The sequence below is a fragment of the Pseudomonas sp. S1(2024) genome, assembly GCF_046557535.1.
Map to the genome: position 1 here is coordinate 1 of NZ_JBKGFP010000041.1, position 54,166 is coordinate 54,166.

Sequence of the window (54,166 nt, forward strand, 5' to 3'; positions counted from 1 at the left end):
TCCTGGGCCAGCACCCGGGCATCGCCGCGGCCGCGGGTGAGGTACGACACGATCGCCCCCAACAACAGCAACACGACTTCCACATGGCCTTGGGCAATCTGATGCGTGGCCCGGGATATCGCATAGGGGTCGTCCCGGCAGAACGGGCCCGTGCCTTCATTGCCGCAGGTGCCTTCCCAGGCGAAGCGAATGCCGTCGACGTAGTACTCGCCGATACGCGGCAAGCCCTCGATGAAGAACTCGGCGATGGAGGCCAGCCCCAGCGCGCCGAGGATCCAGCCACTGACCTTGAGGCCCATGGCCGCGCCCGCGCCGGCGAACGGAATGGTTCCGGCGCCGCCGGCGAATGCGCCAACCCCCGCACCAATCAGGCCACCGGTAATGGTGCTGCCGGCGACGATCATCGCCATCTGCCGTACGACCATCAGCAGTTCGTCGACGATGCTGTTGATGTCAAGGTCGGCGAAGCGCTGGCGCAGCATGTGCGCCGCCTGCCATTCGGCGTGGTAGAAGGCTGTGCGGACAGCTTCTATACGGCGCAGGTTGAGGCCCAGCGAGGCGACTTCTTCATTGAGGCTGGTGCGGAACTGGCCACCGCTTTGGTAGCCCACCATGGCGATGACACGTGACTCGATCTCGTGCCAGGAGGGCACGAGGTAATCCAGGTACATGAGGTGTCTCCCTGACAGCGTGTACAGGGGGAAATCCCATCATGGATTCGGATCGGAGGTTTCTGAGTCAGTTGTAGGAAAATGCGACTTCTTTTACAGCAGGTTCAGCGAAGTTGAGCTATTCAGCCGGCACCATGGACAAGGTTGGGGATCTTTGTCGTGCCTGAGATCGAGCCCCATCTGGGCGGGGGCTCGACTGCATAGGCGCTACAAACCTCAGGCCATATCAAAGACTCAACTGGCTGGAAAACTGCCCCACCACATCCACCACCCGCTTCGCACCATCCTGAATCTCGACGATCACGCTCCCTGTCTCGTCCGCCAGTGCCAGGCCCTGCTCGGCCTGGCGCTTGCTGGTGTCGATGATCGCCACTGCCGCTTGGGCCAGTTGCTCGTTCTGCTGTACCACGCGGGCGATTTCCTCGGTGGCGGTGCTGGTGCGCGAGGCCAGTTGGCGCACTTCATCGGCAACCACGGCAAACCCCCGCCCCTGCTCGCCGGCGCGGGCCGCTTCGATGGCCGCGTTCAGCGCCAGCAGGTTGGTCTGCCCGGCAATGTCGCTGATGGTCTTGATGATCGAGCCGATCACCCGCGACTGGGTATCCAGTGCCTGAATACCCTCTGCCGCCTCTTGCATCGACGCTTCCAGCCCGCGCATCACGCTGACGCTCTGGGTGACCACATCGGTGGCCTTGCGGGCACTGGCATCGGTACCCAGCGAGGTGTTGTAGGCGACATCCGCCGCCTCGGCCACCGCCTGCTCCTGGTTGACCTGATCGGTGATGACGGTGGCGAACTTCACCACCTTGTACAGCACGTCATGGGCATCGAAAATCGGGTTGTATGAAGCTTCCAGCCAGACCACCCGGCCGTGGGCATCGATACGCTTGAAGCGGTCGGCAACGTACTCGCCACGGCGCAGCTTGTCCCAGAACGCCTGGTAGCCGGCCGAGTTGGCCTCCTCCGGCTCGCAGAAGATGCGGTGATGCTTGCCCCGGATCTGCTCCAGGCGGTAACCGACAGCGCCCAGGAACCGGTCGTTGGCAGTGAGGATGGTGCCATCGAGATCGAACTCGATCACCGCGGTGGAGCGCATCAGGGCCTTGATCAGGCTTTCGTGCTCGCGGGAGGTCTCGATGGTGCGGGTAAGGTCGCTGGAATGCAGCGTGAAATACTTGATGCGCCCCTCGCTGTTCTTTACCGGCTGCAGGATCGACCGTAGCCAGGCTTCCTGGCCATTGCCACGCAGCAGGCGGAATGCACCGTTCAGGTGTTCACCGCGGCTGATTGCGCCCTTCATGCGCTGGTAGAAATCCAGCGTCTTCACATGGGCGGGGACGATGTCCTCAATGTTGCGCCCAAGCAATTGTTCGGCACGGTAGAGCATCTCGCTCTCGAAGTTGCCGTTGACCATCTCGATCCGCCCCTGTGGGTCGAGTTGCAGTACCAGCATCTCGCTGTCGAGGCTACTCTTGACCTGCTCGATGGACATCAGGTCTTCGCGCAGCTGCCGTATTTCTTGCTTGAGCTTGTTGTTGAACATCACCGCTCTCCTGGAGCGCATTGTCGAATGCATCTTCATCGGCTGCCGATGCCCCCTCTTGAGCACCCATGCAAGGAAAAATTCACAAGGCGAAAAGCGTCGGCGATCAGGCGTCATCTGTACGTCACATGACAGTCACATTGGCGCAATCCAGCAGGCGGACACTTTTTGTCATGAATACACCCGCCCTACGCATTTCCCTGGTCAGCGAAACCTTCCCACCCGAGATCAACGGCGTGGCCAACACCCTTGGCCGCCTCAGCGAGGGGTTGCGCCAACGCGGCCATGAGATCGAAGTGGTGCGCCCACGCCAGGCCGGAGAAGCACCGCGGCACAGCGACCCGAACCTGATGCTGTGCCGTGGCTGGCCACTGCCTGGCTACCCGGGCTTGCAGTGGGGCGAAGTATCGATGCACAAGCTGTTGCGCCGCTGGCGTCGACAGCGTCCGGATGTGCTGTACATCGCCACCGAGGGGCCGCTTGGGCTCAGTGCACTGCGCGCGGCCCGGCGCCTCGGGGTTGCGGTGGTCAGTGGCTTCCACACCAACTTCCCGCAGTATTCCGGCCAGTACGGGCTGGGCCTGCTGACGCGCCTGCTCACCAACTACCTGCGCTGGTTCCATCGGCGCACGGCGATCACCCTGGTACCCAGCCTCAGCCAGCGCCTGGAGCTCGAACGCCGTGGCTTCGAACGCCTGGAACTACTGGCCCGGGGGGTCGATGCCTGCCTGTTCAACCCGGCCCGGCGCAACCCCGCATTACGGGAAAGCTGGGGGCTCGGCCCGGATGATATCGCCGTGCTGCATGTGGGGCGGCTGGCGGCAGAAAAGAACCTGAGCTTGCTGCGCCCAAGCCTGGAGGCCCTGCAGAAAACTTATCCACACAAACGTCTGCGCCTGATCATGGTCGGTGACGGCCCGCAGCGTGCCGCCCTCGAACAGCAGGTACCGGATGCCATGTTCTGCGGCGTCCAGCGTGGCGAGGTGCTGGCCGAACACTATGCCAGCGGTGACCTGTTCCTGTTTCCGAGCCTGACCGAAACCTTTGGCAATGTGGTACTCGAAGCCATGGCCTCGGGGTTGGCGGTGGTCGCCTATGACGAGGCGGCCGCCGCGCAGCATATTCGTCATGGCCATAGCGGTGCGCTGGCCATGCCGGGGGATCAGGCGGCGTTCATCGATGCAGCCTGCTGGCTGCTGGAGGAAGAAGAGACGTTACGGCGGGTGCGCCTGAATGCGCGAAAGCATGCCAGCCACCAGGGATGGCCAGGGATTGTCGAGCAGTTCGAGGGGTATCTGCATGCAGCTCGGAACCAGGCTGCGACCTCACCAGCTTCGAGGCTGGGTGCTACGCGATCTGTGTAGGAGCGGCCTTGTGTCGCGATCGGGGTGCAAAGCAGCCCCTCGATAGTTGCGACAATGCTGATATCCGGGGGCCGCTATGCGGCCCGATCGCGACACAAGGCCGCTCCTACAGAGGGACCGCGTCAGGCACTTCAGGCCAAGGCTATCTCGATAGCCTGCACCACCGCAGGATCATCCGGCGCCGTGCGCGGCGAAAAACGCGCCAGCACCCGCCCGTCCTTGCCCACCAGGAACTTCTCGAAGTTCCAGGTAATGTCGCCCGGGAACTCTGCCCCCTCACCCGCCAGCAGGCGGTACAGCGAATGGCGCTGCGGCCCGTTGACCTCCAGCTTGGCACCCAGCGGGAAGCTCACCCCGTAGTTGAGGCTGCAGAACTCCTGGATTTCCTTTTCGCTGCCAGGCTCCTGCCCGGCAAACTGGTTGCACGGCAGGCCAAGCACGTTGAAGCCCTTGTCCTTGTAATTCTGGTAGAGGTTCTCCAGGGCCTTGTATTGCGGCGTGAGACCACACTTGGAGGCAACGTTGACCACCAGCACCACTTGGCCCTTGAACGGTGCGAGGGGCAGCTCCCCGCCGTTCAACGCGTCCAGTTTCAGGTCGTGAAATGCACTCATGATGAATCCCCTCTCAGGTTCCCGGTTGCCGCGCAGGCGAATTACGCCCACTAAAAAGGCGCTCGTCCAAACCGTCCACCTCCCGTAGGAAGGCAAATCGGCTTGCCCGAGCGCCTGGCGACTTTCTGAGCTTAGCGCAGAAAATCAGTGGTGATGGCCACCTTCACCGTGGATGTGGCGGTGAGCGATTTCTTCGTCGCTGGCATCACGAACGTTGACCACCTTGACCTGGAAGGTCAGACGCTGGCCGGCCAGCGGGTGGTTGCCGTCGACAGTCACGTCGTCGCCGTCGATGTCGCGGATGGTGACGATCTGCATCTGGCCATCCGGCGCCGAAGCGTGGAACTGCATGCCCACTTCCAGTTCGTCGACACCTTCGAACAGGCTGCGGTTCAGGGTGCTGACCAGCTCGGCCAGGTATTCGCCGTAGGCATCTTCCGGCTCGATGGAAACGTTCAGCTCGTCACCGGCCTGCTTGCCTTCCAGGGCTTTTTCCAGGCCCGGGATGATGTTGCCGGCACCGTGCAGGTAAACCAGCGGTGCACCGCCGGCGGAGCTGTCGATGGTCTCCCCGGCGTCGTTGGTCAGGGTATAGTCGATGGAGACAGCCTTGTTGGCGGCGATCAGCATGGGGCAAGACCTTTTGCAAAAGTATGTAGAGCGGACAAGTGTAACCAAGCCATCGCCCGATTGCGAACGCACCGCGGACGAGCAACGGCCCATCAGTCGGATCACCGGCTTCCACCAGGACGAAGAGGGCCACTGGGTGGCCGAACTGTCCTGCGGCCACACCCAGCACCTGCGCCACCAGCCGCCGTGGCAGGCGCGCCCCTGGGTGCTCGACCCGGCCCAGCGCGAGCAGCGCATCGGCCAGCCTTTCGCTTGCGGCTGGTGCGCACAAGGTGCCGATAGCGCTACCCTTGGCCGTTAATTTCTTGCACCGCTTATTTCGAGAAGCACGCATGCACACATTTTTCATTGCGCCGACCGATTTCGGTGTCGGCCTGACCTCCATCAGCCTGGGCCTGGTGCGCACCCTGGAGCGCGCCGGGCTGAAGGTCGGCTTCTTCAAGCCGATCGCCCAGCCCCACCCGGGTGACACCGGCCCCGAACGCTCCACCGAGCTGGTCGCCCGCACCCACGGCATCAAGCCCCCGGTGCCGCTGAGCCTGGCCCACGTCGAGCGCATGCTCGGCGATGGCCAGCTGGACGAATTGCTCGAAGAAATCATCCGCCTGTACCAGCAAGCCTGCATCGGCAACGACGTGGTGGTGGTCGAGGGCATGGTGCCCACGCGCCACGCCAGCTATGCGGCGCGGGTCAACCTGCACCTGGCCAAGAGCCTGGATGCCGAGGTGATTCTGGTATCGGCGCCGGAAAACGAAGTGCTCAGCGAGTTGTCCGGCCGGGTCGAACTGCAGGCCCAGCTGTTCGGCGGCCCGCGCGATCCGAAGGTGCTCGGGGTAATCCTCAACAAGGTGCGCACCGACGAAAGCATGGCCGACTTTTCCACCCGCCTGCGCGAGCACTCGCCGCTACTGCGCGGCAACGACTTCCGCCTGCTGGGCTGCATCCCCTACCAGCCTGAACTGAACGCCCCGCGCACCCGCGATGTGGCCGACCTACTAGGTGCCCAGGTGCTCAACGCCGGCGACTATGAACAGCGGCGCATGAGCAAGATCATCATCTGCGCGCGTACAGTTGCCAACACGGTGCCACTGCTCACCTCGGGTACCCTGGTGGTGACACCGGGCGACCGCGACGACATCATCCTCGCCGTCAGCCTCGCGGCGATCAACGGCGTCCCGCTGGCCGGCCTGCTGCTGACCAGCGACAGCAAACCTGACGCGCGTATCCTTGGTCTGTGCCGTGGCGCCCTGCAGGCCGGCCTGCCGATCCTGTCGGTCAGTACCGGCTCGTACGACACCGCCAACCAGCTCAACTCGCTGAACCGCGAGATACCGGTGGACGACCGCGAGCGCGCCGAATTCATCACCGACTTCGTCGCCAGCCACCTCGACGCCGCCTGGCTGCACCAGCGTTGCGGCACGCCGCGTGAATTGCGCCTGTCGCCAGCCGTGTTCCGCTACCAGTTGATCCAGCGGGCGCAGCAGGCCAACAAGCGCATCGTCCTGCCGGAAGGCGCCGAGCCGCTGCTGGTGCAGGCAGCGGCCATCTGCCAGGCCCGCGGCATTGCCCGCTGCGTGCTACTGGCCAAGCCCGAGGATGTCGACGCCGTGGCCCGCGCCCAGGGCATCACCTTGCCGCCGGGCCTGGAAATCCTGGACCCCGAGGTAATTCGCGGGCGCTATGTAGAGCCGATGGTCGAGCTGCGCAAGAGCAAGAACCTCAATGCACCAATGGCCGAGCAGCAACTGGAAGACCCGGTGGTGATCGGTACCATGATGCTGGCCCTGGACGAAGTGGACGGCCTGGTCTCGGGCCTGGTGCACTCCACCGCCAACACCATCCGCCCGGCTCTGCAACTGATAAAGACCGCACCGGGCTCGAGCCTGGTGTCGTCGGTGTTCTTCATGCTGTTCCCCGAGCAGGTGCTGGTGTACGGGGACTGCGTGATGAACCCGCACCCGAGTGCTGTCGAACTGGCCGAGATCGCCCGGCAGAGTGCCGAATCGGCACAGGCCTTCGGCATCGCGCCACGGGTGGCGATGATCAGTTATTCAAGCGATTCGGCCAGCGACGAGGAAGTCGAGAAAGTGCGCGAAGCGACCCGCCTGGCACAAGGCGCGGCGCAAGAGCTGCTGATCGACGGGCCGTTGCAGTATGACGCGGCGGCCAACCCGGCGATTGCACGGGACCTGGCGCCGGGCAGCCCGGTAGCCGGGCGGGCGACGGTATTCGTGTTCCCTGACCTGAATACCGGCAACACGACCCACAAGGCGGTGCAACGCAGCACCGACGGGGTCAGCCTGGGGCCGATGCTGCAAGGGTTGCGCAAGCCGGTGAACGACTTGCCGCGCGGGGCTCAGGTTGACGATATCGTGCATACCATTGCCCTGACGGCGATCCAGGCCAGCGTGGGGGGCTAAAAGCTGGGGCTGCTTTGCAGCCCATCGCCGGCAAGCCAGCTCCCACAGGGTTTGCATAGCCCTTGAGCCTTGTGCAGTACCTGTGGGAGCTGGCTTGCCGGCGATGGGCCGCAAAGCGGCCCCAGGATTGATGCCTTACTGCTGAACCTGCCCCTGGTCATACTGCTGACCCGGAATCGGCTTCAGGTTCACTTCCACACGGCGGTTCTGCGCACGGCCATTGGCGTCGGCGTTGCTGGCGATCGGCTGGTCCGGGCCCATGCCACGTACAGTGATACGCGAGGCATCCACACCCTGCGAGGTCAGGTAGGTGCTGACCGCCTGCGCACGGCGCTGGGACAGGTCCATGTTGTGCTGGCGGCTGCCAGTGCTGTCGGTGAAGCCGACCACTTCGATGGTGTTCTGGTTGAACTGCTTGAACGAGCCGGCCAGGTTGTTCAGCGGCGAGTAGAAGCTTGGCGCGATGTTGGCCGAGTCGGTGGCGAAGGTGATGTTGCCCGGCATGATCAGCTTGATCTGGTCACCCTGGCGCTGCACTTCCACACCGGTATTGGCCATTTGCGCGCGCAATTCGGCTTCCTGCTTGTCGGCGTAGTAGCCATAACCGGCTGCAGCGGCACCCACGGCGGCAGCACCGATCAGTGCGCCCTTGCCACGGTTGTTGTGGTCGATGGCGGCACCGGCGATAGCACCGGCCAGCGCGCCCAGGCCGCCGTATTTGGCAGTTTTGCTCATCCCGGTGGAGCCCTGCGCCTGCCCTTGGCTGTCATAAGGGTTCTGGCCGGCACAGCCGGTCATCAGGGCAGCGGCGGTTGCGACGATAATCAGACGACGCATGGTGAACATGGACAAGCTCCTACTGAATTCATGAATGCGACAGATCATAAAGGGATCTATGCCAGCCTTGGATTGCATCGGTGCCGAAAAATTCCGTGAAAGTGCCTTCATGTGCCATCAGGCACGCACAAAGGGGTTCTCGCGCATTTCGTCGCCCAGGCGGGTATCAGGCCCGTGGCCGGTCACCACGATGGCCTCCTCGTCCAGCCGGTACAGCCGCTCCCTGATGGAACGGACGATGGCCCGCTGGTCGCCACCCCACAAATCGGTACGGCCAATGCCCCGGCGGAACAGGGTATCGCCGGCGATCAGCAGCTTGGCGTCGGCAAACCAGAAGCTCATCGAGCCTGGCGTGTGGCCTGGCGTATGCAAGGCCACGCCACATCCACAGGCCAGCTCCTCGTCATCCCCCAGCCAGCGGTCTGGCGCGGGTACCGGAGTGTAGGGCACGCCGAACATCTGGCACTGCATTTCCAGGTTGTCCCACAGCGACTGGTCGTCCTTGTGCAGGTGCAGCGTGGCGCCGGTCAGCTCCTTGAGCTTGCCCGAGGCGAGGAAGTGATCGAAGTGCGCGTGGGTGTGGATGATGCTCACCAGCGTCAGCCCGTGGGCCTGCAGGCGGGCCAGGATCTTGTCCGGGTCACCACCCGGGTCGACGACGATGGCCTTTTTGGTCAGCGGGTCGCCGATCAGGGTGCAGTTGCACTGCAGGGGGCCTACGGGGAAGGTTTCGCGGATGAGCGCAGGCGATGGATTCTGCATAGGGAATACGGGAACCGGTTAATCGAAGAGGGTCTGTACGCGAGCCAGTGCATCAAGGATGACGACCTCGGGTACCGACTCTATGCGTTTGGCAAATCTGGCTTCAAGGTCGACTGTGCGCACCTGATTGCAGAGCATCACGCCCTGAGTCTGCGTACCCGCACCGCTGAGCGTGACGGCGAAACCCGCATGCCTGGCAAAATCGCCACCTTGAGTGATCGGCACTACCACAGCCAGGCCTGACGCATTGAACGCAGCGGGAGTGAGCACCAGCGCAGGTCGCCCAGCACCCTGCTGCTCCCGTCCAACAGTCGGATCGAGATTGATGCGGACGATATCGCCCCTGGCGAACTTCACCCGTTTCACACTTCACGCCCTACTGGTGGCATCGCGTTCCAGTCGGCCATGTCCTCTGGCTCCGGTGCATCCAGGTCGCACTGAGCCATCAGCTCTTCAAGGGTGTATTTGGGTTTCGACCTGACGGGTTTGAGCACCATGGTCTCACCCGCGGTGTCCAGGCTCAAGGTAGAGCCGACTCCGAGACGCATCTGCTTGAGCACTGCAGCCGGCAAGCGAATCGCAGCGCTGTTACCCCACTGTTGAATCTTGATCTGCATGAGTATCTCCCAAGGTAGATACATAGTAGAAACCCTCCAAATGATTGCAAGCGAAATGTAGAGACGTCGTATCTACACTGTCATTTGCCCGGTATGGACAAAAGCCCTGCAACCTCAAGAAGGAAATGCCCTACATCACCTTGGGAACCTACTTTCCAGCTGCAAAAATTTGAAACGCAATCCTTGTCAGTTTCAAGGCAAAAACAACCTGAACAACCCACCCCCAAGCGCGCCGCCATTGGAGATCTCGATCCGCCCGCGCACCCCGCCGCTTTCATGCAGTGCCGCGATCCGCGCCGCAAAATACAGGCCAAGGCCGGTACTGCCGCTGGTCGAGTCGATACCCTGGATGAATTCTTCCTGGCGTTCGAGCATCCGCTGTGGATAACCCGGGCCGTCATCGTTGACGCAGATGGCCAGCTGGTTGTCTGCCTCTTCGATGGTGATCAGCAAGGCATGCGCGGCAAAGCGGGTGGCGTTGGTGATCACGTTGGCGATCACCGAGGCCACCAGCTCGCGGTCGAAGAAGCCCAGCGGGTTGTCGGTGTCGATGCGCCAGGTGGCTAGGATGTCCTTGTGCTTGAGCACCTCCTCGTGTGCCGCCAGCTGGGCTTCGATAAAGTCGTCCAGTTCGTGGTAGTCCGGGCACACCGGCAACTGGTTCACGCCCAGTTTGTACAACCCCAGCAACTGCACAAGCATGCCGTTGAGGTGGCGAAACTCATGTTCCATAACCCCTTGCTCGGCACCACTTCGCAGCTCCTCGGGCAAGCGCTGCATCCACTGGTTGTGGGACTGGATCAACGCCGACAGGGAATTCTTCAGGTCGTGCACGGTGGAGGCGATCACCGTGGAAAAATCCAGCCCCTGGTTGTCTTGATTCATGCGCCGAACACTCGGATGTGCAGTTTGCGGTAGCGATCGTAGCGGTTGTCGCTGGCGGGGATGCCGGCCACGCTGGTCAGGGCGTCGCGGCACTCCTGCATGATCGCGGGCTGAGGGTTGTCTCCGCCGATGCGCAGCAGCGCCTGGGCAGTGTTGAGGGCGATGCTGATGTTCTTCGGCTGCAAACCCAGCGCCTTGCGGAACAGCTGCAAAGCCTCGCCGAGCTGCCCTCCCTGGTAACTGCGCACACCCTGGCGATTGAGGGTGACCGCTTCGGTAATGGCGTTGAGCACGCTGGGGTCGTCCGTCAGCTTGCCGACCCTCTCCATGACCTTTGGGTCATCGCCATAACTTTCCACACAGTTCTTCAGCACGCCGATGGCGGCAGCTTCCTGCCCCATGGCCTGCAACTGCGCGGCAACGGTCAGGGCCGAATCGACCGAGAAGAACTGGTTCATTTTGTCCAGGCGCTGGATCGCCTGTTCGGTCAGCTTTGCAGCCGTTTCAGGGTCGCCGGCCTGCTGCAGGCTGGCGGCCTTCATCATGCGGGCACGCACCTGCAGGCCTTGGTCCTCGGGGTTTTCCTTGGCCACTTCGCTGAGTGTGCTGTTGATCTCGACCCGTGTGCGCGCATCCAGCCCAAAGCCGGCATTCCTGCTCATCAGCGCCTGCACCAGGCCCAGGTTGTTCTCGGGGTCCTTGTAGCGTGAGCTCTGGCCCTGATTCACCGCGTGGCGAAATGCCTTCGAAGCACTCTCGAAGTCTTCGTTTTCCAACGCCAGCTTGCCCAGCGTCGACTGCCGGCGCACCGATAACGGCGACAGGCGCACGGCTTCTTCAAGCATGTTCTGCGCACGCCTGGTCTCGCCTTGGGCCACCAGCACCTCGGCCATGCCATCGTACAGGCCTGGCATGATTGGGAAAGCCTTGAGCGCCTGCTCGTACACGCCCTGGGCCTGGGCATTCTGGCCACGCTTGTGCATCAGGCCGCCCAACGCCGAGTAGACCCACGGCTGCGGGCGGCTGGCCAGGATGGCCTTGAGGAACTTCTCCAGTTCCTCGAAGCGGTTGAGGTTGCGCAAGGCATCGGCCCGATAGCGCAGGCACAGCGGGGCCAGGCGTGGGTCGCGCTTGCACAGCTCGGCGCAAGCCGCCAGCACTTCTGCCGGGCGATTTCGGTCCAGGGCCTGCAGGATCGGCTTGAGCAGGGTCTTGCGCTGGTACAGTTTCTCGACACGCTGGGCCAGGCCAACTCGGTTGAACGGCTTGGTCAGATAGGCATCAGGCTCGTGCTCGATGGCGCTGAGGACAATGGCCTGGCTGCTCTCGGCAGTGACCATGATGAATATGCACTCATGGCTGATGTGCTTGTCGAGGATCAGGTCTTCGAGCACCTGCTGGCCGTTCTTCTTGCCGTCGCCCAGGTGGAAGTCCTGCAGTATGACGTCATAGCGCTTTTGCGCGCACATGCGCAGCGCCTGCTCGCCGCTGTCGGCGGTGTCCACGTCACGCACGCCCAGTTCGCGCAGCATGGAACGGGTCGACGTGCGAAAGTCGGTAAAGTCGTCGACGATCAGAAAGCTCTTTTGCCCGTACTGCAGCATCAACACGACCTGCCTTGGAATGATTGAAAAATCGCGCGAGGCGATGCCACCGATAGCTGTATCGGCAGCTGGTCGGAAAAGATTAGGGTAGAGCATTCGCGGCCACGAACCATGGCCTCGAGCCATCACTTTAACGAGCAAGACCCTGATGGGCCAATATCACAACAGCAGCCCCAGGGACTTGGCCTTCGCCACCGCCTGGGTACGCCGCTCCACCCCCAGCTTGCTGTTGATATGGCTGGCGTGGGTTTTCACCGTGTGCAGGGAAATGAACAACCGCTCGCTGATCTGCTGGTTGGAACAACCCTGGGCAATCAGCTCGAGCACGGCCAACTCGCGGCTACTCAGGGCTTCGCCGCTGCCGATGCTGGCGCTTGGTATCTGCGGCAGGCGCTTGAGCAACTCGGCCTGCACCGGGCAGGCGGCAACAGCCTGGAGCTGTTCGAGAAGCCACTGCGGGTGCTGCTCCAGCAAAGGCTGGAACGGTTGCAACACGCCGCCCTGGGCTGCCACCAGCAACCGTGGCAACAACTGGGCGGCCTGCTCTTCCCGACCTTCGCCCAGCAACAAGCCAAGCCACTGGCACAGGGCACTGACGCTGAGCATCATGCCGCCACTGGCCTGGCCGCGCTCGACCAGGCTGGCCAGGCGTTGCGCCGCGTCGTCGCTACGCGACTGGATACGCTCGAGCGATGCCTGCTGCAAGGCGATGTGCAACGGCAGCAACGGGTGGAACTCCGGGGCCGCCGCCGGTTGCTCGCCGCCATAGGTCTGACCCAGGCGCAGCAGCCAGGACTCGGCCAGGTCGATGCGCCCCTGGGCCAGCCACAACTCGCATTTGACCAGGGTGATCATGGCCAGGTAGTAGACCGGCGGCACATCCCAGATGTGCATCAGCCGCTCGGCCTCGGCCAGTTCGGCAAAAGCCTCGGCAAAGTGCCCTTCCCGGCCATCGAGCGTAGCGATCACGCAGTGGCCGATGAGCACACTGATATCACGGCAGGCCCGCGCCTCGCCCAGCCCCGCACGCAAGCGGGCACGGCCCTGGGACGGCTGCAGGCGCGATACCAGCAGGTAGCCTTCGTAAAGCGTCAAGCGGGCGCGCACGGCATACAGCCGCTGTGCCGACAGCCCTTGCAGGCGTTGCAGCCCCTCGCGCACTTCGTCCAGTGCGCGCAACACCTCGCCACGGGCATGCAGCACCCGCGCCCGGTCGTAATGGGCCAGGGCCTCGAACAATGGGTTGCCAACACGCTGGGCCAACTCCAGCGCCTCACGGTTCCAGCCGCGGGCCCGCCAGAAATCGCCATCGGCAATCGCCAGGTTGGACAGCGTCGACAGGCACACCAGGCGTTGGCCATAACGCTTGCTCGGCAAGCTCTGCAGCGCTTCACCGCAATAGGCCAGGGTGCGCTCGCGATCACCACGGCCACGGGCGATAACACCACTCAGCGCCAGCCACTGGGCCAGCATGGACTTTTGCGCGGTCGCCGAAGGCGCGGGCAGGAAGCGGCTGAGATAACCCGCCAGCTCCTCGGCCGCGTCCAGCTGGCACGCCAGGCCCAGCGCCCAGCTGTACAGCACGATCAGCCGCGGCGTGCTGATCAGCAGGCTGTCGGGCAGGTCCATCTTCCAGCGCAGCAACATGCCGACGTTCTGTTCGGCCAGCAGTTGCTCCTCGGACAGGCTCTGCACCAGGTCGGCGGCGACATCGAGGTAACCGGCGCGCAGGGCCTGCTCCACCGCTTCGTCCAGCAGGCCCTGGCTTTCGAACCAGCGGCAGGCACGCAACTGCAGGTCGGCCAGCGGCTCGCTGGCCTGGCGGCTGCGCAACAGGTCGGAGAACAAATGGTGATAGCGGAACCAGTGGCCATGCTCGTCCAGCGGCACCAGGAACACCTGGTGCGCCTGCAAGAAACGCAGGATCGCGGCACTGTCGTGGCGGCCGCGTACGGCATCGCACAGCGGGGCGCAGAAACGTTCCTGGCAGGCCGTTTCGTAAAGGAAGGCCTGCACATCGGCGGGCAGCATGTCGATGACTTCTTCCAGCAGATAGTCACGGATCAGGCCCTCGCCGCCATGCAAGGCCTGGGGCAAGGCCTGCTCGTCAGCGGACTCGCTTGCCGCCAGCTGCCAGAAACGCAACCCGGCCACCCAACCGTCGCTGCGCTGGATCAGGTTGTCCAGAGCCTGGCCACGCAGCCCGTTGGGTTGGCGGCCGATCACCGCCAGTGATTCTTCGGCGGTCAGGCGCAAGTCCTGTTCGTTGAGTTCGACCAGGTGCCGCGACAGGCGCAGGCGCGCCAGGTGCCAATCCGGGCGTTGGCGGCTGGTGACCAGCAGCACCAGGCCGGGGGGCAGGTGATTGAGGAAGAACTGCAAGCAGCGGTCGAGTACCGGCCCCTGGGCCAGGTGATAGTCGTCCAGCACCAGCAACAAGGGAGTATCGGCTTGCAGGTACAGCGCCAGCTCGTCGAGCAGGCCGTCGAGCCATTCCTCGAAGGCGAACGGCTGGTGGCGCTGGCGCATTTTCAGCAGACCCATGGCCTGGCCGCCCAGCGCCGGGCAATACTGCTGCAGGCCTTCGAGCAGGCGTTCGAGGAATCGGCCAGGGTCGGCATCCCGTTGGCTCAGGCCCAGCCACAGGCTACGCCAGTGCTCGGGCAGCGCTTCGCAAAATTCGATGGCAAGGGAGCTTTTGCCGAACCCTGCCGGGGCATTGACCAGTAACAACCGCCCGCCGAGACCGGCTTGCAGCCGCTGGCACAGGCGCAGGCGCGGCACATGGCCGTCCGGCAAGGGCGGCCGGAAGAAACGCCCGTCCAGCAGGCCCAGGGCCTGGCTGGTGAATCCATGCGTACGGGACAGATCTGTCATGGCCGGCTCGTTCTGGTTGGAAGACTACGGCGGTATGGATGCTTGCGAGACTAGCGGGTAACGCTACGTATTTGAAGATGATGGGCGCAATTCCACTGGAAAAGACTGCGACAAAAAGCAACATGACTGATGGACAGCGGCTGGGGCGGGGGTTTGGGGAGGTATTCACCAGCTTTATTGCTGTACCGGCCTCTTCGCGGGCACGCCCGCTCCCACAGGTACTGCACTGGACTTGAAACCTGTGCAATCCCTGTGGGAGCGGGTTCACCCGCGAAGGGGCCGGTACAGGAAAATGAAACGCCCCGGACAAGCCGGGGCGCTCCGAGGTTGCGCGATACTTAGCGAATACCCGACTGGCGCAGTGCCGCTGGCTGGAAGTCAGCCTTGCTGGCACTGAAGCCGAAGTCGTAGGCGCGCTTCTCTTCGTTCTTCATGCCCAAGGCCAGGTAACGGCCCGACTGCAGGTCATAGATGGCCTCCAGGGTGTACCACGGCACTTCCACGTTGTAGTACGGCTGGGCATGTGCCTCGGACACGCGCCACAGTTGGCCACGGCCGTCGTACTGGTCAATCACCGCAGCCTGCCAGGTGTCCTCGTCGATGTAGAGGTCACGCTTGGCATAGATGTGCCGCTGGCCCGGCTTGAGGGTGGCGACCACGTGCCATACACGGCGCAGCTCGTAACGGGCCAGGTCCTGGTTGATGTGCCCGGCCTTGATGATGTCGGTGTACTTGAGCTTGGGGTCGTCGAGCTTGAAGGCGTTGGACGCGATGTACATCTCCTTCTTGCCTTCCAGCTTCCAGTCATAGCGGTCTGGCGCACCGTTGAACATGTCCAGGTTGTCGGAGGTGCGCAAACCGTCGGCTGCGGTACCCGGGCCGTCGTACGACACTTGTGGTGCTTGGCGTACGCGGCGCTGACCGGCGTTGTAGATCCACGCCTTGCGCGGTTCCTTCACTTGGTCGAGGGTTTCGTGCACCAGCAGCACGGTACCGGCCAGGCGCGCAGGCGCGGTCACTTCCTGCTTGAAGTAGAACAGGATGTTGCCCGGGTTGTTCGGGTCGTAATCCTTCATTCTTTCGCGGAAGACGAACTGGTCGGAGAAGTATACCGGGTTGAAAGAGCCGTTCTGCTGAGGCGTTGCCTGGGTCACCAGACGGCTGACGCTACCGCCCCGGTAGCGGGTGATGTGGTTCCAGATCACCTCCAGGCCGCTTTTCGGGATCGGGAACGGTACAGCCGTGCGGAAGTTGTTCAGACCGTTGCCGCCTTCGACCAGGGTGGTCTTGGTAGCGTTTTCCTTGATGGCAGCGAACACATCGGACGGCACCGTGGAACCGCGATGGGTCTTGAATACCGGGATCTTGAAGGTGTCCGGATAGCGCTTGAGCATGGCCAGCTGGCCCGGCGAGAGCTTGTCCTTGTACTGGTCGGCGTTCTGCGCGGTGATGGTGAACAGTGGCTTGTCACTGCCGTACGGGTCGGACAGGAAGCCCTTGCCGTCGACGCTGCCCGCGCTCTTGGACAGCGGTTCCCACGGGCCGATCGAGCCATCGGCGTTGCCAGCCTTTTCGGCGCCCATCGGAGTCAAGGTACTGCCCAGCTTGGCCGCCTCGTCGGCGGATACTGCAGCCATGACGCTGGTCGCCAGCAGGGACAGGCCCAGCACACCGGCTTGCAGCAGACTTCTGGTCTTGTTCATGTCGTGTCGTCCTGGATCTGAATGCTTAGAAGTTCACGCCGAAGCTGAGCGCGACGAAGTCGCGGTCATCCACGGTGGTGTACTTGCCATCGAAGAAGTTGGTGTACGACAGGCTTGCCGTGTAGGTGTTCTGGTACTCGGCGTCGAGGCCCAGGCTGACGGCCTTGCGGCCTTCCTCGAAGTTGGCGCCAGGGCCCGGCGAATAGCCGGAGACGTCATGCGACCAGGCCACGCTGGGTTTCAGGTTGACCCCGGCAAAGACATCGTTGTAGTCCCAGATGACTCGGGCGCGGTAACCCCAGGAAGTGCTGGTGGTAAAGCCATCGTTCTCGCAGTTGCGGCTCAGGTTAGCGGTGGAGGCACCGGCACCAGCGCCTGCGATGGTGCTGGCATTCAGGGCCTGACAGGTGTTTGCCCCACCGGTGGATGGCAGCGGGCCTGGACCAAACACCGGATCGCGACCGTAGCGGGTATCGTGGGCGCTCTCCAGGCCGCCCACATGGGTGACACCCAGCTCGCCCACCACGGTCATGCGGCTGGCGCCCATTACCTGGTCGAAGAAATGCGTGAGGGTGGTCTGGAACTGAGTGATCTCCTTGCGGCGATACCCGTGCAAGTCCTGCCCCGGCGTACCGGTCAGCAGCGAAGCGTTGCTCAAGGCACCGCCAATGGGGCGGACCCCGGCGAACAGGATATCCGTGGTATTCAGTTGCACCGGTGCGTTGGGGCGGTAGCTGAGTTCGCCGCTCCAGGCGGTCCCGGTGGGCAACGTGGTAGAGAAGCTCAAGCCATAAAGGCGGATGTCCTCGGGGTATTCGACGAAGTACTCGGAGTTACCTGCCACGATCAGCGGTGCCAATGCGCGCAGCTGTGCAGGCAATGCGCTCAGGCCGGCGAACACTGAAGGCGCGGCCCCGGTAGCACTGAAGATTGGCGCACGGCTGTGGTAGTTCATGAAGTAGGCGCCAAACTCGGTGTCCAGCGGCTCGAACATGTAGCGCATTGCCACGCCAAACTGGCCGCTGTCACGCGCATCGCGGTCGGCGCCGCGGCGCACCATCACCCCTTCCTCATTGATGTCCACGCCACGGGTGGCAAGGAATTGCTGCGCCGCCCCCGGCACTGTGCGACTGCTGTTGAGCACGCGCAGGTTGTCGGTACAGCCGTCGGCAATGATGTCTGGCTGGGAGAAGAAGGTGCCGCAGTTGTCGACGACCGTCTGGTCCCATTCGATCTGGTAGAAAGCCTCCGCCGACAGGTTGTCGGTCAGGCTCTGCGAAATGTAGAACATGTTGACCGGAATCAGGCCTTCCTTGATCTCGGCCCCCGGGCGGCGGAACGCCGACACGTCGATCGGGTTGATCGAGTTGATGCCGCCACCGATGAAGGTACTTTCACCCCAGCTCACCACCTGCTTGCCCAAGCGCACCGAGCCTGGCTGATCGCCGATGGAGTAGTTGTGGTAGACGAATGCGTCGAGCAGTTCGGCACCGGACGATTTGGCGCCTTCCTTGCGGTTGGAGTCGCTGATGTCCTTGAACTCGCGGCCTTCGTCCTTCAGTTCGAAGTCGTACCAGTACTTGCCGCGGACGAACACGCCGGTGTCGCCGTACTTGAGCTCCAGGTCATGGATACCCTTGAAGATCTTGGAGAAGGTTTCGCCCTTCTTGAAGTTCAGGTGGCCATCGTCGGATGTCTGCGACAGGCCCTTGCCGCCGTTGTTCACCCCGATCAGGTTCTTGTTGGGGTTGGCCGTCGACCAGCTGGCGCCGATGGAGAGCGACGAGTCGAACTGGCCTTCGATTTCACCAATGTTGAAACTGACAGCGAAAGCAGGACTTGCGAGCGTGGAAGCAAGGCTGACGGCCAGGGGCAACTTGGCCCGGCGCCAGAACAGGTTTGCAGATTTCATCGACGCTACTCCATGTACTTTTTTTGTTATGGCAGTGAGTCCTTTCAAGAACGGCCCGAGCGACCGGTTTGCAGGCTTGCGCCCGCGGCGACACGGCTTGCGCATGTCGCCTCCCCCATTCCTGAAAATCCCCTGGCCCCGACTATAGCCAGCAAGGCACAGGCGCTTGATCCCTCTAAAGTGTGATTTGCGCTCCGTGCGGCCAACTCGCTGCCATGTTGCACCGGCTGCGCGCTGGCAGTGCTAAAGGATGGCGTATTTCTGCCGTTTGGCAAGGTTCCACCCCTCTAGCGTGCGGGTCGCGCGCTGCAGTGCGCGACCCGCATGGCGGTTACAGCGTGGAGAGGAACGCGCTGTTGCTGGCCTGCCACTGGACGATGTCCTGGCGGATGCGTTTCTTGTCGAGCTTGCCGACACTGGTCTTGGGAATTTCGGTAACAACGGCGATCTGGCTTGGAATCGCCCACTTGTTGATGTGCCCTTGTTCGACGAACGGCTTGAGGTGTTCCTTCAGCGCCTTGGCGTCGATGACCTGGTCTTCACGCACCACCAGCAGGGCAAACGGGCGTTCACCCCACTGCGGGTCGGCCACCCCTACCACCGCCACTTCGCGCACGGCCGGGTGACGGCTGATCAGGTCTTCGAGGTCGAGCGAGGAAATCCACTCGCCACCGGTCTTGATCACATCCTTGATACGGTCGCGGATGTCGATATAGCCCATGCCGTCGAGCGTGGCGACATCACCGGTATGCAACCAGCCGCCCTGCCACAGCTCCTCGCTCTTTTCCGGTTCCTTGAAGTAGCCCATGGTCAGCCATGGCGCACGCAGCACCAGTTCGCCCTGGGTTTCACCGTCGGCGGGCAGGAAGTTGCCGTCGCCGTCGACGATGGCCGCCTCCACCAGCGGCACCGGTACGCCGGCCTTGATGCGGTAAGTGACGCGCTCATCCTCGCTGCCGGCCTGCAGTTCGTCGTTAAGGTGGGCGGCGGAAATCAGCGGGCAGGTCTCGGACATGCCATATGCGGCGGTCAGCTGGATGCCGCGTGCCAGGGCGGCCTGGTACAACGAGCGGTTGAGTGCGCTGCCGCCGATGATGATCTTCCAGCCGCCGAAGTCCTGACCTTTGGAGGTCGGGCAGTTGAGCAGCATCTGCAGGATGGTCGGCACGCAATGGGAGAACGTGACCTTCTCTTCGCGCCACAGCTTGACCAGCATGTCCGGCTCGTAGCGCCCCGGATACACCTGCTTCATGCCCAGCATGGTGGCGGCGTAGGGAATGCCCCAGGCGTGCACGTGGAACATCGGCGTGATGGGCATGTACACGTCGTTACTACCCAGCAGGCGCACGCTATCGATGCTGCCAGTCACCGAAGCTTCGGCCAGGGTGTGCAGCACCAGTTGCCGATGAGTGAAGTACACACCCTTGGGGTTGCCGGTGGTGCCAGTGGTGTAGAAGGTGGTGGCCACCGAGTTCTCGTCGAAGTCCGGGAAGTCGTAGCGCGGGCTGGCAGCGGCCAGCAGTTGCTCGTACTCGCCCACCAGGTTGGGCAGCTCGGCTGTCTTTTCCGGGCCGTCGGTCAGCAGCAGGGTCTTGTCGACCGTGGTCAGTTGCCCGGCGATGGCCTGGTACAAGCCGACGAAGTCACTGTTGACCAGCACCACGCGGTCTTCGGCGTGGTTCATGGTGTAGAGAATCTGCTCGGGCGACAGGCGCACGTTGATGGTGTGCACCACCGCACCGATCATCGGGATGGCGAACATGCATTCCAGGTAGCGGTGGCTGTCCCAGTCCATCACCGCCACGGTGTCACCGGCCTTTACCCCGGCTTCGGTCAGCACGTTGGCCAGGCGCGCGATGCGCTCGTTGAGCTGGGGGTAGGTCAGCCGCATCTGGTCTCGGTAGACGATTTCGCGGGTCTTTTCATAGCGGCTGCCAGACATCAGCAGTCGCTTGATCAGCAGGGGGTAGGCGTAGGCGCCCTCGGCGGGCTTGATGATGCGGGTCTGCAACATGGGTATCCCTTTTCTGAAAAGCGGGCCGGACAAGTCTGGGAACTACTGTAGTTCGCCAATGTGACGGCTAAATCAGCCGAAGGAATGATTTGCGTGATGAAGGTATGAGTGGCGGGCGTTGACGGGCGGCAAGGTTGAACTAGACACTGCGGCGGCAGCTTCAGGATTTGTGCTGGAGCCAAAGGCCCTTTCGCGGGCACGCCCGCTCCCACAGGTACTACACACCCGCAGGTTGGTGGGGGTCTTGTGGGAGCGGGCATGCCCGCGAATGGCCACAACACCAATACCCCGCCCAGCCTCGGAGAACTTCATGCCCAGCCCGCGTCGCGCCGTGTTTCTCGATCACCAGTCCCTGGACCTGGGCGATCTCGACCTCTCGCCCCTGAAGCAGCAGTTCGACGAGTTCGAACTGTTCGCCGCCACCCGGCCGGAGCAGGTCGCCGAACGCCTTAAGGGCGCGGTAGCGGTAGTCAGCAACAAGGTCATGCTCGACGCCGCGACCCTGGCCGCCAACCCGCAGCTGAAGCTGATCCTGGTGGCCGCCACCGGCACCAACAACGTCGACCTGGCGGCCGCCCGCGCCCAGGGCATCACCGTGTGCAACTGCCAGGGCTACGGCACACCGTCCGTCGCCCAGCACACCCTCGCCCTGCTACTGGCACTGGCCACCCGCCTGTGCGACTACAACCAGGCGGTAGCCGACGGCCAGTGGGCCAAGGCCAGCCAGTTCTGCCTGCTGGACTTCCCCATCGTCGAGCTGGAGGGCAAGACCCTTGGCCTGCTCGGCCACGGTGAACTGGGCGGCGCGGTGGCGCGACTGGCCGAAGCCTTTGGCATGCGCGTGCTCAGCGGGCAGATCCCCGGCCGCCCGGAACGCGCCGACCGGTTGCCGCTGGACGAGTTGCTGCCGCAAGTCGACGCCCTGACCCTGCACTGCCCGCTGAACGAGCACACCCGACACATGCTCGGGGCCCGCGAACTGGCCTTGCTCAAGCCAAACGTGCTGGTGGTCAACACCGCCCGCGGCGGCCTTATCGACGAGCAGGCGCTGGCCGACGCCCTGCGCAGTGGCCACCTGGGCGGTGCCGCCACCGACGTGCTGAGCGTGGAGCCACCGATCAACGGCAACCCGCTGCTCGAGCCCGGCATCCCGCGCCTGATCATCACCCCGCACAGCGCCTGGGGCGCGGTGGAGTCGCGCCAGCGCATCGTCGGCCAGCTCAGCGAGAACGCCCAGGCCTTCTTCGCCGGGCAGCCACGCCGCGTGGTTAGCTGAGCCCGACGCCCGCCTCTGCTAAACTGCGCCACTTTTTTCCAGGAGGCGTCGTCCATGGACCCGCGCAGTGAAGTGTTGCTCCGCCAGGCAGAGCTGTTCCAGGGCCCGCTGCTGCTCGCCGGCGCCCCCGCCGACGGCCTGCTTGGCCAGTTGCCCCAGGCCCGAGCCTGGAGCTGGCATGCGGGCGACCAGGCCATGCTCGAAAGCCGCTTCGCCGGCCGCAGCCACTATGCGGTGGAGCCCCCTGAAGTGACTTTCGACAGCGCCGTGCTGTTCCTGCCCAAGTCCCGCGAACTGGCCGCCTACCTGCTCAACGCCCTGGCCTCGCGCCTGGCGGGCCGCGAGCTGTACCTGGTCGGCGAGAAACGTGGTGGCATCGAGGGTGCGGCCAAGCAGCTGCAGGCCTTTGGCAAGCCGCGCAAGCTCGACAGCGCCCGCCATTGCCAGCTGTGGCAGGTGACCATCGAGCACGCGCCAGAGGCCAAGCCCTTGGAAAGCCTGGCCGAACGCTTCGAGCTCAGCCTGGAAGACGGCCCGCTGCAAGTAGTCAGCCTGCCCGGTGTGTTCAGCCATGGCCGCCTCGATCGCGGTACCGCCCTGCTGCTCAAGCACCTCGATGGCCTGCCGAGCGGGCATGTGCTGGACTTCGGCTGCGGTGCCGGGGTGCTGGGCGCCACGGTCAAACGCCGTTATCCACAAAACCGGGTGACCCTGCTGGATGTGGATGCCTTCGCCGTGGCCGCCAGCCGCCTGACCTTGGCCGCCAATGGTCTGGAGGGCGAAGTGATCAGCGGCGACGGCATCGACGCGGCGCCGACCGAACTGAGCCTGATCCTGAGCAACCCGCCGTTCCACACCGGGGTGCACACCAACTACCAGGCATCGGAAAACTTGCTGAAAAAATCAGCCGTTCATCTGCGAAAAGGTGGCGAAATGCGCCTGGTTGCCAACAGCTTCCTGCGCTACCAGCCACTGATCGAAGGGGCGCTGGGCAACTGCCAGGTACGCGACGAGGCGGACGGTTTCCGCATCTACCAGGCAACACACGGATAAAAACAGCGCTTGCCGAAAGCTTTTAGTCTAGGCAGAATCCGCACCGTCCTAGGGGAGTAGTCTCCCGCGAGCGCCCAGCTCGCCCGGTACGCGTCAACATACTTGGTCCACAGACCATGGCGCGTGCGACCCACCATGCCAGCCTGCATGGCGAGATCCGCATAGACGGATCCAGGGTTTGACAAGACCTATGACACGCACACCTTACCCGGGGCGGGGAGGCTGTACGTGTCATAGCCGTGTCGACCCGCCCCCGTAGGAATCCTGATGCTGGAATCTTTGCTGGTCCCCACCGCCATCGTTGCCCTCGCCGAAATCGGCGACAAGACGCAATTGCTCGCGCTCATACTCGCTGCCCGCTTCCGCAAGCCCTGGCCGATCATCGCCGGCATCATCGCCGCCACCTTGGCCAACCATGCCGCGGCTGGTGCCGTGGGCGCGTGGGTAGGCAGCTTCTTCAGCGACTCGGCACTGCACTGGATCCTGGCCGCGAGCTTCACCGCCACTGCCCTATGGACCCTGGTTCCGGACAAGATGGATGACGACGAGAACCCGGCGCGCCGCTTCGGGCCGTTCCTGACCACGCTGATCGCGTTCTTCCTGGCTGAAATCGGTGACAAGACCCAGGTCGCCACGGTAATGCTGGCAGCACAGTATCCGTACCTGATCATGGTCATTATCGGTACTACCCTGGGCATGCTGATTGCCAACGTGCCAGTGGTACTGGCGGGTAACTTCGCAGCGGACAAACTGCCGCTGACGCTAATCCGTCGCCTGGCGGCCACGGCGTTCTTCGTGCTGGCGATCGTGGCCGTGTACTCGGCGATGAAAGCCAGTGGCTGGGTGGGTTGACTGCTGACGGGGGCCGCTCTGCGGCCCCTTACGGTCTTACTTCTTGGCCGCCTGATACAGCGGCATCACCTTCGGAATGGCCGCCTGCAACGAAGCAATGCGGCTCTGGGACGCCGGGTGAGTGCTCATGAACTCAGGCGGTGCGCCTTCGGAAGCCTGGCTCATCTTGTTCCACAAGGTGATCGCGGCATTCGGGTCGTAACCGGCACGCGCCGAGAGCTCCAGGCCGATCAGGTCGGCTTCGTTCTCGTTGGCCCGGCTGTTGGGCAGGGTCATGGCATAGTTCACCACGGTATCGGCCATGGCCATGCTGCCCTGGCCGAGGCCAAAGAGGGCACCGGCGCCCTGGCGCGCCATTTCCACGCCATACGCCTTCGACATCGCCTCGCGGCTGTGCTCACGCAAAGCGTGGGCGATCTCGTGGCCCACCACCGCAGCAATTTCCGCATCGGTGAGCTTGAGCTGATCGATCAGGCCGGTGTAGACGATGATCTTGCCGCCCGGGCCGCAGTTGGCGTTGAGCTCGTCGCTCTTGATCACGTTCACTTCCCAGTTCCATTGCGCGGCATCCGGTCGGAACTTGGGGGTCTGGGCGATCAGGCGGTTGGCAATTACCTGCACACGCTTGGCATCTGCGCTGGACTTGTCGAGCACGCCTTTGTTCGATGCTTCACCCAGGGTCTGCTGGTACGACTGGGCGTACATCTGGTTGACCTCATCGGTCGAGAGCATGCTGAACATGTACTGCTGGCGCTCGACGCCGACAGCACCGCCGCTGGTGGTATTAACCGCCTGGCAGCCGGCCAGCAGGATGCCAGCACTCAACAGGCTGACGACAAAAGACTTACGCATGAAAACACTCCCTTTTTACATGCGCCGTATCGTAGGCCGAGTCGCTTGGGGCCGCCATAGCCGCAGGGAAGATTTTCGTCGCCTGTGCCGGCCCCTTCGCGGGTGAACCCGCTCCTACAGGGATAATGCGATCGTTGTAGGAGCGGCTTCGGCCGCGAAGAGGCCGGCACAGCCATACATCAGGCCGGAGTCAGGCACTCCGGCGCATCCAGCTTCGGATCATTGACGAAATGCGCCAGGGCCCGTTCGCGCAACGTCGCCGGCGGGCTGGCCAGCAATTCATGCAGGCGGGCCAGCGGCGTGTCCGGGTCAAGCCAGGCGGCCTGCCCTGTCTCGTCCAGTATCAGCGGCCGACGCTGGTTCATCGCCGCCTGGGTCACCACCGCACAACTCAGCCAAACCTGGTCCTGCACAGGGTAGGCCTCCCACACGGCGGCGAAGTACAGCGATGCGCCCTCCCCCGGGGTCAGCCAGTACGGGCGCTTGCGCACGCTACCGCGCCATTCGTAAAAGCCGTTGGCCGGCATCAGGCAGCGGCGCAGGCGAAACGCGTCGCGAAACATCGGCTGCTCGGCCAGGGTTTCGGCGCGGGCATGGGCGGGGGTGCGGGACAGGTCGGTGAGCCAGGCCGGGGTCAACCCCCAGCGCGCCTTGGCCAGTTGCAACTGGCCGTCGAGCTGGCGCTGGATCAGCACCGAAGCCCCGGGCGAGATGTTCCATTGGGCTGGCTGGCCAACGGGAAAGCCCGGCAGACTGGCAAGAGCCTGGGGCCAGCGAAACAGGGCGTAACGTCCACACATGGGCGAATTCAGAACCTAGCAGATCAAGGTACCGGGGAAACTCTCCGGTTCGTCGCCAACCAGTGGCTGGGCATCATTGTACGCATCGATCAGCTGCCGTGCGTACTCGGCCTGTTCATCAGCCACGGCAAGCCCAAGCAAGCCCTGCATCGGCAGTTCACCGGCAGCACCGATCAGGTCACGACCAACCAGGTGCGCATCGATCCCCTCGCTGGCGAGCATGCCTGCCAACATTTCAGCCTCGAGCAGGTTTTCCGGTTCGTAGATACGCTGCATCAGTCATTCTCACCGAATACATCCAGCATCCACTCCTCGCCATGAACTTGCAGCACGAAGCGGATAGGCTTGCAGCATACCTGACAGTCCTCGATGTACTCCTGATCGCCACCGGACAGGTCCACCGTGGTTTCGACTTCTTCGCCACAATAAGGGCAATCGTAGATCGCAGTTTGCAGCATCGCGGCCTCCGGGGTGACTTATGCGTATAATTGCCGGTCTGTTTACAGGGCCTGTGTGTGTCCGAGCCGTTTTTCGGAGCCCGCCCCTACCTTATTACCCTAGCCGTTTCCAACAAGAGAGCATGATGGGCGAATTCGATGCCATCCGACCGTACGACGACGCTGAGGTCCCTGCCGTTCTGGCACGCCTGCTCAGCGACCCGGCATTCCTCGATATCCTCACCCACTTCCGCTTCCCGCGTGCGGCCGGTGCTCTCGGCTGGTTGCTCAAACCGCTGATCGCCCGCCGCCTGCGCAAGGAATTCGCCGGTGTCACCTGTGTCTCGACCTTGCAGGACAAAGTCGAGTACTACGTCGACCAGACCATCGACCGCGCCACCGACGGCGTCACCTATTCGGGCGTGGAGCAGCTCAAGGCCGGCACCGCCTACCTGTTCCTGGCCAACCACCGTGACATCGTCATGGACCCGGCCTTCGTCAACTACGCGGTGTACCACGCCGGGCTGCCCACGCCGCGTATCGCCATTGGCGACAACCTGCTGCAAAAGCCGTTTGTCAGCGACATGATGCGCCTGAACAAGAGCTTCATCGTGCACCGCTCGATCAGTGGGCGCCGCGAGAAGCTGGCGGCCTACCAGTTGCTCTCAGCCTACATCAACCACTCGATCCGCAACGACGCCACGTCGATCTGGATCGCCCAGGCAGAAGGCCGGGCCAAGGACGGTGACGACCGCACCGATTCGGCGATCCTCAAGATGTTCCACATGAGCCGCAAGGACGAGCCGTTCGGCGCGGTGATCCAGAGCCTGAACCTGACACCGGTTTCGATCAGCTACGAATATGACCCGTGCGACCAGGCCAAGGCCCGCGAGTTGTACATCCGCGCCACCACCGGCACCTACAAGAAGGCGCCGGGCGAGGACGACAACAGCATCGCCAAGGGCATTACCGGCTACAAAGGCCGGGTGCACATCAACTTCGCCCCGCCGGTGACCGAATATCACGAGGATACCAAGCAGCTGGCAGCGGAAATCGACCGGCAGATCCTCGGTGGCTACCGACTGTTCCCGGTGCACTACCTGGCCTATGCAATGTGGGATGGCAAGGATGAGGCGCTACAGGTGCCGAGCGCCGAGAAGGTGTTCCCGGCCGATGAGCTGGCCCGGGCCAAGGAGGAATGGCAACGCCGCCTGGATGCCTGCCCTGAGGAGCAGCGGCCGTACCTTGTGCTGCAGTATGCGACGCCGGTGCGCAACCAGTACCAGGTCAGGCAGCAGGCACCGGTTGCCTGAGCGAATGCCGGGGCTGCTTTGCAGCCCATCGCCGGCAAGCCAGCTCCCACAGAGACCGCATTTCCCTCAGGCTTGTGTAATCCTGTGGGAGCTGGCTTGCCGGCGATGGGCCGCAAAGCGGCCCCGGAATCTCAGACCCAGGTACTGAACCAGGACAGCAGCAACGCCATCGCCAGGCACGAAAAACCGAGAATGTAGAAGTACCGCGGCACCCGAAGGTCGAACGCGTCCACCACCCCCTCGTCCACCGCCATGTATTCGCGGGTCTCGGCCTCGCGCCGCCTCGCACTGTGCAGTAGCAACCCGCCCGGGCAGGTCAGCAGCAGCGCCAGCAGATTGATCAGCTTGGTCGGGTGGGCGGCCAGGAACCCCCAGAGCACTTGCAAGGACATCACGCAACCTCGGTATGAGCGACGGCAAAGGCCGGCATTCTACCCAAGTCATGCCCAGACGCCCGGCCCAGGCGACAAAGTGTCATCAAATTTCATCTGGCATGGCATGAAGATTTGCCGGCCTCTTCGCGGGCACAGACAACAAAAAACCCGCTGCCTGGAACACAGGCAGCGGGTTTTGTTTTATAGCTGAAGGCTTACTGCCCCAGCACCTGACCGATGGTCGGGTCCTTGAACATGCGGGTCAGGGCATCGCTCAGCACATCGCCCACCAGCTGGGTGTTGGTTTCCTGGTTCGGCGCCATGCCGAAACGCTGGTCCAGCGAAGCGCCGTAACGGCCACTGTAACGGCGGCCGCCATTGGACACGTCGGCACGGAAGGTGGCGCCGATGGTAGCCTCGGTCACGTACAGGTTGTCTTTCGGCGACTGGTACTTCAGCTCGGCCAGGGTCACGGTCAACTGCGGTGCGTTGTAGGCGTTCGGCGTCGGGGTGAAGCCGAGCAGGCGCACGGCGGCTTCGGCCTGGGCCTGCAGCTTGGGCACGATGTCGTTGCCACTCACGCTGATGGTGCTGGTCTCGGGATACATGCCACCGCGAGTGCCCAGGGACTGCGAGGCCCGGCCGTCAACAACCCGGACCACTACCGGCTGGCCATGGCCGACCGGGGCGAGCTGGGCCTTGAGCGTGGGTTGCGGATTGAGTTGTTGCGGGCTGTGGGCACAACCGACCAGGCTGAGGCTGGCCACGGCGATCAAACCGAACAACAGACGTTGCAACATGCGCGTTACTCCAGAAAAAGCGGCGAAGGCCCACAGTATACCTAGCCACGCATCGACCAGTCATCGGTCCGGCCCGCTTGTCACAATCGTTTCATCGCCGCGCCCTTATCCTTGCGCCAAGCCCTAACGCACAGGACTCGCTGCCATGGCCTCGCTCTGGACCCTGCTCTTCCAACGCCCGCGCCACAACACCTATGCCCGCCTCGATACCGACGGCAAATGCCTGGCCTTCAAGCAATGCAGCCAGGCGCCCAGCGGCAGCGGCTGGGTCCAGATCGGCGAAATCCGGCTCGCCTGGCTGGGCCGCGAGCTGCCCGCCAGTGCCCGGGTTTGCGCCCGCGCAAGCCGCCGCTGGCACCAGCGCATCCTCGCGGCCTGACAAACGCTGCAATAAAAACCACGAATGGCGACATTTCTGCCCGCGACATCGCTATAATCTCCCCCCGATTATAAGGACGTCTCCTGATCGGGCCCCGCACTCGCCGATTGACCCCGGCAACTTCAATGCTTCGCCCACAGAGAGCCTTCCACTCAGGTCTTGCATCGGCTGTCGTGCCTGCTTTTCCGGCCCTTCACACTGCATGAACCTGCGGGTTGCCATCGCGCAGTCCCCTTTTGAGGTTCACGTCTCCAAAAGAGCGTGAAAAAACGGTTTTCACAACTTCACAAGAGTGTGGCGAGCAAATGAACAGTCTGGCATGTGCAAAAGCGGCAGATGTGTCCCGAACAGCCCTGAACAGGCGGCAAATGCGCTCATCCCGTATGAGTGTCTGAGCCGTTCCATAACGCACGCACGACACCTTGACCATAAGTCGAATTGCCGCACCCGTGGCAAACCGCGTTCAATACGCGAACCCGAAGACTGATTGGCGGTGTCCGCGGAAGTTGCAAGAACTGCGAAAAGTCGGACATGGCGACCCTGGCGAACCCAGGTCCTATGCTGTCAATTAGGTAGCTGTAGATTGTGGAGACGCGTTAAATGGCGCAGAACGAATCGGTTGATGTGGTACTGGTAGGCGCAGGCATCATGAGTGCCACCCTGGCCGTACTGCTCAAGGAGCTCGACCCGACCCTGAAGCTTGAGGTCGTGGAGGCGATGGACTCCGGAGCCGCGGAAAGCTCCAACCCCTGGAACAACGCAGGCACCGGCCACGCCGGCCTGTGCGAGCTTAACTACACGCCCCAGGCCGCCGATGGCAGCATCGACATCAAGAAGGCCGTGCACATCAACACCCAGTTCGAGGTTTCGCGCCAGTTCTGGGCCTACCTGAGCAAGAAGGGCAACTTCGGCTCGGCACGTGCCTTCATCAACCCTGTCCCGCACCTGAGCTACGTCGAGGGTGACAAGGGTGTTTCCTTCCTCAAGAAGCGCTATGAGCTGCTCAAGCAGCATCATGCCTTTGCGGACATGGAATACACCGAAGACAAGGCCGTGATGAAGGACTGGATGCCGCTGATGATGCCAGGCCGCCCAGCCGACCAGCACATCGCCGCCACCCGCGTGCTCAAGGGCACCGACGTCAACTTCGGCGCCCTCACCAACAAGCTGCTGAAGCTGCTGGGCGACTCGCAGGACGCCCAGGTCAAGTACAGCAAGAAGGTCGTTGGCCTGCGCCGTAACGGCAAGGGCTGGACCGTGAGCATCAAGGACGTCAACAGCGGCGGTAGCCGTGAAGTGGACGCCCGCTTCGTCTTCCTCGGCGCCGGTGGCGCGGCCCTGCCGCTGCTGCAGCTGTCGGGCATTCCGGAAAGCAAAGGCTTCGGCGGCTTCCCGGTCAGCGGCCAGTGGCTGCGTTGCGACAACCCGGAAATCGTCAAGCAGCACCAGGCCAAGGTCTACAGCCAGGCTGCGGTCGGCGCCCCGCCGATGTCGGTACCGCACCTGGATACCCGCGTGGTCGATGGCAAGAAATCGCTGCTGTTCGGTCCATATGCCGGCTTCACCACCAAGTTCCTCAAGCACGGTTCGCTGATGGACCTGCCGCTGTCGGTACGCATGGGCAACATCGGCCCGATGCTGGCCGTGGCCCGTGACAACATGGACCTGACCAAGTACCTGGTCAGCGAAGTGATGCAGTCGATGGAGCAGCGCCTGGAAGCCCTGCGTCGCTTCTACCCGCAGGCGAAGGCCGAAGACTGGCGCCTGGAAGTAGCCGGTCAGCGCGTGCAGATCATCAAGAAAGATCCGAAGAAAGGCGGCGTGCTGCAGTTCGGTACCGAGCTGGTCTCGGCCCAGGACGGCAGCCTGGCTGCACTGCTCGGCGCATCGCCGGGTGCTTCGGTGACCGTTTCGATCATGCTGGAACTGATCGAGCGCTGCTTCCCCGAGCAGGCCAAAGGTGCCTGGGCTGCCAAGCTCAAGGAAATCTTCCCGGCTCGCGAGAAGACCCTGGCGACCGATGCTGCCCTGTACCACAAGATCAGTGCCGACAACGACGTGGCGCTGGACCTGGTGGAAAGCAGCCCGGCGGCCAAGCATTACGCCTGATTCGGCCGGTCACGAAAAAACGCCCCTCGGGGCGTTTTTTCGTTCCTGGTTACTCATTGACCTGTGCCGGCCTCTTCGCGGGCATGCCCGCTCCCACAGGTTTCGGCGTCGCCCTCAGGCTCTGCACCATCCCTGTGGGAGGGGGCGTGTCCCCGAAAGGGACAGAGGACGTTTACAAATCAGCCACGGGCCTTGGCGATGATCTCGATGTAATCCGATGCATTGCGCTGGTCGGCAATCTGCTCGACAAAGGTCTGGCCGTGCTCGTCTTTGCCATCCAGGTCCAGCCCAGCCTCGACGAAGAAGCCGACAAAACGCTCGAAATCGTCGATGCGCAGGCCGCGGTAGGCCTTGACCAGCTTGTGCAGCGACGGCGAGGTCACGCCATCAGCCGGCTCGAACTGGAGGAACGACTTGATGTAGTCGTCGCTGATCTCGTCACCGATTACCTGTTTCTTGTCTTTACGCATTGCCGACTCCAACTGGACCATCACGAAATTTCGAAGGCCGGCAGTGTACCCCCCGCAGGCCGGGCGCCTCAACGCGTACGTACGGTACCGGTGTGCAGGTCGGCCCAGACGTGGCCGTTGCCGTAGGTGAGGAACTGCACATACAGCGTCTCGTTGCGCAGCAGGTCCATGATCACGCGGTAGTCGCTGAGCGGATAATTCAGGCTCAGGGTGCGGGTTTTCTCATCGTATACGGGTTTCTTCAGGCTCTTGGCCGCTTCACCGTCAAAGGTCAGCAGTACCTGGGCGATGGTTGCGCCCTTGCTCAGCGGCTTGCCCTTGAGGCGCACCTGCAACGACGAGGTGATCGGGATCGGCTGCTGGTCGGATTGGCGTTGGGTACCCACTACCACCGAGTAGTCGGTCACTTGCAGCAATTGCTGGCCGGTCGGCGCTTCCTGGCGCAGGGACTGGTCGTCAGGTGGCAGGAACTGGCTGTGCAGCGGTGCGGCGGCGAGTGGCAGGCTGACCGCCAGCAGGAGGGGAAGAAACGCACGCATGTGAGGCTCCTTGAATGAAGGAGCACTCTAGCACGGCCTGCACAGGCTCTTGTAGGAGCGGCCTTGTGTCGCGATGGGCCGCAAAGCGGCCCCGGCCATGTTGGTGGCGAAGCTTCAATCGAGGGGCTGCTGCGCAGCCCGATCGCGACACAAGGCCGCTCCTACAGTTGAGTGCGCCGGCCCGAGATCAATCGAACTGCGCGCGCATCCAGGCCTGGTACTCGTCCACGCCCTCTTCTCCTTCGCGCGGCGCCCAGTGCGCATGTTCGCCTTCACCCACCGGCCGATACGGTCCGGCCTTGCACTCGAACAGGATGCTGTCCGGCTCCAGCACCACAAGCCCATGGTAAATACCAGGCGCCAGGTCCACACCCAGGCAATCGCCGCCCGCCTGCAGCACTCGCTTGTCGGTCACCGCCCCCTGCTCGTTGAAAAGCAGCAGGCCCAGGCAACCCTTGAGCACGACCAGCGTTTCGGCTTTGTCATCGCTCAGGTGCCGATGCGGCGGGATATAGGTGCTCGGTTGCAGCCCGACTGCCATGCGGTGGCAAGGCTCTTCCATCTCATGGAAATTGTGATGTTGCCGCCCGCGCGGGTTGGCTGCAGCCTTTGCGGCCAGCCCGGCGAACAGCGATTGGTCGATGAACGCAGGCTGGCGCATGATCACAGCCCCTTTACGGCGAAGATGCCGTTGGCGTTGCGCCAGTAGCCTTTGTAGTCCATGCCGTAACCGAAGATATAGCGGTCGACGCAGGGCAAGCCCACGTAGTTGGCCTTGAGTTCCGGGCTGGCCTTGCGGTCATGTTCCTTGTCGATCAGTACCGCGGTGTGCACCGAGCGCGCACCGGCGTGCTTGCAGAACTCGATGATGGCGCTGAGGGTGTGCCCTTCGTCGAGGATGTCATCGACGATCAGTACGTCACGGTCGATGAACGATACTTCGGGCTTGGCCTTCCAGAACAGCTCGCCTCCGCTGGTCTGGTTGCGGTAGCGGGTAGCGTGCAGGTAGCTGGCTTCCAGTGGGAACTGCAGGTGGGTCAGCAGTTTGCCCGAGAAGATCAGGCCGCCGTTCATCACGCAGAAAACCACCGGGTTCTTGTCGTGCAGGTCCTTGCAGATCTGCTCGCCGACTTTGGCGATGGCCGCTTCGACTTCGGCTTCGGTGTACAGGCAGTCAGCTTCACGCATGACTTGACGGATATGCTCGAGATCGGCGGACATGGCGCTCTCCGGGGGTGCATTTTGGAAAAGCGGGCAAAGGTACGCATCCGCTCGTCACAGATCAAGCATTTATGGACTAACGTCCAGAATGACCAGACGACAGCACAGGCTGAATAGATTAATCTAGCGCGGTTTTTTTGCCCGCCTTTCGGAGCCCCCTATGCCCACTCGTGAGATCCGCCATCCGCTGATCCGCCACAAGCTCGGCCTGATGCGCCGTGCCGATATCAGCACCAAGAATTTTCGCGAACTTGCCCAGGAAGTCGGAGCGCTCCTGACCTACGAAGCCACCCAGGACCTGCCGCTCGAAACCTACGAGATCGACGGCTGGTGCGGCAAGGTGCAAGTTGAAAAAATCGCCGGCAAGAAGATTACCGTGGTACCGATCCTGCGAGCCGGCATCGGCATGCTCGACGGCGTGCTCAGCCTGATCCCGGGCGCCAAGGTCAGCGCCGTCGGCGTTGCCCGCAACGAGGAAACCCTCGAAGCCCACACCTACCTGGAAAAGCTCGCGCCGGACATCAACCAGCGCCTGGCCCTGATCATCGACCCGATGCTGGCCACCGGCGGTTCGATGGTCGCCACCATCGACCTGCTGAAAAAGGCCGGCTGCAAAGAGATCCGCGCCATGGTTTTGGTCGCTGCGCCAGAAGGCATCGAAGTGGTGGAAAAAGCCCACCCGGACGTGCAGATCTACACCGCCTCGATCGACCAGCGCCTGAACGAACACGGCTACATCGTGCCGGGCCTGGGCGATGCCGGTGACAAGATCTTCGGCACCAAGCAAAAGGACGCCTGACCATGCAGGACGGCTTCAACGACCCGCTCTGGCGCCAGGTCGTTTCGGGCGCGCAGATGCTCTTCGTGGCATTTGGCGCGCTGGTGCTGATGCCACTGATCACCGGCCTCGATCCGAACGTAGCGCTGTTCACTGCCGGCATCGGCACCCTGCTGTTCCAGCTGGTCACCGGCCGCCAGGTCCCCGTGTTCCTGGCCTCGAGCTTTGCTTTCATCACCCCGATCATCCTCGCCAAGGGCCAGTTCGGCCTGGCCGAGACCATGGGCGGCGTGATGGCCGCAGGTTTCGTGTACACCTTCATGGGCCTGATGGTAAAAATCAAAGGCACTGGCTTCATCGACCGCATGCTGCCGCCGGTGGTGATCGGCCCGGTGATCATCTCCATCGGCCTGGCCATGGCGCCGATCGCCGCCAACATGGCGATGGGCAAGGCCGGTGACGGCAGCGTGCTGCTGCCGTACAAGACCGCCATGATGATCTCGATGCCGGCCCTGCTGACAACGCTGATCGTTGCCGTGTTCGGCAAGGGCATCTTCCGTCTGGTGCCGATCATTGCCGGCGTGTTCGTAGGCTTTGCCCTGTCGTTCGCCTTTGGCGTGGTCGACACTGCCAAGATCGCCGCCGCGCCGTGGCTGGAGCTGCCCAACTTCACCGCGCCAGCATTCAACTGGCAGGCCATCCTGTTCATCGTCCCGGTTGCCCTGGCACCGGCGATCGAGCACATCGGCGGGGTCATCGCGGTCGGTAGCGTGACCGGCCGCGACTACCTGAAGAAGCCCGGCCTGCACCGCACCCTGCTGGGCGACGGCCTGGCCACCACCGCAGCCGGCCTGTTCGGCGGCCCGCCCAACACCACCTATGCCGAAGTCACCGGCGCGGTGATGCTGACCAAGAACTACAACCCGAAGATCATGACCTGGGCGGCGATTTTCGCTATCACCCTCGCCTTCATCGGCAAGTTCGGCGCATTGCTGCAAAGCATCCCGGTACCGGTGATGGGTGGCATCCTGTGCCTGCTGTTCGGCTCGATCGCGGCGGTGGGCATGAACACCATGATCCGCCACAAGATCGACCTGGCTGAAGCGCGCAACCTGGTGATCGTGTCGGTGACACTGGTGTTCGGTATCGGCGGCGTACTGATCGGCAGTGGTGATGGCCCGGATGACTGGGGCCTGAAGGGCATCGCCCTGTGCGCCATCGTGGCTATCGCCCTGAACCTGATCTTGCCGGGCAATGATGGCTGGAAGCACAAGAAGCTGGATGATCAGTTGCCTTGATTCGGCTTTAGCCTGACCTGGCCTCTTCGCGGGCTTGCCCGCTCCCACAGGTACTTCACTGCTCTCTGCCATCGTGCAGAACCTGTAGGAGCGGGCAAGCCCGCGAAGAGGCCGGTACAGACACCCTGAAAGTCAGGCCTTTTCGCACATCCCCGCCAGCGCCTTCACCCACTCCGGGTGATCATTCAGGCAAGGCACCAGCACCAGCTCCTGCCCGCCGGCCTCGACAAACTGCTCGCTCCCGCGCATGCCGATCTCTTCCAGGGTCTCGATGCAATCGGCCACGAACGCCGGGCACATTACCAGCAGCTTCTTCACCCCAGCCTTGGCCAGCTCGTCCAGCCGCGCCTCGGTATAGGGTTCGATCCACTTGGCCCGCCCCAGTCGTGACTGGAACGACACCGACCATTTGCCATCGGGTATGCCCATCTTCTGCGCAAAGGCACTGGCCGTTGCCAGGCACTGCCCGCGGTAGCACACCGCGCGCATGTCGGCACTGGCATCCTTGCAGCAATCGGCCGCCTGGAAGTCATGCTTGCCGGTAGGGTCCAGCTTCTTCAAATGGCGCTCCGGCAAGCCATGGAAGCTCAGCAACAGGTGATCGTAATCCTGCTCCAGGTAAGGCCGGGCGCTGGCGACCAATGCCTCGATGTAGTCCGGGTGCTCGTAGAATGGCTGCAGCACGCGAAGTTGCAACGGCAACTGGCGTTCACTGACCGTCTGCCTGGCCAGTTCCACCACAGTGGTCACCGTGCTGTCAGCGAACTGTGGATACAGCGGCGCCAGGGTCACCTTGCGCACACCCTGGGCCACCAGGCGCTCCAGCACCTCGGGCAAGGCCGGCTGGCCATAGCGCATGGCAATCTCCACCGGGCCATGGGGCCAGTGCTCGACCATTGCCGCCTGCAGGCGACGGGTCAGCACTACCAGCGGCGAGCCCTCTTCCCACCAGATCGAGCCATAGGCGTGCGCCGACTGCTCCGGGCGCTTGATCAGGATCAGCGACACCAGCAGGCGCCGTACCGGCCAGGGCAGGTCGATCACATACGGGTCCATGAGGAACTGGTTGAGGTAGCGGCGCACATCGGCCACCGAGGTGGAGGCCGGGGAACCCAGGTTGACCAGCAGCAGGGCGTGATCGGTCATGCAGCGTCCTATGTCAGAGGCGGCTGGACAGGTTGTCCAGAGCCGATTGCAAATCGTTGAAGCGGAAGGTGAAGCCTGCCGCCAGCAAGCGTGCCGGGCGGGCGCGCTGGCCGCCGAGTAGCAGGGTCGACAGCTCACCCAGCCCCGCCTTGAGCAGCAGTGCCGGAACTGGCAGCAGCGCCGGCCGGTGCAAGGTGCGGCCCAGGCGCCTGGCGAACTCGCGGTTGCGCACCGGCTCCGGGGCGCAGGCATTATAAGGACCGCTGGCATCCTTGTGCTGCAAGAGAAAATCAATCAGGGCGACCTGGTCGTCTATATGGACCCAAGGCATCCACTGCCGCCCGTCGCCCAAAGGCCCGCCCAGCCCCAGTTTGAAGGGCAGGCGCAGGCGCGACAAAAAGCCGCCATCACTGGCCAGAACCAACCCGGTACGCACCAGCACCACGCGAATGCCCTGGGCCTGGGAACGCAGCGCCGTCTCTTCCCAGGCGATGCACAGCTGGCTGGCGAAATCTTCGCGCACCGGCGGTGAAGCCTCGGTCAGCTCGCGTTCGCCACCGTCTCCATACCAGCCCACCGCCGAGCCGGAAATCAACACTTCCGGGCGCTGTTCGCGGCTGCCCAACCAGGCCAGCAACTGCTCGGTGAGGGTGACGCGGCTGGCCCACAGCAGGTTGCGCCGGGTCGCCGTCCAGGGCCGGTCGGCAATCGGGGCGCCGGCCAGGTTGATCACCGCGTCCAGCTGATCGTCCGCCTCCAGTTGCTCCAGGCGGGCGATGCCACGCACGCCGGTCCCACAAATTTTCGGCACCTGTTCAGGCCGCCGACTCCACACCGTCAGGCGATGACCCTGGCCGAGCCAGTACTGGCACAGGTGCTTGCCAATCAACCCGGTGCCGCCTGTCAGCAATATATGCATGGCTGTGTCCTCGCAGAATGCGGCGGTGGTCTATTTTTAACATCAAGGCACTTTTTTGACCCGACGCTCTCGGATAAACATAGGCCAACCTGCCTGCCAACACGGAATAACCTTATACAACATTTGAGCATTGTACAGGTTTGCCTGACAGCGTAGTCTGCTTACAGCAAGGTTTGAAGAGGCCATCATGACAGTACCTATCGCCATCATCGGGGCCGGTATCGCCGGTCTGTCAGCCGCCCAGGCCTTGCAGAAGGCCGGGCAATCCGTGCATTTGTTCGACAAGGGCCACGGCAGTGGCGGGCGCATGGCCAGCAAGCGCAGCGAAGCTGGCGCGCTGGACCTCGGCGCCCAATACTTCACGGCCCGTGACCGCCGCTTCGTCGAGCAGGTACAGCAATGGGTTGCCGCCGGTTGGGCCGCGCAATGGAAGCCACAGCTGTACAACTACCGCGATGGTGAACTCAGCCCCTCCCCCGACGAGCAGACGCGCTGGGTGGGCGTGCCGCGCATGAGTGCAATCACCCGCGGCCTGCTCAAGGACGTGACGGTCAACTTCGGCTGCCGCATCGCCGAAGTGTTCCGCGGCAAGCAGTACTGGCACCTGCAGGACACCGAAGGCTGCAGCCACGGCCCCTACAGCCGCGTGGTGATCGCCGTGCCGGCGCCACAGGCCACGCCGCTGCTGGCCGCTACCCCGAAGCTCGCTGCCGTGGCCGCCGGTGTGCAGATGGAGCCCACCTGGGCCGTCGCCCTGGCTTTCCAGACACCGCTGGACACCCCGATGCAAGGCTGCTTCGTGCAGGACAACCCGCTCGACTGGCTGGCGCGCAACCGCAGCAAGCCCGGGCGTGACGAGCAACTCGACACCTGGGTACTGCACGCCACCTCGGACTGGAGCCGGCAACACATCGACCTGCCCAAGGAGGAAGTGATCGAACAGCTGTGGGGCGAATTCGCCGAACTGGTCGGCTGCGTGGTGCCAGCACCTACTTTTGCCTTGGCCCACCGCTGGCTTTATGCCCGCCCGAGCAGCAACCATGAATGGGGCGCACTGGCCGATGCTGACCAGGGCCTATACGCCTGCGGCGACTGGTGCCTGTCCGGCCGTGTCGAGGGCGCCTGGCTCAGTGGCCAGGAAGCGGCGCGTCGGCTGCTCGAACATCTCGAGTGATGTAGGGTTATACAAAAAAAACTGTTTGCATAACTTCCGGGCTGTGCTGGAATGAACCTGTACAACTATTTTGTCTCGTACAGGTTTTTGGAGGCAGCCCATGCACGACTCATCCGCCCACAGCAAGCCGCGTATCGCCATCAGCGCCTGCCTGACCGGGCACAGCGTGCGCTATAACGGCGGCCACAAGGCCTCCGACCTATGCCGTATGCAACTCGAGGAACATTTCGACTGGTTGCCGGTGTGCCCGGAGGTGGCCATCGGCCTGGGCGTGCCGCGCGACCCGATCCGCCTGGTCGGCGACCCCAAGCAGCCGGAAGTGGTAGGCACCCGCAACCCCGGCATGGACCTGACCGGGCCGCTGCGCAGCTATGGCGAGCAAATGGCGGCGGAACTCGATGATATCTGCGGCTACATCTTCATGCAGAAATCGCCTTCCTGTGGCCTGGAGCGGGTCAAGGTATACCAGGACAATGGCCACCCTGCCTTCCACGGTGGGCGGGGAGTGTATGCGCAGGCGTTCTGCGCACGGCGGCCGGACCTGCCGGTGGAAGAAGAAGGCCGCCTGCACGACCCCATACTGCGCGAGAACTTCATCAGCCGCGTGTACGCGTACGCCGACTGGCAACGCCTGCTGGCCGAAGGCCTGAGCCGTGGCGCTCTGGTGAGATTCCACTCACGCTACAAGTACCTGTTGATGGCCAACAACCCGCAGGCCTACCGCAGCCTCGGGCGCCTGCTCGGCAGCATGAGCAAGGACGATGACCCGCAAAGCATCGGCCCGCGCTACTTCAGCCAGCTGATGCAGGCTCTGCGCCGCTGTGCCAGCCGCGGCACTCATTGCAACGTGCTGCAGCATCTGAGCGGCTACTTCAAGGACATCCTCACACGGCAGGACAAAGCCGAGCTGCAGGCCATCATCGGCCAATACCAGCAAGGCGTGGTGCCGCTGGTAGTGCCGCTGACCCTGCTCAAGCACCATTTGCGCAAGCATCCCGATCCGTATCTGCAGCAGCAGGCCTACCTTCAGCCGCACCCCGAGAGCCTGGGCCTGCGCAATGCCGTCTGAGATCCTGTTGCCCATCGGCGAACTGGCTCGCCGCACGGGCGTCAATCCCGTCACCCTGCGAGCCTGGGAGCGCCGCTACGGCCTGCTCAAGCCCCAGCGTACCGCCAAGGGCCATCGCCTGTATCCGCTGGAGCAGGTCGAACGAGTAGAAGCGATCCTTGCCTGGCTGCAGCGCGGCGCCTCCGTCGGCCAGGTACGCGAGCTGCTCGACAAACCGGCCAGCACGCCGCCGAAAGGCGACTGGCAAGCCCGGCAGTTCCAACTGATCGAGGCCATCGCCACGCTGTCGCAGCGCGCCCTCGACCAGCAGCTCAACCAGGCGATGGCCCTGTACCCGGCCGTCACCCTGTGCGAGCAATTGCTGTTGCCGCTGCTCGACCTCCTCGACCTGCGCTGGCGCAATTACTTCAACGCACGGCTGGAACAGGTGTTTTTCCACAGCTGGTTGCGCAGCAAGCTGGGCGCCAGGGTCTACCACGACAACCAGTTGCTGCAAGGGCCTGCCATCTTGCTGGCCGAAGACAGCGAACAAACTTTCAGCCCCGGTTTGTGGTTGTGCGCCTGGCTGTTCACCAGCAACGGCCTGCCGGTTGAAGTGCTGGAGCACACCATTGCTAGCGCGCACCTGCAACGCGCAGCCACCATGCTCAAGCCACGCGCCGTGCTCCTGCACCTGGGGCCACGCATCGATGACAAGGCGTTGCACCGTACCCTGTCCAACCTGCCCGTGCCAACCCTGGCTGGCGGGCCGACGCTGGCGCTGCATGAAACCCGGCTGCGCGCCCTGGGGCTGCCCAATCTTGCCCTGTTCGATACCCCGCAGGCGGCATTGCGTTTGCTGCAAGCCCATGACCGCCAGCCTGGAGAGATGACCGCACCATGCACCTGACCTGGCTGCGCAGCGACCTGCGCATCGATGACAACACCGCGCTAGCCGCCGCCAGCGAACGCGGCCCGACCCTCGCACTGTGGCTGGTCAGCCCCGGGCAATGGCTGGCCCACGACGACGCCGCCTGCAAAGTCGACTTCTGGCTGCGCAACCTGCGCGACCTGCGCCAGTCGCTGGAGCGCTTGAACATCCCCCTGCTGATCCGCAGGATCGACACCTGGGACCAGGCGCCACAGGCCGTACTCGACGTCTGCCGCCAACATCAGGTGCAAAGCGTGCACTGGAACGAGGAGTACGGCATCAACGAGCAACGTCGCGACGACGCCACCCGCGCGCTGCTGGAAAAGTCGTCCATCCAGGCCCACAGCCACCTCGACCAGCTGTTGTTCCGCCCTGGCACCATCCTTACCCGCAGCGGCGACTACTTCCAGGTGTTCAGCCAGTTCAAGAAGAGCTGCCTGGAGCACCTGCACCGCAGCCTCCCTGCCCTGGCCCGCCAGATAAAACGCCAGGCACCACTGCATGTCAGCAGCGACCCGATCCCACAGCACGTGGACGGCTTCGAAAAACCCGCGCAGGCACTGCGCGACCACTGGCCGGCCGGCGAAGCCGAAGCGCAGGCGCGGCTGACCCGTTTTCTCGATGAAACCATCGACGATTACCAACAGCTGCGTGACTTGCCTGCCAAGCCCGGTACCAGCCAGCTCTCCGCCTATCTGGCCGCCGGCGTGATCTCGCCACGCCAGTGCCTGCACGGTGCCCTGGCCAGCAACCGCGGCGAGTTCGACAGCGGCAGCAGCGGCGTGCAAACCTGGATCAACGAGCTGCTCTGGCGCGAATTCTACAAACACATCCTGACCGGTTATCCACAGGTCTCGCGTCACCGCGCCTTCCGCGCCCAGACCGAAGCCCTGCCCTGGCGCGATGCACCGGCCGACCTCGAAGCATGGGAACAGGGCCGAACCGGCTTCCCGATCATCGACGCCGCCATGCGCCAACTGCTGCACACCGGGTGGATGCACAACCGCCTGCGCATGATCGTGGCCATGTTCCTCAGCAAGAACCTGCTGATCGACTGGCGCAAGGGCGAGCGGCATTTCATGCGCCACTTGATAGACGGCGACCTGGCCGCCAACAACGGCGGTTGGCAGTGGAGCGCGTCCACTGGCACCGACGCAGTGCCCTATTTCCGCATCTTCAACCCGGTTTCACAGTCGCAGCGATTCGACCCGCAAGGGCGTTTCATTCGGCACTGGCTGCCGGAATTGCAGGGAGTGGATGAAAAAGCCATTCATTTCCCCGTGAAGTCGGCCGATCTTTTTGCTAGATATTCCTACCACAGTCCAATTGTCGATCTCGACAGCAGTCGTCAGCGCGCACTGGAGGCATTCAAGAACCTCCCGCGCCGGCAGGATCAGAGGGCAGCATCTTGAACAACGCACGCAGTATCTGGGTGACGGGAGCAGGCAATGGACTTGGCCTGGCTTTAGTGGAGGGGCTGCTCGGGCAAGGACACCGGGTAGCTGCAAGCGCGAAGCATGGCGAGGCACTGGATGCCTTGGGTGCACGCTATGGCAGCCAGCTGTTGCGCTTGCCGTGGCAGTTGCACGAAGAACATCAGGCGGCCCAGGCCAGCCAGCAGATCTGCCATGCCTGGTGCGCGCTGGATGGCTTGATCATCAACGCCGGTACCAGCGATTACCTGGCGGACGATGTGGCTGACAGCGAGTTGTTCGAGGCGATCGTCACGGACAACCAGTTGGCCGGCGAGCATTGCCTGGCCAGTGCGCTGCCGTTGTTGGCGAAGGGTGACTCGCCGCAGGTGATGGCGGTGTTCAACCGTTATTCAGCGCTGCAGTTGCATGCACCGACGCAGGTGCCTGCGGGCTGGAACAACATGCCGCAATGGATGCGCGAGCAGCGTCAGGCGTTGAAGGCGCAGGGGGTTGAGCTGACCGTGGTGGGGCCGCAGTCGCTGAAGACACCCGTGACACCGGCGCAGGCGCTACCGGAGGCGTGGACGCCGCAGAATGCGGCGGAAGAGCTGCTGCGGCGGTGGCCGCAGAGGGAGCCCGAGCTTGTGCTGGAGGCTTTGGATCTGACTAGCCTGTGGCCTTTGCCACTCAAGTAATCGATGTGGTGACCGTTCCGGCCCTATCGCCGGCAAGCCGGCTCCCACCTCGACCGCATCGGCTTGAAGTCATGCGCATAACCTGTAGGAGCAGCCTTGTGCTGCGAAGAGGGCAGTAGGGCAGCAGATGTTCTTCTGCAGCAATGGCTTCTTCGCAGCACAAGGCTGCTCCTACAAGGTGATGAGGTAGCCTGAGTAATGGAGCAAGACAGTTGCTCCCCCAGGTACCTCATAGATCTCAAGCTATGTGAGCCCCCCTGTGGGAGCGGGTTCACCCGCGAAGAGGCCGGCACAGGAGAGCTCAGAGCGCCATGCGGTAATGCAGGCTATAGCTCTCCACCCCATCGTTGGGCTGCTTGATGCCCGCGTTGGAATAGTGAATCGCCCGCACGCCAATCTCATGCCCACCGGCAAAGCGCAATCCAAAGCCGATGCGGTCCTCGAACTGGAATGCCGAGCCCAGCTCGTTGTCTTCCAGCTCGGTGCTGGAGAATGCCGCCACGCCAATCCCAGCCTCTATATAAGGCTTCACCGACTCCCCGGCAAACTCGTAGACGAACACCGGCGCGAACGACAGGCTATGGTTGCTCGCGGTCTCGTCACCATCCCAATAGGTGTAGGCCCCATCCCAATACCCCGTCAGGCGCCCGACGCTGGTCTGCCACCAACTCGCTTCCCAATTCGATTGCAGCCCCAACCGGTAGACCATGGTCGAGTCACCGGTCTGCCCCACCGAAAACGAAACGTCGGCAGCCTGCGCCGACAGTGAGTGCCCCAGGGTGAAGACGGCAGCCGCCGCCAAGCCGAGCAGCTTCTTCATGAGCAACATCCTTCTTTGCTGTTATTGGTATCCGCCTCATTTCAGGCAAGGCGGTAGAAAACGGCAGCGGTACGATAGTTCAGCTTCTTTTCACGTTTTTTTCACAATGAAAAGCTTTGCACACTGTCCGAGTTATGCCACAGCAAAGGCAGGATCTTCCTGAGAGATTGCGGATCGGCACTGGTCCAGAAGCGGGTATCCCTGGCCGGCCCATCGGCCAACAGGTCATCCGCGCCCAGCAGCCGCTGCAGTTGGCGCGCCACTGCGGCACCGGTGTCGATGATGGCAACGTCGGCTGGCACCATGCCGGCCAGCAACGGGCGCAGGAAGGGGTAATGGGTGCAACCGAGAATCAACGTGTCACAGCCAGCGGCCAGCAACGGCTGCACATAACCTTGCAGCAACTGGCGCAGCGCCGGGCTGGCCAGGTCACCGGTCTCGATCAGATCGACCAGGCCCGGGCAAGGTTGGGTGATGACCTGTACGTCATTGGCAAAACGATCGAGCAAGGCAGTGAACTTGGCACTCTGCAGGGTACCGGTAGTGGCCAGCACACCGACCACGCCAGAGCGCGTAGCGGCGGCAGCGGGCTTCACCGCCGGCTCCATGCCCACCAGCGGCCAGTTCGGGTACAACTCGCGCAGGTCGGCCACCGCCGCCACCGTGGCGGTATTGCAGGCCAGTACCATGGCCTTGGCGCCCTGTTCATGGAAGAACGCAGCAATGCGCCGGAGACGCTCACGGATATAGTCCGGCGACTTCTCGCCGTAGGGTATGTGGCCGCAATCGCCCACGTACAGCAGCGTCTCGTTGGGCAGCAGGCGCTGGATCTCGGCGAGTACCGACAAGCCGCCAACCCCGGAGTCCATCACGCCGACCGGCGCCGATCGCTCAGCCATCGCGCTTACCACAGACCGCACAAGCCGGGTCGCGCTTGACCCGCAATTCGCGGATACGAGTGCCGAGAGCATCGATCAACAGCAGGCGGCCGACCAGCGGCTCGCCGAACCCGGCCAGCAGCTTCATCGCCTCCAGCGCCTGCAGGCTGCCTACCAGGCCCACCAATGGGCCGATCACGCCGGCTTCGCTGCAGGTCAGTTCGGCTTCGCTGCCATGGCCGTACAGGCAATGGTAGCAAGGGCTGTAGTCACGCCGTGGGTCGAATACCGACAACTGTCCTTCCAGGCGGATCGCCGCACCGCTGACCAGCGGCTTGCCAGCCGCGAAACAGGCAGCGTTGACCGCCTCGCGGGTACCGAAATTGTCAGAGCAGTCCAGCACCAGGTCGACCGCTGCCACAGCGGCCGCCAGCGAGTCCTCGTCCAGAGCCTGGCGATGGGCAACCAGGTTGATTTCCGGGTTGATTGCCTGCAGGCGCTGCAGGGCCGAATCGACCTTGCTCATGCCCACGCTCGCACTGTCGTGGATCACCTGGCGTTGCAGGTTGGTCAGGTCGACGGTGTCAAAGTCCGCCAGGTGCAGTTCACCGACCCCGGCGGCGGCCAGGTACAAGGCGACGGGCGAGCCAAGGCCGCCGAGCCCGACGATCAGCGCCTTGCTCTGCTTGAGCCGCAACTGGCCGTCGATGTCGATCTGGGCCAGCAAAACCTGCCGGCTGTAACGCAGCAGTTCCTGATCACTCAGCATGGCAGGCGCCCCAGGGTAATGCGTTCATGGCCGCCCAGGTCCGTGCGGCTAGCGACCTCGATGAAGCCTTGTTCAGCCAGCAAGGCGCGCACCGCCGCTGCCTGATCGTAGCCGTGTTCCAGCAGTAACCAGCCACCCGGTACCAGGTGCGCGGGCGCCTGGGCAGCTATCACGCGCAGATCGTCCAGGCCATCGGCACCGGCCACCAGCGCACTGCTGGGCTCGAAGCGTACATCACCGGCGACCAAATGCGGGTCTGCGGCAGCGATGTAGGGCGGGTTGCTGACAATCAGGTCGAAACGCTCGCCGGCCAGACTGTCGAACCAGTGGCTGAGCCGTACCTGGGCGTTTGCCAGGCCCAGCCGCTGGCGGTTGCGCTCAGCCAGGGCTGCAGCCTCCTCCACGCGGTCCACTGCGGTCACCTGCCAGGCCGGGCGATCGCTGGCCAGGGCCAAGGCAATCGCGCCGGTGCCGGTGCCCAGGTCAAGGACCTTGGCCGGCGTGGCGGGTTGCAGTTCAAGGGCAGCTTCGACCAGCAGCTCGGTATCCGGCCGCGGGATCAGGGTATGCGGTGCCACTTCCAGGTCGATCTTCCAGAAGCCCTGCAGCCCGAGAATGTAGGCGACCGGTTCGCCGCCACGGCGGCGCTGCAGGTAGCCAGCATAGGTCTCGGCATCTTCGCTGCTGACGATTCGCTCGGGCCAGGTGTGCAGGTAGCTGCGCGATTTGCCGATGGCCGCGGCCAACAGCAACTCGGCATCCAGCCGCTCGGTAGGCGACTCTGGCAACTGCGCGTTGCGCAGCAGGCTGGCGATGATGGTCATCAGTCCCCCAGAGCGGCCAGTTGATCGGCCTGGTATTCGGCCAGCAGCGGTTCGATCACCGCCTCCACCCCGCCGGCGAGGATATCGTCCAGCGAGTACAGGGTCAGGTTGATACGGTGGTCGGTCACCCGCCCCTGTGGATAATTGTACGTACGGATGCGCTCGGAACGGTCGCCAGAGCCGACCAGCAGCTTGCGTTCGGTGGCGATGGCGTTCTGCGCGGCGCTGGTCTGCATGTCGTTGAGCTTGGCCGACAGCCAGGACATGGCGCGGGCACGGTTCTTGTGCTGCGAGCGCTCTTCCTGGCACTCGACCACGATACCGGTGGGCAAGTGGGTGATCCGGATCGCCGAGTCGGTCTTGTTGACGTGCTGGCCGCCGGCACCGGATGCGCGATAGGTATCTACCCGCAGGTCGGCCGGGTTGATCTCGATGGCCGCCTGTTCGTCCGGCTCGGGCAGTACCGCCACGGTGCACGCGGAGGTGTGGATACGGCCCTGGGATTCGGTCTCGGGCACGCGCTGCACGCGGTGCGCGCCGGACTCGAACTTGAGCTTGCCGTACACGCTCTCACCCTCGACGCGGGCGATGATTTCCTTGTAGCCGCCGTGCTCGCCTTCGTTCTCGGAGAGGATTTCCAGGCGCCAGCCACGCTTTTCGGCGTAGCGCGAATACATGCGGAACAGGTCGCCGGAGAAGATCGCCGCCTCGTCGCCACCGGTGCCGGCACGGATTTCGAGGAACACGTTACGGCCATCGTTGGGGTCCTTGGGCAACAGCATGCGTTGCAGCTGCGACTCCAGCGTCAGCAGTTGTTCCTTGGCTTCACGCACTTCTTCCACGGCCATTTCGCGCAGGTCCGGGTCACTGTCCTTGAGCAGCGCCTGGGCACCTTCGAGGTCGTCCTGGACTTTGCGCCACTCTTTATAAGCAGCGTAGACCGGCTCGACTTCGGCGTATTCACGGGAATAGGCGCGAAAGCGCGTCTGGTCGGAAATGACCTCGGCATCACCAAGCAGAGCGGTGAGTTCTTCGAAGCGGTCCTGGAGGATTTCCAGTTTGTTCAGCAGCGACGCTTTCATTGCGGGGATTTGTCCGTCGAGCCCTCGTTGAGGGCAAAGAGTTCCTGGGCCATGGCCAGCGCATCGAGGCGGCCCTCGGCCGAGAGCCTTTTCAATTGCACGCTGGGCGCGTGCAGGAGTTTGTTGGTCAGCCCCCGGGCCAGTTGGGCCAGTACGTCTTCGGGGTTGCCGCCGTTGGCCAGCAGCCGCTGGGCCTTTTGCAGTTCTTCGTCGCGCAGGCGCTCGCATTGCTGGCGATAGGCCTTGAGCACATCCACCGCGGCCAGCTCGCGCAGGCGCAGCATGAAGTCCTCTGCCCCCACCGACACCAGCTCTTCGGCGGCCTGGGCCGCGCCCTGGCGACTTTTGAGGTTTTCTGCCACAACGTCGTGCAGGTCATCGACAGTGTACAGGTAGACGTCATCCAGTTCGCCGACTTCGGTTTCGATATCGCGCGGTACAGCAATGTCGACCATGAAAATCGGCTTGTGCCGGCGCTGCTTCAGCGCGCTCTCGACAGCACCCTTGCCAAGGATCGGCAACTGGCTGGCAGTGGAACTGATGACGATATCGCTGTTGGCCAGTTCCTGTGGGATGTCGGCCAGCAGAACCGCGTGCGCACCGAACTGTTCGGCCAGGATGCTGGCCCGCTCGAGGGTACGGTTGGCCACGACGATACGGCGCACGCCCTGCTCATGCAGGTGGCGGGCGACCAGGGTGATGGTTTCGCCAGCACCGATCAGCAGGGCCTGGCTGCGGCCCAGGTCGCTGAAGATCTGCTTGGCCAGGCTGACCGCGGCAAACGCCACCGACACCGGGTTTTCACCGATGGCAGTGTCGGTGCGCACCTGCTTGGCGGCACTGAAGGTGGCCTGGAACAGCCGCCCGAGCAGCGGGCCGACGGTGCCGGCCTCACGCGCCACGGCATAGGCGGACTTCATCTGGCCGAGGATCTGCGGTTCGCCGAGCACCAGCGAGTCCAGGCCGGAGGCCACCCGCATCATGTGCTTTACCGCCTCGTGCTCTTCGTGCACGTAGGCGCTGGCGCGCAGCTCGTCCAGGCTGAGGCGGTGGTAATCGGCGAGCCATTGCAGCACGGCATCGGCGGACAGGTGGTCCTGCTCGATATAGAGCTCGCTACGGTTGCAGGTCGACAGAATCGCCGCTTCGCGGCTGGATGTCAGTCGGCAGAGCTGCTGCAGGGCGTCTACCAGCTGCTCTGGGGTAAACGCCACGCGCTCGCGTACGTCTACCGAGGCAGTCTTATGGTTGATACCAAGTGCAAGAAAGGCCATGCAAGGTCGCTGGTTGTGACGGGAAGCCGATAATTGTCCTCTTTCGCAGGTTTTTGGACAACCACCGTTCGCTATTGCGCTGATAGCGCTGCGGCTATCGCCGGCTTCAGGGCAGCATCAGCGGCAACTTCAGCTCACACCCCCGCTTTTGATCTGGCTTTTGATCTGGCTTTTGATCTGGCTTTTGATCTTGATCTTGATCTTCGCGACTTCAGGAGGCCGAACGCAGGCCTTGCGGAGGGAGGTGACGGGCATGGATGCCCGTCAAGCGCTGAGGCCCCATGGATGGGGCCTGCAGCGCGTACTCCCGGGAGCAAGGCCGGAGTGAGGGAACCCCGGAGCGCAGCGTAGGGGCCGGATGATGGGAGCGCAGCGTTTTTTGGTTACTTTTTGCCGCGTTTGGCAAAAAGTGACTCGCCGTAAGGGCGAAAAGGTGAGTCAGCGTCGCCATCGCATACGGACTGTTCGCCATATCAAAACCGTCGCTTAAGCTTTTTGGCTTTTTGGAGGTGGGCATTCACATCGAGCAGGCATTCATTCGTGACGGCGGCGCAAAGTCACCTTTCCGCCCTTACGGCGGGTCCCTTTTTGTCGTGGCAAAAAGGAACCAAAAACCGTCGGCTCCCATCATCCGGCCCCTACGCTTCGCTCCGGGGTCCCCTCGCTACGGGCCTGCTCCCGGGAGTACGCGCTGCAGGCCCCATCCATGGGGCCTCAGCGCTTGACGGGCATCCATGCCCGTCACCTCCCTCCGCAGTCCCTTCGCTCGGCCTCCTGAAGTCGCAATCGGCGGCGCCTGAACTACCGCGCGCTTAGAAGCAAGAACCAGAACCATCGGCTCGACATCTCCTTAGTTAATTACACCGACCAAATCGAGAGGACTTTTGACATATCTCTACAAGACTTATCCACAGTCTTGTAGTCCTTTTCCCAAATACATGCCCAGCTGTTGCTCCACCCTCTTTCCGCGCCTAGCCTTGACGCCGCTACATCGATATTCCTCACCCACATGATGACCAAGGAGCGGTAGATATGGCTTTGGACGCGTATTTGAAAATCGACGATATTCCAGGCGAAGCCTTGGACGAGAAGTACGGCAAGTGGATTGAAGTCACCGGTTATGATTTCGGTGTAAGCCAAAGCCCCTCTGCCACTGCAAGCTCGGCAGGGGGTGCCACTTCGGGGCGCACCGCAGTGAGCCATTTCACTTTTACCAAGTTTCTCGACAGCGCCAGTTGCAAACTCATGGAGGCCAGTTGCGCGGGGCAGCATCTCAAGGAAGTCAAACTCGCGCTGTGCCGCGCGGGCGGTGACAAGCTGAAGTACTACGAGATCATCCTAGAAGAAGTGATCATTGCCGATTACGCCCAGAGCGCCGCCGACGGCGTGCCTATCGAGGTGGTTCGCCTCGATTACGGCAGAATCAAGACCACCTATACCCTGCAGAAGCGCATCGACGGCTCGGGCGGCGGCAATATTGCCGGTGGTTGGGACCGGATCGGCAACAAGAAGTACGCGTGAGGTATCGCCATGTACGAAGCCCGCGCTTTCATCAACCCCAGGATGCAGAACTATCACACGCTCAAGGCCGGCCTTGCGCTTGGCGGGCATGCCGCAAGCAAGTTCGACATCCTGAATGCACACATTTACAACAGTGTGGTCAGAAGCGGCGAACTGGTGATCGTCGGCGACTGGTCTACACCTTCGTGTACCAGTCAGGAGGCTTATCTGATGTCTCAGGCCTCCATCACGCATATGGGGCTGATGCGCAGTGGCCAGGGGGCTGATGAGTTTTTTCTGGATAATTTCGAGTTGCTGAAGAGCTTGCTTGCCCATGCTTCACTGGGCGCAGGCGTGGTCAGCGACGGCTGGAGCAGGCATCTGAAGGCCATTCAGGACACGTTGCTGGAGATCGAGAAATTGCACAGAGAACATCTGGGTTCAGGGACGCTCAAAAACCGTGACCAGTTTTATGCCAAGCGTGTGGCACTGTTCTCGAAGCTTGACGAACAGTTGGGCAAACTGGCGGCGTTCGGCTCGGGTTTGCGTAACAAGGGATCGATTAAAAGGACACTGGCCATATCCACGAAACGCTATTTGCACACCGGTGAGATTGCAGGGTATGCGAATAAGGTTGCCGGGGTAGGCAAGGCTGCCAGTTTGATAAAAAAAGGTACTTACATTGGCATAGCGCTTGATGTCGCAGCAACGGGCCTGGCGATTCGCCAAGCCTGTATGCTCGGTAGAGAAGATGAGTGCACGCGTGCAAAATTTCTCAATGGTGCGTCATTAGCCGGTGGTCTGACCGGCAGCGGCATAGGTGGATACATAGGAGGGACCATTGTTGCGCCCTTTGTATGTGCGGCTCTGGGAGTAGGGACGGCCGGTTTGGGGTCAATTACCTGCGCAGTCATTGGTGCTGCCGCAGGGGGGAAGCTAGGCGGTGACTTCGGAGGAGAAAAAGGCGAGGTGCTTGGTGACTTCCTATATCGAGAGTTCTCGCAATGATCAATATGGAACCGGGTCTGATCGCACTTATTCTCATCACCTCAATCGCAATCGCAATTACTGTCCAAATTTACGTTGCACATAAATACACCGAGCACTTTGAGTCTTTCTTACCCACCTCTCGTATCGTATCTGACAACATAAAAAACTATAAGCATGCTGGACTAATAGGAAAACTGATAAGAACTGGTCAAATTGCAACACTACTGGCCACACCCAAAATCTTCACTTACAGGGGCACAGCAGATATCGAGGAAGTACAAAAATTTCCGCGCCGTGAAAGGCTTGTCTTGGTCAACCTCTGGGCTATTCACATCATATTATTCCTTGCACTCGTGCTGTCTCACTATCTATGACCCAATGGAGATACGACTTCGTATTCTGTTCAAGGACAAAGTTCTCCCGCAGCAATCGATCATTGGAAACTCAAGGCCGGCACTCGACGCGTGGCAAGGACTTGCAAACGACTGAGATTGTGGGGTGTGCAGTTAAGATCATAGGTGTGGTCAGGGCTGCCAACCTGATCAAAAAAGACACCTATATAGGTATTGCGCTGGAAGCCGCCGCGACGGGTCTTGAAATCCATAAAGCCTGCACCGCTGGCCGCGACAATGAGTGTAGAAAAGCTAAATACGTCCATGGATCTTCCTTGACAGGCAGTGTCGCCGTGGGAGGGATAGCAGCAAGCTACGGCGGTGCTATTGCCACTAGTATTTGTCTCGCTCTTGGCGTGCCCACAGTCGGTACAGGCGCACTTGTCTGCGCTGTTATTAGTGGGGCTGCGGGAGCCACAGGAGGAAGCATGCTTGGCGGTGCTGTAGGGGAAGCGCTCGGCGAAGTATTGTATGAAAAGGTAGGCAGCGAATGAGCACTGAAGCGGGTATTGTTGCATTTATAATTTTGGCCGCCATGACCGTCACGCTTTGCGCATCGTTTTACATATCAATCTATCATCTTGACAGGATCGAATCATTACTACCGAATAGCGCATTCGTGAGCGGAAATAAAAAAACCTTTTCACAAGCAGGCCTAATTGGAAAGGTAATGCGCACACTCTCAATATCAATACTACTAACAGTGCCAAAAATATATGCGCGAAAAAGCTTGGTTGACCTTGATGAGGTCACGAACTTCCCTATACGCTTGAAGCGCACCCTGATCGTCTTAGGGGCTATGCACCCAACACTTATCGGAGCACTTATTTTATTTCGCATTTGGTTGCGCCCCTTGGGCCTATTCCGTGACATCGGACGCCAAGAGGCTGGCTGTTGAGACATCAGCCCTAAGCTTTTTGCTTTCAGGTGTAGGCATTCACATCGAGTAGACATTCATTCGCGATAGTGGCGCCACGTCACCTTGACGCCCTTACGGCGGGTCCCTTTTTGTCGTGGCAAAATGGAACCAAAAACCGTCGGCTCCCATCATCCGGCCCCTACGCTTCGCTCCGGGGTCCCCTCGCTACGGGCCTGCTCCCGGGAGTACGCGCTGCAGGCCCCATCCCTGGGGCCTCAGCGCTTGACGGGCATCCATGCCCGTCACCTCCCTCCGCAGTCCCTTCGCTCGGCCTCCTGAAGTCGCAATCTGCGGCGCCTGAACTATCGCGCGCTCAGAAGCAAGAGCAAGAGCAAAAATTCTGTGTGCTGGGCGCCGTGGCAGGCTCTGCGGCGAACCGCGCGGGCACAGCGCGGTCTGCATAAGCGAAGCGCAGCTTCATACCTTCGCAGGTGGGTTTGCCCCCGCGCTTGTGTCATCATGCTCCGACCGCCGGTGAGTCCTTTTTAAAGCCTTCTATGAACAAACCATACGCATTGCTGCTTGCCTTCGCCCTGCTCCAGGGCTGCCAGAGCCTGGCCCCGCAAAAGGCCGAGCCTCCCATCGCCGAGGCCGGCAAGAGCGAGGCGGAAAAGCCCGTGGTGTATGGCTCGTTCAAGCAGGACACGCTCTATAGCCTGCTGGTGGCGGAGCTGGCCGGCCAGCGCAACCGCTTCGACATCGCCCTGGCCAACTACACCGACCAGGCCGCGAAAACCCAGGACCCGGGGGTTTCCGAGCGCGCCTACCGCATTGCCGAATACCTCGGCGCCGACGAACCGGCACTGGACAACGCCCTGGTATGGGCCCGCAACGACCCGCAGAACCTCGACGCCCAGCGCGCCGCCGCCATCCAGCTGGCCCGCGCCGGCCGCTATGACGACTCCATGACTTACATGGAAAAGGTCCTGCAGGGCCAAGGCGACACCCATTTCGATTTCCTCGCCCTGTCCGCCGCCGAAACCGACCAGAGCACCCGCGACGGCTTGCTGCAAAGCTTCGAACGCCTGCTGGTGAAGTACCCGGACAACAGCCAGCTGGTGTTCGGCAAGGCCCTGCTGCTGAACCAGGACGGCAAGGCCGAAGAAGCCTTGGAGTTGCTCGAGTCGCACCCGCCGCAAAACGGCGAAGTCGCCCCGGTCCTGCTGCGCGCGCGCCTGCTGCAAGCCCTGGACCGCGGCCCGGAGGCCCTGCCACTGCTGCGCGGGGCGATTCGCGACAACCCGGACGACAAGCGCCTGCGCCTGACCTACGCGCGCACCCTGGTCGAACAGGACCGCATCGCCGATGCCAAGGGCGAGTTCCTCAGCCTGGTCCAGCAATACCCCGAGGACGACGAGCTGCGCTATTCGCTGGCGCTGGTGTGCCTGGAAAACAAGGACTGGGATGAAGCCGAGGGCTACCTGCAGGAGCTGATCGAACGCGACAGCAACGTCGACGCCGCGCACCTGAACCTGGGCCGCATCCGCGAAGAGCGCCACGACCCTGCAGGCGCCCTGCGCGAATACGCCCTGGTCGGCCCGGGCCCCGACTACCTGCCGGCGCAGCTGCGCCAGGCCGACATCCTGATTGCCAACGGCCGTGGTACCGAAGCCTCGCGCCTGCTCGCCGATGCCCGCGAATCCCAGCCGGACTACGCCATACAGCTGTTCCTGATCGAATCGGAAAGCTACAGCAACAACAACAAGGACGCCCAGGCCAGCCAGGTGCTGCAGCAAGCCATCCAGCGCTACCCGGACGACCTCAACCTGCTGTACACCCGTGCCATGCTGGCGGAAAAGCGTGACGACCTGCCGCAGATGGAAAAAGACCTGCGCGCCATCATCGCCCGCGAGCCGGAAAACGCCATGGCCCTGAACGCCCTCGGCTACACCCTGGCCGACCGCACCACCCGCTACAGCGAAGCCAAGGCGCTGATCGACAAGGCCCATCAGCTGACCCCGGATGACCCGGCGGTGCTCGACAGCCTGGGTTGGGTCAATTACCGCCTGGGCAACCTCGACGAGGCTGAAACCTACCTGCGCAAGGCTTTTGCCAGCTTCCCAGACCACGAAGTGGCCGCCCACCTGGGCGAAGTGCTATGGGCCAACGGCAAGCGCCGCGAAGCCCGCCAGGTCTGGGCCAAGGGCTTCGAAGCCCAGGCCGACAGCCCCATCCTGCGCAAGACCATCCTGCGCCTGACCGGATCCGAGACTCTCTAACGCCATGTTCCTGCGCCATTGCATTACCTTCACCCTGATCGCCCTGCTGGCCGGCTGTGCCGGCTTCGGTAGTCGCGAGGCCCTGCAGGGCCACGGCGACCCGCAGCAGTGGCGCGCCCATAAAGAGCAGTTGAGCAGCCTCGATGGCTGGCAGATCAACGGCAAGG

At 62.8% G+C, this 54,166-nt stretch carries 56 protein-coding genes, 1 pseudogene and 1 riboswitch (1 of these 58 cut by a window edge); of the genes and pseudogenes, 22 read left to right on the forward strand and 35 right to left on the reverse strand.

The features are described from left to right. The 3 genes and pseudogenes from ACLCGK_RS11330 to ACLCGK_RS11340 form a co-directional block, all read right to left on the reverse strand. A partial coding sequence (locus tag ACLCGK_RS11330; RefSeq protein ID WP_410952014.1) for a DUF6861 domain-containing protein occupies positions 1 to 671 on the reverse strand: 671 nt, incomplete at its 3' end. Between the two features lie 226 nt (positions 672 to 897). Further along, a complete protein-coding gene (locus tag ACLCGK_RS11335) occupies positions 898 to 1,329 on the reverse strand; it encodes a methyl-accepting chemotaxis protein (RefSeq protein ID WP_371034491.1) in 432 nt (143 codons plus the stop codon). 156 nt (positions 1,330 to 1,485) lie between these two features. Continuing rightward, positions 1,486 to 2,331: pseudogene (locus ACLCGK_RS11340) on the reverse strand (PAS domain-containing protein); the annotation flags it as partial. Positions 2,332 to 2,387: 56 nt separating this feature from the next. Between ACLCGK_RS11340 and ACLCGK_RS11345 the strand changes: the two are divergent. Further along, positions 2,388 to 3,578 (forward strand): glycosyltransferase family 4 protein, encoded by a 1,191-nt coding sequence (locus ACLCGK_RS11345; protein WP_410952015.1) that lies wholly within the window; start codon positions 2,388 to 2,390, stop codon positions 3,576 to 3,578. 131 nt (positions 3,579 to 3,709) lie between these two features. Here ACLCGK_RS11345 and ACLCGK_RS11350 read toward each other — a convergent pair whose 3' ends face one another. Together ACLCGK_RS11350 and ACLCGK_RS11355 are read right to left on the reverse strand one after the other, a co-directional pair. After that, positions 3,710 to 4,192 carry a glutathione peroxidase gene (locus ACLCGK_RS11350; RefSeq protein ID WP_410952016.1) on the reverse strand — a complete coding sequence of 161 codons (483 nt, stop codon included), beginning with the start codon at positions 4,190 to 4,192 and terminating at the stop codon, positions 3,710 to 3,712. Between the two features lie 144 nt (positions 4,193 to 4,336). After that, positions 4,337 to 4,822 (reverse strand): peptidylprolyl isomerase, encoded by a 486-nt coding sequence (locus ACLCGK_RS11355; protein WP_003259610.1) that lies wholly within the window; start codon positions 4,820 to 4,822, stop codon positions 4,337 to 4,339. Here ACLCGK_RS11355 and ACLCGK_RS11360 point away from each other — a divergent pair. Both ACLCGK_RS11360 and pta read left to right on the forward strand, forming a co-directional pair. Beyond that, positions 4,821 to 5,123: a DUF3565 domain-containing protein gene (locus tag ACLCGK_RS11360; protein WP_410952017.1), complete on the forward strand. Its 303-nt coding sequence runs from the start codon at positions 4,821 to 4,823 to the stop codon at positions 5,121 to 5,123. The two genes, ACLCGK_RS11355 and ACLCGK_RS11360, sit on opposite strands and share 2 nt — an antisense overlap. A 31-nt stretch (positions 5,124 to 5,154) precedes the next feature. Then, positions 5,155 to 7,242 (forward strand): phosphate acetyltransferase, encoded by a 2,088-nt coding sequence (gene pta, locus ACLCGK_RS11365; protein ID WP_410952018.1) that lies wholly within the window; start codon positions 5,155 to 5,157, stop codon positions 7,240 to 7,242. Between the two features lie 135 nt (positions 7,243 to 7,377). On the opposite strand, the gene ACLCGK_RS11370 is transcribed toward pta, so the two are convergent. The 10 genes from ACLCGK_RS11370 to ACLCGK_RS11415 form a co-directional block, all read right to left on the reverse strand. Next, entirely contained in the window at positions 7,378 to 8,088 is a 711-nt protein-coding gene (locus tag ACLCGK_RS11370) for an OmpA family protein (protein ID WP_015268963.1), read from the reverse strand. Positions 8,089 to 8,196: 108 nt separating this feature from the next. Next, the gene (locus ACLCGK_RS11375; RefSeq protein ID WP_410952019.1) at positions 8,197 to 8,841 is read right to left on the reverse strand and encodes an MBL fold metallo-hydrolase; all 645 of its coding nucleotides are present in this window, start codon (positions 8,839 to 8,841) and stop codon (positions 8,197 to 8,199) included. 18 nt (positions 8,842 to 8,859) lie between these two features. Beyond that, positions 8,860 to 9,207, reverse strand: a complete 348-nt coding sequence (locus ACLCGK_RS11380; RefSeq protein WP_015268962.1) for a type II toxin-antitoxin system ChpB family toxin — start codon at positions 9,205 to 9,207, stop codon at positions 8,860 to 8,862. After that, the gene (locus ACLCGK_RS11385; protein WP_003259615.1) at positions 9,204 to 9,482 is read right to left on the reverse strand and encodes an AbrB/MazE/SpoVT family DNA-binding domain-containing protein; all 279 of its coding nucleotides are present in this window, start codon (positions 9,480 to 9,482) and stop codon (positions 9,204 to 9,206) included. Before ACLCGK_RS11385 ends, ACLCGK_RS11380 begins: the two co-directional genes overlap by 4 nt. Before the next feature lie 168 nt (positions 9,483 to 9,650). After that, positions 9,651 to 10,343: a sensor histidine kinase gene (locus tag ACLCGK_RS11390; protein WP_013970942.1), complete on the reverse strand. Its 693-nt coding sequence runs from the start codon at positions 10,341 to 10,343 to the stop codon at positions 9,651 to 9,653. Next, the gene (locus tag ACLCGK_RS11395) at positions 10,340 to 11,947 is read right to left on the reverse strand and encodes a response regulator (RefSeq protein ID WP_023661095.1); all 1,608 of its coding nucleotides are present in this window, start codon (positions 11,945 to 11,947) and stop codon (positions 10,340 to 10,342) included. Before ACLCGK_RS11395 ends, ACLCGK_RS11390 begins: the two co-directional genes overlap by 4 nt. 159 nt (positions 11,948 to 12,106) lie before the next feature. Beyond that, a complete protein-coding gene (locus ACLCGK_RS11400; protein ID WP_410952020.1) occupies positions 12,107 to 14,824 on the reverse strand; it encodes a LuxR C-terminal-related transcriptional regulator in 2,718 nt (905 codons plus the stop codon). A gap of 338 nt (positions 14,825 to 15,162) precedes the next feature. Further along, entirely contained in the window at positions 15,163 to 16,527 is a 1,365-nt protein-coding gene (locus tag ACLCGK_RS11405) for a DUF1329 domain-containing protein (protein WP_410952021.1), read from the reverse strand. Positions 16,528 to 16,552: 25 nt separating this feature from the next. Next, positions 16,553 to 18,439 (reverse strand): DUF1302 domain-containing protein, encoded by a 1,887-nt coding sequence (locus tag ACLCGK_RS11410; protein WP_039613806.1) that lies wholly within the window; start codon positions 18,437 to 18,439, stop codon positions 16,553 to 16,555. Between the two features lie 331 nt (positions 18,440 to 18,770). After that, positions 18,771 to 20,453, reverse strand: coding sequence for a fatty acid--CoA ligase (locus ACLCGK_RS11415; protein WP_410952022.1), 1,683 nt, complete (start codon positions 20,451 to 20,453; stop codon positions 18,771 to 18,773). A gap of 310 nt (positions 20,454 to 20,763) precedes the next feature. Between ACLCGK_RS11415 and ACLCGK_RS11420 the strand changes: the two genes are divergently transcribed. The 3 genes from ACLCGK_RS11420 to ACLCGK_RS11430 all read left to right on the forward strand — a co-directional run bounded on the left by ACLCGK_RS11420 (position 20,764) and on the right by ACLCGK_RS11430 (position 23,634). Continuing rightward, the gene (locus ACLCGK_RS11420) at positions 20,764 to 21,729 is read left to right on the forward strand and encodes a 2-hydroxyacid dehydrogenase (protein ID WP_410952023.1); all 966 of its coding nucleotides are present in this window, start codon (positions 20,764 to 20,766) and stop codon (positions 21,727 to 21,729) included. 54 nt (positions 21,730 to 21,783) lie between these two features. After that, entirely contained in the window at positions 21,784 to 22,782 is a 999-nt protein-coding gene (locus ACLCGK_RS11425) for a methyltransferase (protein ID WP_410952024.1), read from the forward strand. 39 nt (positions 22,783 to 22,821) lie between these two features. After that, a riboswitch (yybP-ykoY riboswitch) is annotated at positions 22,822 to 22,961 on the forward strand. An 88-nt stretch (positions 22,962 to 23,049) separates the two neighbouring features. Further along, positions 23,050 to 23,634 carry a TMEM165/GDT1 family protein gene (locus ACLCGK_RS11430; RefSeq protein WP_013970934.1) on the forward strand — a complete coding sequence of 195 codons (585 nt, stop codon included), beginning with the start codon at positions 23,050 to 23,052 and terminating at the stop codon, positions 23,632 to 23,634. 36 nt (positions 23,635 to 23,670) lie between these two features. On the opposite strand, the gene ACLCGK_RS11435 is transcribed toward ACLCGK_RS11430, so the two are convergent. The 4 genes from ACLCGK_RS11435 to ACLCGK_RS11450 form a co-directional block, all read right to left on the reverse strand. Then, positions 23,671 to 24,486, reverse strand: coding sequence for a M48 family metallopeptidase (locus tag ACLCGK_RS11435; RefSeq protein ID WP_013970933.1), 816 nt, complete (start codon positions 24,484 to 24,486; stop codon positions 23,671 to 23,673). A 179-nt stretch (positions 24,487 to 24,665) separates the two neighbouring features. Next, complete coding sequence (locus ACLCGK_RS11440; RefSeq protein ID WP_410952025.1) at positions 24,666 to 25,286, reverse strand: SOS response-associated peptidase; 621 nt, start codon at positions 25,284 to 25,286, stop codon at positions 24,666 to 24,668. Between the two features lie 15 nt (positions 25,287 to 25,301). Then, entirely contained in the window at positions 25,302 to 25,562 is a 261-nt protein-coding gene (locus ACLCGK_RS11445; RefSeq protein WP_003260668.1) for a putative signal transducing protein, read from the reverse strand. Next, the gene (locus ACLCGK_RS11450; protein ID WP_003260667.1) at positions 25,562 to 25,744 is read right to left on the reverse strand and encodes a CPXCG motif-containing cysteine-rich protein; all 183 of its coding nucleotides are present in this window, start codon (positions 25,742 to 25,744) and stop codon (positions 25,562 to 25,564) included. The genes ACLCGK_RS11445 and ACLCGK_RS11450 overlap by 1 nt, the downstream gene beginning before the upstream one ends. A gap of 125 nt (positions 25,745 to 25,869) precedes the next feature. Here ACLCGK_RS11450 and ACLCGK_RS11455 point away from each other — a divergent pair, with 125 nt between their 5' ends. Next, entirely contained in the window at positions 25,870 to 27,036 is a 1,167-nt protein-coding gene (locus tag ACLCGK_RS11455) for a 1-acyl-sn-glycerol-3-phosphate acyltransferase (RefSeq protein ID WP_024086266.1), read from the forward strand. 131 nt (positions 27,037 to 27,167) lie between these two features. On the opposite strand, the gene ACLCGK_RS11460 is transcribed toward ACLCGK_RS11455, so the two are convergent. Together ACLCGK_RS11460 and ACLCGK_RS11465 are read right to left on the reverse strand one after the other, a co-directional pair. Then, positions 27,168 to 27,428, reverse strand: a complete 261-nt coding sequence (locus tag ACLCGK_RS11460) for a hypothetical protein (RefSeq protein ID WP_012270506.1) — start codon at positions 27,426 to 27,428, stop codon at positions 27,168 to 27,170. Positions 27,429 to 27,625: 197 nt separating this feature from the next. Beyond that, the gene (locus ACLCGK_RS11465) at positions 27,626 to 28,210 is read right to left on the reverse strand and encodes a YajG family lipoprotein (protein ID WP_013970929.1); all 585 of its coding nucleotides are present in this window, start codon (positions 28,208 to 28,210) and stop codon (positions 27,626 to 27,628) included. 145 nt (positions 28,211 to 28,355) lie between these two features. Here ACLCGK_RS11465 and ACLCGK_RS11470 point away from each other — a divergent pair, with 145 nt between their 5' ends. Together ACLCGK_RS11470 and mqo are read left to right on the forward strand one after the other, a co-directional pair. After that, positions 28,356 to 28,589, forward strand: coding sequence for a hypothetical protein (locus ACLCGK_RS11470; protein WP_410952026.1), 234 nt, complete (start codon positions 28,356 to 28,358; stop codon positions 28,587 to 28,589). A gap of 600 nt (positions 28,590 to 29,189) precedes the next feature. Then, on the forward strand, positions 29,190 to 30,698 hold the full coding sequence (gene mqo / locus ACLCGK_RS11475; protein ID WP_013970927.1) for a malate dehydrogenase (quinone): 1,509 nt from the start codon (positions 29,190 to 29,192) through the stop codon (positions 30,696 to 30,698). 179 nt (positions 30,699 to 30,877) lie between these two features. Here mqo and ACLCGK_RS11480 read toward each other — a convergent pair whose 3' ends face one another. The 4 genes from ACLCGK_RS11480 to ACLCGK_RS11495 all read right to left on the reverse strand — a co-directional run bounded on the left by ACLCGK_RS11480 (position 30,878) and on the right by ACLCGK_RS11495 (position 32,928). Continuing rightward, positions 30,878 to 31,168 carry a PA4642 family protein gene (locus tag ACLCGK_RS11480; RefSeq protein ID WP_410952027.1) on the reverse strand — a complete coding sequence of 97 codons (291 nt, stop codon included), beginning with the start codon at positions 31,166 to 31,168 and terminating at the stop codon, positions 30,878 to 30,880. A 68-nt stretch (positions 31,169 to 31,236) separates the two neighbouring features. After that, positions 31,237 to 31,707, reverse strand: coding sequence for a hypothetical protein (locus tag ACLCGK_RS11485; RefSeq protein WP_013970925.1), 471 nt, complete (start codon positions 31,705 to 31,707; stop codon positions 31,237 to 31,239). 187 nt (positions 31,708 to 31,894) lie between these two features. Then, positions 31,895 to 32,368 (reverse strand): WbuC family cupin fold metalloprotein, encoded by a 474-nt coding sequence (locus ACLCGK_RS11490; RefSeq protein WP_015268953.1) that lies wholly within the window; start codon positions 32,366 to 32,368, stop codon positions 31,895 to 31,897. Between the two features lie 2 nt (positions 32,369 to 32,370). Beyond that, positions 32,371 to 32,928 (reverse strand): hypoxanthine-guanine phosphoribosyltransferase, encoded by a 558-nt coding sequence (locus ACLCGK_RS11495; RefSeq protein ID WP_013970923.1) that lies wholly within the window; start codon positions 32,926 to 32,928, stop codon positions 32,371 to 32,373. Between the two features lie 160 nt (positions 32,929 to 33,088). Between ACLCGK_RS11495 and upp the strand changes: the two genes are divergently transcribed. Both upp and ACLCGK_RS11505 read left to right on the forward strand, forming a co-directional pair. After that, positions 33,089 to 33,727: a uracil phosphoribosyltransferase gene (gene upp / locus ACLCGK_RS11500; RefSeq protein WP_011532223.1), complete on the forward strand. Its 639-nt coding sequence runs from the start codon at positions 33,089 to 33,091 to the stop codon at positions 33,725 to 33,727. 2 nt (positions 33,728 to 33,729) lie between these two features. After that, positions 33,730 to 35,004: a uracil-xanthine permease family protein gene (locus tag ACLCGK_RS11505; protein WP_013970921.1), complete on the forward strand. Its 1,275-nt coding sequence runs from the start codon at positions 33,730 to 33,732 to the stop codon at positions 35,002 to 35,004. A gap of 132 nt (positions 35,005 to 35,136) precedes the next feature. Here ACLCGK_RS11505 and hemH read toward each other — a convergent pair whose 3' ends face one another. Further along, positions 35,137 to 36,150 carry a ferrochelatase gene (gene hemH / locus ACLCGK_RS11510; protein WP_410952028.1) on the reverse strand — a complete coding sequence of 338 codons (1,014 nt, stop codon included), beginning with the start codon at positions 36,148 to 36,150 and terminating at the stop codon, positions 35,137 to 35,139. A gap of 13 nt (positions 36,151 to 36,163) precedes the next feature. Next, positions 36,164 to 37,069 (reverse strand): TIGR01777 family oxidoreductase, encoded by a 906-nt coding sequence (locus ACLCGK_RS11515; RefSeq protein WP_015268951.1) that lies wholly within the window; start codon positions 37,067 to 37,069, stop codon positions 36,164 to 36,166. Positions 37,070 to 37,256: 187 nt separating this feature from the next. Between ACLCGK_RS11515 and ACLCGK_RS11520 the strand changes: the two genes are divergently transcribed. The 5 genes from ACLCGK_RS11520 to ACLCGK_RS11540 all read left to right on the forward strand — a co-directional run bounded on the left by ACLCGK_RS11520 (position 37,257) and on the right by ACLCGK_RS11540 (position 42,332). Continuing rightward, on the forward strand, positions 37,257 to 38,243 hold the full coding sequence (locus tag ACLCGK_RS11520; RefSeq protein ID WP_013970918.1) for an NAD(P)/FAD-dependent oxidoreductase: 987 nt from the start codon (positions 37,257 to 37,259) through the stop codon (positions 38,241 to 38,243). A 100-nt stretch (positions 38,244 to 38,343) separates the two neighbouring features. After that, positions 38,344 to 39,312: a YbgA family protein gene (locus ACLCGK_RS11525; protein WP_410952029.1), complete on the forward strand. Its 969-nt coding sequence runs from the start codon at positions 38,344 to 38,346 to the stop codon at positions 39,310 to 39,312. Further along, a complete protein-coding gene (locus ACLCGK_RS11530) occupies positions 39,302 to 40,201 on the forward strand; it encodes a MerR family transcriptional regulator (protein WP_410952030.1) in 900 nt (299 codons plus the stop codon). The genes ACLCGK_RS11525 and ACLCGK_RS11530 overlap by 11 nt, the downstream gene beginning before the upstream one ends. Next, positions 40,192 to 41,634 carry a deoxyribodipyrimidine photo-lyase gene (gene phrB / locus ACLCGK_RS11535; RefSeq protein WP_410952031.1) on the forward strand — a complete coding sequence of 481 codons (1,443 nt, stop codon included), beginning with the start codon at positions 40,192 to 40,194 and terminating at the stop codon, positions 41,632 to 41,634. The genes ACLCGK_RS11530 and phrB overlap by 10 nt, the downstream gene beginning before the upstream one ends. Then, complete coding sequence (locus ACLCGK_RS11540; protein WP_410952032.1) at positions 41,631 to 42,332, forward strand: SDR family oxidoreductase; 702 nt, start codon at positions 41,631 to 41,633, stop codon at positions 42,330 to 42,332. Before phrB ends, ACLCGK_RS11540 begins: the two co-directional genes overlap by 4 nt. Before the next feature lie 301 nt (positions 42,333 to 42,633). Here ACLCGK_RS11540 and ACLCGK_RS11545 read toward each other — a convergent pair whose 3' ends face one another. The 7 genes from ACLCGK_RS11545 to ACLCGK_RS11575 form a co-directional block, all read right to left on the reverse strand. Beyond that, on the reverse strand, positions 42,634 to 43,152 hold the full coding sequence (locus ACLCGK_RS11545; RefSeq protein WP_039613794.1) for an acyloxyacyl hydrolase: 519 nt from the start codon (positions 43,150 to 43,152) through the stop codon (positions 42,634 to 42,636). Between the two features lie 101 nt (positions 43,153 to 43,253). Beyond that, positions 43,254 to 44,051, reverse strand: a complete 798-nt coding sequence (gene murI / locus ACLCGK_RS11550; protein ID WP_410952033.1) for a glutamate racemase — start codon at positions 44,049 to 44,051, stop codon at positions 43,254 to 43,256. Further along, a complete protein-coding gene (locus tag ACLCGK_RS11555) occupies positions 44,044 to 44,799 on the reverse strand; it encodes a molybdopterin-synthase adenylyltransferase MoeB (protein WP_410952034.1) in 756 nt (251 codons plus the stop codon). Before ACLCGK_RS11555 ends, murI begins: the two co-directional genes overlap by 8 nt. Beyond that, positions 44,793 to 45,623, reverse strand: a complete 831-nt coding sequence (gene prmC / locus ACLCGK_RS11560; RefSeq protein ID WP_013970910.1) for a peptide chain release factor N(5)-glutamine methyltransferase — start codon at positions 45,621 to 45,623, stop codon at positions 44,793 to 44,795. The genes ACLCGK_RS11555 and prmC overlap by 7 nt, the downstream gene beginning before the upstream one ends. After that, a complete protein-coding gene (gene prfA / locus ACLCGK_RS11565; protein ID WP_013970909.1) occupies positions 45,623 to 46,705 on the reverse strand; it encodes a peptide chain release factor 1 in 1,083 nt (360 codons plus the stop codon). The genes prmC and prfA overlap by 1 nt, the downstream gene beginning before the upstream one ends. Beyond that, the gene (gene hemA, locus ACLCGK_RS11570; RefSeq protein WP_013970908.1) at positions 46,702 to 47,979 is read right to left on the reverse strand and encodes a glutamyl-tRNA reductase; all 1,278 of its coding nucleotides are present in this window, start codon (positions 47,977 to 47,979) and stop codon (positions 46,702 to 46,704) included. Before hemA ends, prfA begins: the two co-directional genes overlap by 4 nt. Before the next feature lie 129 nt (positions 47,980 to 48,108). Further along, positions 48,109 to 48,234, reverse strand: coding sequence for a hypothetical protein (locus tag ACLCGK_RS11575; RefSeq protein ID WP_264370981.1), 126 nt, complete (start codon positions 48,232 to 48,234; stop codon positions 48,109 to 48,111). Positions 48,235 to 49,011: 777 nt separating this feature from the next. On the opposite strand from ACLCGK_RS11575, the gene ACLCGK_RS11580 reads away from it, so the two are divergent. The 3 genes from ACLCGK_RS11580 to ACLCGK_RS11590 are packed head-to-tail and all read left to right on the forward strand — an operon-like array spanning position 49,012 to position 50,843. After that, positions 49,012 to 49,500, forward strand: a complete 489-nt coding sequence (locus ACLCGK_RS11580) for an Hcp family type VI secretion system effector (RefSeq protein ID WP_410952035.1) — start codon at positions 49,012 to 49,014, stop codon at positions 49,498 to 49,500. Between the two features lie 9 nt (positions 49,501 to 49,509). Further along, positions 49,510 to 50,487: a hypothetical protein gene (locus tag ACLCGK_RS11585; protein WP_410952036.1), complete on the forward strand. Its 978-nt coding sequence runs from the start codon at positions 49,510 to 49,512 to the stop codon at positions 50,485 to 50,487. Beyond that, a complete protein-coding gene (locus ACLCGK_RS11590) occupies positions 50,484 to 50,843 on the forward strand; it encodes a hypothetical protein (RefSeq protein WP_410952037.1) in 360 nt (119 codons plus the stop codon). The genes ACLCGK_RS11585 and ACLCGK_RS11590 overlap by 4 nt, the downstream gene beginning before the upstream one ends. Positions 50,844 to 50,902: 59 nt before the next feature. Here ACLCGK_RS11590 and ACLCGK_RS11595 read toward each other — a convergent pair whose 3' ends face one another. Next, complete coding sequence (locus ACLCGK_RS11595; RefSeq protein WP_410952038.1) at positions 50,903 to 51,127, reverse strand: hypothetical protein; 225 nt, start codon at positions 51,125 to 51,127, stop codon at positions 50,903 to 50,905. A gap of 224 nt (positions 51,128 to 51,351) precedes the next feature. On the opposite strand from ACLCGK_RS11595, the gene ACLCGK_RS11600 reads away from it, so the two are divergent. The 3 genes from ACLCGK_RS11600 to lolB all read left to right on the forward strand — a co-directional run. Continuing rightward, positions 51,352 to 51,759: a hypothetical protein gene (locus ACLCGK_RS11600; protein ID WP_410952039.1), complete on the forward strand. Its 408-nt coding sequence runs from the start codon at positions 51,352 to 51,354 to the stop codon at positions 51,757 to 51,759. 518 nt (positions 51,760 to 52,277) lie between these two features. Then, positions 52,278 to 53,999, forward strand: coding sequence for a tetratricopeptide repeat protein (locus ACLCGK_RS11605; protein WP_410952040.1), 1,722 nt, complete (start codon positions 52,278 to 52,280; stop codon positions 53,997 to 53,999). Positions 54,000 to 54,003: 4 nt separating this feature from the next. After that, on the forward strand, positions 54,004 to 54,166 hold the 5' portion of the coding sequence (gene lolB / locus ACLCGK_RS11610; RefSeq protein WP_013970898.1) for a lipoprotein insertase outer membrane protein LolB. It continues 455 nt past the right edge of the window; the window shows 163 of its 618 coding nt (coding positions 1–163); the start codon lies at positions 54,004 to 54,006; its stop codon lies off the right edge, out of view.

Bases quoted from the DNA above. Each gene is read 5' to 3' on its own strand.
- ACLCGK_RS11470 (WP_410952026.1), top strand. From the start codon at position 28,356: ATGGCCTCGCTCTGGACCCTGCTCTTCCAACGCCCGCGCCACAACACC.
- ACLCGK_RS11595 (WP_410952038.1), bottom strand. From the start codon at position 51,127: ATGGACGTATTTAGCTTTTCTACACTCATTGTCGCGGCCAGCGGTGCA.
- ACLCGK_RS11350 (WP_410952016.1), bottom strand. From the start codon at position 4,192: ATGAGTGCATTTCACGACCTGAAACTGGACGCGTTGAACGGCGGGGAG.
- pta (WP_410952018.1), top strand. From the start codon at position 5,155: ATGCACACATTTTTCATTGCGCCGACCGATTTCGGTGTCGGCCTGACC.
- prmC (WP_013970910.1), bottom strand. From the start codon at position 45,623: ATGACCATCATCGCCAGCCTGCTGCGCAACGCGCAGTTGCCAGAGTCG.
- ACLCGK_RS11370 (WP_015268963.1), bottom strand. From the start codon at position 8,088: ATGTTCACCATGCGTCGTCTGATTATCGTCGCAACCGCCGCTGCCCTG.
- ACLCGK_RS11415 (WP_410952022.1), bottom strand. From the start codon at position 20,453: ATGTTGCAGACCCGCATCATCAAGCCCGCCGAGGGCGCCTACGCCTAC.
- ACLCGK_RS11505 (WP_013970921.1), top strand. From the start codon at position 33,730: ATGCAGGACGGCTTCAACGACCCGCTCTGGCGCCAGGTCGTTTCGGGC.
- ACLCGK_RS11575 (WP_264370981.1), bottom strand. From the start codon at position 48,234: ATGCCCGTCACCTCCCTCCGCAAGGCCTGCGTTCGGCCTCCTGAAGTC.
- ACLCGK_RS11400 (WP_410952020.1), bottom strand. From the start codon at position 14,824: ATGACAGATCTGTCCCGTACGCATGGATTCACCAGCCAGGCCCTGGGC.
- hemA (WP_013970908.1), bottom strand. From the start codon at position 47,979: ATGGCCTTTCTTGCACTTGGTATCAACCATAAGACTGCCTCGGTAGAC.
- ACLCGK_RS11490 (WP_015268953.1), bottom strand. From the start codon at position 32,368: ATGCGCCAGCCTGCGTTCATCGACCAATCGCTGTTCGCCGGGCTGGCC.
- upp (WP_011532223.1), top strand. From the start codon at position 33,089: ATGCCCACTCGTGAGATCCGCCATCCGCTGATCCGCCACAAGCTCGGC.
- ACLCGK_RS11520 (WP_013970918.1), top strand. From the start codon at position 37,257: ATGACAGTACCTATCGCCATCATCGGGGCCGGTATCGCCGGTCTGTCA.
- ACLCGK_RS11360 (WP_410952017.1), top strand. From the start codon at position 4,821: ATGGGGCAAGACCTTTTGCAAAAGTATGTAGAGCGGACAAGTGTAACC.
- ACLCGK_RS11375 (WP_410952019.1), bottom strand. From the start codon at position 8,841: ATGCAGAATCCATCGCCTGCGCTCATCCGCGAAACCTTCCCCGTAGGC.
- ACLCGK_RS11355 (WP_003259610.1), bottom strand. From the start codon at position 4,822: ATGCTGATCGCCGCCAACAAGGCTGTCTCCATCGACTATACCCTGACC.
- ACLCGK_RS11585 (WP_410952036.1), top strand. From the start codon at position 49,510: ATGTACGAAGCCCGCGCTTTCATCAACCCCAGGATGCAGAACTATCAC.
- ACLCGK_RS11395 (WP_023661095.1), bottom strand. From the start codon at position 11,947: ATGCTGCAGTACGGGCAAAAGAGCTTTCTGATCGTCGACGACTTTACC.
- murI (WP_410952033.1), bottom strand. From the start codon at position 44,051: ATGGCTGAGCGATCGGCGCCGGTCGGCGTGATGGACTCCGGGGTTGGC.
- phrB (WP_410952031.1), top strand. From the start codon at position 40,192: ATGCACCTGACCTGGCTGCGCAGCGACCTGCGCATCGATGACAACACC.
- ACLCGK_RS11345 (WP_410952015.1), top strand. From the start codon at position 2,388: ATGAATACACCCGCCCTACGCATTTCCCTGGTCAGCGAAACCTTCCCA.
- ACLCGK_RS11580 (WP_410952035.1), top strand. From the start codon at position 49,012: ATGGCTTTGGACGCGTATTTGAAAATCGACGATATTCCAGGCGAAGCC.
- ACLCGK_RS11385 (WP_003259615.1), bottom strand. From the start codon at position 9,482: ATGTATCTACCTTGGGAGATACTCATGCAGATCAAGATTCAACAGTGG.
- prfA (WP_013970909.1), bottom strand. From the start codon at position 46,705: ATGAAAGCGTCGCTGCTGAACAAACTGGAAATCCTCCAGGACCGCTTC.
- ACLCGK_RS11425 (WP_410952024.1), top strand. From the start codon at position 21,784: ATGGACCCGCGCAGTGAAGTGTTGCTCCGCCAGGCAGAGCTGTTCCAG.
- ACLCGK_RS11445 (WP_003260668.1), bottom strand. From the start codon at position 25,562: ATGCAGCGTATCTACGAACCGGAAAACCTGCTCGAGGCTGAAATGTTG.
- ACLCGK_RS11405 (WP_410952021.1), bottom strand. From the start codon at position 16,527: ATGAACAAGACCAGAAGTCTGCTGCAAGCCGGTGTGCTGGGCCTGTCC.
- ACLCGK_RS11435 (WP_013970933.1), bottom strand. From the start codon at position 24,486: ATGCGTAAGTCTTTTGTCGTCAGCCTGTTGAGTGCTGGCATCCTGCTG.
- ACLCGK_RS11530 (WP_410952030.1), top strand. From the start codon at position 39,302: ATGCCGTCTGAGATCCTGTTGCCCATCGGCGAACTGGCTCGCCGCACG.
- ACLCGK_RS11410 (WP_039613806.1), bottom strand. From the start codon at position 18,439: ATGAAATCTGCAAACCTGTTCTGGCGCCGGGCCAAGTTGCCCCTGGCC.
- ACLCGK_RS11335 (WP_371034491.1), bottom strand. From the start codon at position 1,329: ATGCGCGGGCTGGAAGCGTCGATGCAAGAGGCGGCAGAGGGTATTCAG.
- ACLCGK_RS11485 (WP_013970925.1), bottom strand. From the start codon at position 31,707: ATGCGTGCGTTTCTTCCCCTCCTGCTGGCGGTCAGCCTGCCACTCGCC.
- ACLCGK_RS11495 (WP_013970923.1), bottom strand. From the start codon at position 32,928: ATGTCCGCCGATCTCGAGCATATCCGTCAAGTCATGCGTGAAGCTGAC.
- hemH (WP_410952028.1), bottom strand. From the start codon at position 36,150: ATGACCGATCACGCCCTGCTGCTGGTCAACCTGGGTTCCCCGGCCTCC.
- mqo (WP_013970927.1), top strand. From the start codon at position 29,190: ATGGCGCAGAACGAATCGGTTGATGTGGTACTGGTAGGCGCAGGCATC.
- ACLCGK_RS11440 (WP_410952025.1), bottom strand. From the start codon at position 25,286: ATGTGTGGACGTTACGCCCTGTTTCGCTGGCCCCAGGCTCTTGCCAGT.
- ACLCGK_RS11480 (WP_410952027.1), bottom strand. From the start codon at position 31,168: ATGCGTAAAGACAAGAAACAGGTAATCGGTGACGAGATCAGCGACGAC.
- ACLCGK_RS11450 (WP_003260667.1), bottom strand. From the start codon at position 25,744: ATGCTGCAAACTGCGATCTACGATTGCCCTTATTGTGGCGAAGAAGTC.
- ACLCGK_RS11600 (WP_410952039.1), top strand. From the start codon at position 51,352: ATGAGCACTGAAGCGGGTATTGTTGCATTTATAATTTTGGCCGCCATG.
- ACLCGK_RS11555 (WP_410952034.1), bottom strand. From the start codon at position 44,799: ATGCTGAGTGATCAGGAACTGCTGCGTTACAGCCGGCAGGTTTTGCTG.
- ACLCGK_RS11515 (WP_015268951.1), bottom strand. From the start codon at position 37,069: ATGCATATATTGCTGACAGGCGGCACCGGGTTGATTGGCAAGCACCTG.
- ACLCGK_RS11590 (WP_410952037.1), top strand. From the start codon at position 50,484: ATGATCAATATGGAACCGGGTCTGATCGCACTTATTCTCATCACCTCA.
- ACLCGK_RS11465 (WP_013970929.1), bottom strand. From the start codon at position 28,210: ATGTTGCAACGTCTGTTGTTCGGTTTGATCGCCGTGGCCAGCCTCAGC.
- ACLCGK_RS11605 (WP_410952040.1), top strand. From the start codon at position 52,278: ATGAACAAACCATACGCATTGCTGCTTGCCTTCGCCCTGCTCCAGGGC.
- ACLCGK_RS11390 (WP_013970942.1), bottom strand. From the start codon at position 10,343: ATGAATCAAGACAACCAGGGGCTGGATTTTTCCACGGTGATCGCCTCC.
- ACLCGK_RS11455 (WP_024086266.1), top strand. From the start codon at position 25,870: ATGGGCGAATTCGATGCCATCCGACCGTACGACGACGCTGAGGTCCCT.
- ACLCGK_RS11420 (WP_410952023.1), top strand. From the start codon at position 20,764: ATGCCCAGCCCGCGTCGCGCCGTGTTTCTCGATCACCAGTCCCTGGAC.
- ACLCGK_RS11430 (WP_013970934.1), top strand. From the start codon at position 23,050: ATGCTGGAATCTTTGCTGGTCCCCACCGCCATCGTTGCCCTCGCCGAA.
- ACLCGK_RS11525 (WP_410952029.1), top strand. From the start codon at position 38,344: ATGCACGACTCATCCGCCCACAGCAAGCCGCGTATCGCCATCAGCGCC.
- ACLCGK_RS11460 (WP_012270506.1), bottom strand. From the start codon at position 27,428: ATGTCCTTGCAAGTGCTCTGGGGGTTCCTGGCCGCCCACCCGACCAAG.
- ACLCGK_RS11545 (WP_039613794.1), bottom strand. From the start codon at position 43,152: ATGAAGAAGCTGCTCGGCTTGGCGGCGGCTGCCGTCTTCACCCTGGGG.